This is a genomic window from Bacteroidota bacterium, assembly GCA_026391695.1.
In the GTDB taxonomy this organism is placed as follows: Bacteria; Bacteroidota; Bacteroidia; order Bacteroidales; family JAGONC01; genus JAPLDP01.
This window is the reverse complement of record JAPLDP010000040.1, coordinates 1-57,671: the sequence shown is the minus strand read 5'-3', so window position 1 is coordinate 57,671 and position 57,671 is coordinate 1. Positions and strand designations below refer to the sequence as shown.

Annotated in this window: 53 protein-coding genes and 1 CRISPR repeat array (1 of these 54 running past the window's edge); of the genes, 17 read left to right on the top strand and 36 right to left on the bottom strand. The window is 39.2% G+C overall.

The genetic code is table 11. The features are described from left to right. Nucleotides 1-702: the 5' portion of a methyltransferase gene (locus NT175_06360; GenBank protein ID MCX6234335.1), read on the bottom strand. 321 nt of this gene lie to the left of the window's left edge; 702 of the gene's 1,023 nt are visible here — the first part of the coding sequence; its start codon is at nt 700-702; the stop codon falls past the left edge of the window. A 182-nt stretch (nt 703-884) separates the two neighbouring features. Between NT175_06360 and NT175_06355 the strand changes: the two genes are divergently transcribed. Genes NT175_06355 through NT175_06330 form a run of 6 tightly spaced genes read left to right on the top strand, consistent with a single transcriptional unit; the run spans nt 885 to nt 7,889 of the window. Continuing rightward, nucleotides 885-1,412, top strand: a complete 528-nt coding sequence (locus tag NT175_06355; protein MCX6234334.1) for an RNA polymerase sigma factor — start codon at nt 885-887, stop codon at nt 1,410-1,412. 13 nt (nt 1,413-1,425) lie between these two features. Continuing rightward, on the top strand, nt 1,426-2,187 hold the full coding sequence (locus tag NT175_06350; GenBank protein ID MCX6234333.1) for a hypothetical protein: 762 nt from the start codon (nt 1,426-1,428) through the stop codon (nt 2,185-2,187). Nucleotides 2,188-2,222: 35 nt separating this feature from the next. After that, complete coding sequence (locus tag NT175_06345) at nt 2,223-3,254, top strand: hypothetical protein (protein ID MCX6234332.1); 1,032 nt, start codon at nt 2,223-2,225, stop codon at nt 3,252-3,254. Between the two features lie 28 nt (nt 3,255-3,282). Continuing rightward, complete coding sequence (locus tag NT175_06340) at nt 3,283-6,228, top strand: hypothetical protein (GenBank protein ID MCX6234331.1); 2,946 nt, start codon at nt 3,283-3,285, stop codon at nt 6,226-6,228. Next, on the top strand, nt 6,201-7,244 hold the full coding sequence (locus tag NT175_06335; protein MCX6234330.1) for a PrsW family glutamic-type intramembrane protease: 1,044 nt from the start codon (nt 6,201-6,203) through the stop codon (nt 7,242-7,244). The genes NT175_06340 and NT175_06335 overlap by 28 nt, the downstream gene beginning before the upstream one ends. Nucleotides 7,245-7,298: 54 nt before the next feature. Continuing rightward, nucleotides 7,299-7,889 carry a nuclear transport factor 2 family protein gene (locus NT175_06330; GenBank protein ID MCX6234329.1) on the top strand — a complete coding sequence of 197 codons (591 nt, stop codon included), beginning with the start codon at nt 7,299-7,301 and terminating at the stop codon, nt 7,887-7,889. Nucleotides 7,890-7,905: 16 nt separating this feature from the next. Here NT175_06330 and NT175_06325 read toward each other — a convergent pair whose 3' ends face one another. Continuing rightward, complete coding sequence (locus NT175_06325) at nt 7,906-8,262, bottom strand: DoxX family membrane protein (GenBank protein ID MCX6234328.1); 357 nt, start codon at nt 8,260-8,262, stop codon at nt 7,906-7,908. Nucleotides 8,263-8,433: 171 nt separating this feature from the next. Continuing rightward, nucleotides 8,434-9,882, bottom strand: coding sequence for an alpha/beta hydrolase-fold protein (locus NT175_06320; protein ID MCX6234327.1), 1,449 nt, complete (start codon nt 9,880-9,882; stop codon nt 8,434-8,436). Nucleotides 9,883-10,153: 271 nt separating this feature from the next. Here NT175_06320 and NT175_06315 point away from each other — a divergent pair, with 271 nt between their 5' ends. The 5 genes from NT175_06315 to cas2 all read left to right on the top strand — a co-directional run bounded on the left by NT175_06315 (nt 10,154) and on the right by cas2 (nt 16,538). Beyond that, nucleotides 10,154-14,398, top strand: coding sequence for a hypothetical protein (locus NT175_06315; protein ID MCX6234326.1), 4,245 nt, complete (start codon nt 10,154-10,156; stop codon nt 14,396-14,398). A 24-nt stretch (nt 14,399-14,422) separates the two neighbouring features. Next, entirely contained in the window at nt 14,423-14,704 is a 282-nt protein-coding gene (locus NT175_06310) for a hypothetical protein (GenBank protein MCX6234325.1), read from the top strand. Further along, nucleotides 14,688-15,167, top strand: a complete 480-nt coding sequence (locus tag NT175_06305) for a nucleotidyltransferase (GenBank protein MCX6234324.1) — start codon at nt 14,688-14,690, stop codon at nt 15,165-15,167. Before NT175_06310 ends, NT175_06305 begins: the two co-directional genes overlap by 17 nt. Beyond that, nucleotides 15,160-16,092: a type II CRISPR-associated endonuclease Cas1 gene (gene cas1 / locus NT175_06300; protein MCX6234323.1), complete on the top strand. Its 933-nt coding sequence runs from the start codon at nt 15,160-15,162 to the stop codon at nt 16,090-16,092. Before NT175_06305 ends, cas1 begins: the two co-directional genes overlap by 8 nt. A gap of 107 nt (nt 16,093-16,199) precedes the next feature. Next, the gene (cas2, locus tag NT175_06295) at nt 16,200-16,538 is read left to right on the top strand and encodes a CRISPR-associated endonuclease Cas2 (GenBank protein ID MCX6234322.1); all 339 of its coding nucleotides are present in this window, start codon (nt 16,200-16,202) and stop codon (nt 16,536-16,538) included. Nucleotides 16,539-17,279: 741 nt separating this feature from the next. Further along, nucleotides 17,280-19,149: a CRISPR direct-repeat array (repeat unit 46 nt; unit sequence GCTGTGTTTCCTATATCAAAGATACAATCTGAAAGCAATTCACAAC). A 49-nt stretch (nt 19,150-19,198) separates the two neighbouring features. On the opposite strand, the gene NT175_06290 is transcribed toward cas2, so the two are convergent. The 3 genes from NT175_06290 to NT175_06280 all read right to left on the bottom strand — a co-directional run bounded on the left by NT175_06290 (nt 19,199) and on the right by NT175_06280 (nt 20,064). Next, nucleotides 19,199-19,429: a hypothetical protein gene (locus tag NT175_06290; GenBank protein MCX6234321.1), complete on the bottom strand. Its 231-nt coding sequence runs from the start codon at nt 19,427-19,429 to the stop codon at nt 19,199-19,201. A 32-nt stretch (nt 19,430-19,461) separates the two neighbouring features. Further along, nucleotides 19,462-19,698 carry a hypothetical protein gene (locus NT175_06285; protein ID MCX6234320.1) on the bottom strand — a complete coding sequence of 79 codons (237 nt, stop codon included), beginning with the start codon at nt 19,696-19,698 and terminating at the stop codon, nt 19,462-19,464. A gap of 198 nt (nt 19,699-19,896) precedes the next feature. Beyond that, nucleotides 19,897-20,064 carry a hypothetical protein gene (locus NT175_06280; GenBank protein MCX6234319.1) on the bottom strand — a complete coding sequence of 56 codons (168 nt, stop codon included), beginning with the start codon at nt 20,062-20,064 and terminating at the stop codon, nt 19,897-19,899. Nucleotides 20,065-20,166: 102 nt separating this feature from the next. On the opposite strand from NT175_06280, the gene NT175_06275 reads away from it, so the two are divergent. Beyond that, complete coding sequence (locus tag NT175_06275) at nt 20,167-21,387, top strand: ATP-binding protein (protein ID MCX6234318.1); 1,221 nt, start codon at nt 20,167-20,169, stop codon at nt 21,385-21,387. Between the two features lie 22 nt (nt 21,388-21,409). Here the strand turns inward: NT175_06275 and NT175_06270 are convergent, their stop codons facing one another. Further along, a complete protein-coding gene (locus tag NT175_06270; GenBank protein MCX6234317.1) occupies nt 21,410-22,195 on the bottom strand; it encodes a Fic family protein in 786 nt (261 codons plus the stop codon). 262 nt (nt 22,196-22,457) lie between these two features. On the opposite strand from NT175_06270, the gene NT175_06265 reads away from it, so the two are divergent. Next, nucleotides 22,458-23,522 (top strand): YCF48-related protein, encoded by a 1,065-nt coding sequence (locus NT175_06265; GenBank protein MCX6234316.1) that lies wholly within the window; start codon nt 22,458-22,460, stop codon nt 23,520-23,522. Between the two features lie 136 nt (nt 23,523-23,658). Here the strand turns inward: NT175_06265 and NT175_06260 are convergent, their stop codons facing one another. From NT175_06260 to NT175_06230, 7 genes are all read right to left on the bottom strand, one after another. Then, the gene (locus tag NT175_06260) at nt 23,659-24,882 is read right to left on the bottom strand and encodes an MFS transporter (GenBank protein ID MCX6234315.1); all 1,224 of its coding nucleotides are present in this window, start codon (nt 24,880-24,882) and stop codon (nt 23,659-23,661) included. A gap of 272 nt (nt 24,883-25,154) precedes the next feature. Further along, nucleotides 25,155-26,009 carry a 4-hydroxy-3-methylbut-2-enyl diphosphate reductase gene (locus tag NT175_06255; protein ID MCX6234314.1) on the bottom strand — a complete coding sequence of 285 codons (855 nt, stop codon included), beginning with the start codon at nt 26,007-26,009 and terminating at the stop codon, nt 25,155-25,157. Between the two features lie 8 nt (nt 26,010-26,017). Further along, nucleotides 26,018-26,512, bottom strand: coding sequence for a VOC family protein (locus NT175_06250; GenBank protein MCX6234313.1), 495 nt, complete (start codon nt 26,510-26,512; stop codon nt 26,018-26,020). Nucleotides 26,513-26,577: 65 nt separating this feature from the next. Next, nucleotides 26,578-28,095, bottom strand: a complete 1,518-nt coding sequence (locus tag NT175_06245) for an NAD(P)/FAD-dependent oxidoreductase (GenBank protein ID MCX6234312.1) — start codon at nt 28,093-28,095, stop codon at nt 26,578-26,580. Nucleotides 28,096-28,137: 42 nt separating this feature from the next. Next, on the bottom strand, nt 28,138-28,470 hold the full coding sequence (locus NT175_06240; protein ID MCX6234311.1) for a cupin domain-containing protein: 333 nt from the start codon (nt 28,468-28,470) through the stop codon (nt 28,138-28,140). 607 nt (nt 28,471-29,077) lie between these two features. Beyond that, a complete protein-coding gene (locus tag NT175_06235) occupies nt 29,078-30,406 on the bottom strand; it encodes a hypothetical protein (GenBank protein MCX6234310.1) in 1,329 nt (442 codons plus the stop codon). Between the two features lie 4 nt (nt 30,407-30,410). Next, nucleotides 30,411-31,202, bottom strand: coding sequence for a tRNA/rRNA methyltransferase (locus tag NT175_06230; protein MCX6234309.1), 792 nt, complete (start codon nt 31,200-31,202; stop codon nt 30,411-30,413). A 401-nt stretch (nt 31,203-31,603) separates the two neighbouring features. Here NT175_06230 and NT175_06225 point away from each other — a divergent pair, with 401 nt between their 5' ends. Further along, on the top strand, nt 31,604-34,237 hold the full coding sequence (locus NT175_06225) for a DUF5916 domain-containing protein (protein ID MCX6234308.1): 2,634 nt from the start codon (nt 31,604-31,606) through the stop codon (nt 34,235-34,237). Nucleotides 34,238-34,269: 32 nt separating this feature from the next. On the opposite strand, the gene NT175_06220 is transcribed toward NT175_06225, so the two are convergent. From NT175_06220 to NT175_06180, 9 genes are all read right to left on the bottom strand, one after another. Next, nucleotides 34,270-34,836, bottom strand: a complete 567-nt coding sequence (locus NT175_06220; GenBank protein MCX6234307.1) for a periplasmic heavy metal sensor — start codon at nt 34,834-34,836, stop codon at nt 34,270-34,272. Between the two features lie 11 nt (nt 34,837-34,847). Further along, complete coding sequence (locus NT175_06215; protein MCX6234306.1) at nt 34,848-35,318, bottom strand: hypothetical protein; 471 nt, start codon at nt 35,316-35,318, stop codon at nt 34,848-34,850. A 141-nt stretch (nt 35,319-35,459) separates the two neighbouring features. Next, nucleotides 35,460-35,885 (bottom strand): RNA polymerase sigma factor, encoded by a 426-nt coding sequence (locus tag NT175_06210; protein MCX6234305.1) that lies wholly within the window; start codon nt 35,883-35,885, stop codon nt 35,460-35,462. An 83-nt stretch (nt 35,886-35,968) separates the two neighbouring features. After that, complete coding sequence (locus tag NT175_06205; GenBank protein MCX6234304.1) at nt 35,969-36,403, bottom strand: hypothetical protein; 435 nt, start codon at nt 36,401-36,403, stop codon at nt 35,969-35,971. A 304-nt stretch (nt 36,404-36,707) separates the two neighbouring features. Beyond that, nucleotides 36,708-37,538: a hypothetical protein gene (locus tag NT175_06200; protein MCX6234303.1), complete on the bottom strand. Its 831-nt coding sequence runs from the start codon at nt 37,536-37,538 to the stop codon at nt 36,708-36,710. Nucleotides 37,539-37,543: 5 nt separating this feature from the next. Next, entirely contained in the window at nt 37,544-39,604 is a 2,061-nt protein-coding gene (locus NT175_06195; GenBank protein MCX6234302.1) for a TonB-dependent receptor, read from the bottom strand. 119 nt (nt 39,605-39,723) lie between these two features. Further along, on the bottom strand, nt 39,724-40,437 hold the full coding sequence (locus NT175_06190) for a peroxiredoxin (protein MCX6234301.1): 714 nt from the start codon (nt 40,435-40,437) through the stop codon (nt 39,724-39,726). 57 nt (nt 40,438-40,494) lie between these two features. Further along, a complete protein-coding gene (locus tag NT175_06185; protein ID MCX6234300.1) occupies nt 40,495-41,676 on the bottom strand; it encodes an aminotransferase class I/II-fold pyridoxal phosphate-dependent enzyme in 1,182 nt (393 codons plus the stop codon). A gap of 82 nt (nt 41,677-41,758) precedes the next feature. Further along, the gene (locus NT175_06180) at nt 41,759-44,092 is read right to left on the bottom strand and encodes a TonB-dependent receptor (protein ID MCX6234299.1); all 2,334 of its coding nucleotides are present in this window, start codon (nt 44,090-44,092) and stop codon (nt 41,759-41,761) included. 107 nt (nt 44,093-44,199) lie between these two features. Here NT175_06180 and NT175_06175 point away from each other — a divergent pair, with 107 nt between their 5' ends. Both NT175_06175 and NT175_06170 read left to right on the top strand, forming a co-directional pair. Beyond that, the gene (locus tag NT175_06175) at nt 44,200-44,469 is read left to right on the top strand and encodes a DUF5320 domain-containing protein (protein ID MCX6234298.1); all 270 of its coding nucleotides are present in this window, start codon (nt 44,200-44,202) and stop codon (nt 44,467-44,469) included. 143 nt (nt 44,470-44,612) lie between these two features. Further along, nucleotides 44,613-44,927: an acyl-CoA thioesterase gene (locus NT175_06170; protein ID MCX6234297.1), complete on the top strand. Its 315-nt coding sequence runs from the start codon at nt 44,613-44,615 to the stop codon at nt 44,925-44,927. Here the strand turns inward: NT175_06170 and tsaA are convergent. The 8 genes from tsaA to NT175_06130 form a co-directional block, all read right to left on the bottom strand. Next, a complete protein-coding gene (gene tsaA, locus NT175_06165) occupies nt 44,896-45,402 on the bottom strand; it encodes a tRNA (N6-threonylcarbamoyladenosine(37)-N6)-methyltransferase TrmO (protein MCX6234296.1) in 507 nt (168 codons plus the stop codon). The two genes, NT175_06170 and tsaA, sit on opposite strands and share 32 nt — an antisense overlap. Nucleotides 45,403-45,679: 277 nt before the next feature. Beyond that, entirely contained in the window at nt 45,680-46,837 is a 1,158-nt protein-coding gene (locus NT175_06160) for a 4Fe-4S dicluster domain-containing protein (GenBank protein ID MCX6234295.1), read from the bottom strand. Beyond that, complete coding sequence (locus NT175_06155) at nt 46,830-47,114, bottom strand: ArsR family transcriptional regulator (GenBank protein MCX6234294.1); 285 nt, start codon at nt 47,112-47,114, stop codon at nt 46,830-46,832. Before NT175_06155 ends, NT175_06160 begins: the two co-directional genes overlap by 8 nt. A 63-nt stretch (nt 47,115-47,177) precedes the next feature. Continuing rightward, a complete protein-coding gene (locus NT175_06150) occupies nt 47,178-49,106 on the bottom strand; it encodes a CoB--CoM heterodisulfide reductase iron-sulfur subunit A family protein (GenBank protein ID MCX6234293.1) in 1,929 nt (642 codons plus the stop codon). Beyond that, nucleotides 49,103-50,404, bottom strand: a complete 1,302-nt coding sequence (locus tag NT175_06145; GenBank protein MCX6234292.1) for a CoB--CoM heterodisulfide reductase iron-sulfur subunit A family protein — start codon at nt 50,402-50,404, stop codon at nt 49,103-49,105. The genes NT175_06150 and NT175_06145 overlap by 4 nt, the downstream gene beginning before the upstream one ends. Before the next feature lie 2 nt (nt 50,405-50,406). After that, entirely contained in the window at nt 50,407-50,814 is a 408-nt protein-coding gene (locus NT175_06140; GenBank protein MCX6234291.1) for a hydrogenase iron-sulfur subunit, read from the bottom strand. 9 nt (nt 50,815-50,823) lie between these two features. Beyond that, nucleotides 50,824-51,075: a sulfurtransferase TusA family protein gene (locus NT175_06135; GenBank protein MCX6234290.1), complete on the bottom strand. Its 252-nt coding sequence runs from the start codon at nt 51,073-51,075 to the stop codon at nt 50,824-50,826. 28 nt (nt 51,076-51,103) lie between these two features. Further along, the gene (locus tag NT175_06130) at nt 51,104-51,529 is read right to left on the bottom strand and encodes a DsrE/DsrF/DrsH-like family protein (GenBank protein MCX6234289.1); all 426 of its coding nucleotides are present in this window, start codon (nt 51,527-51,529) and stop codon (nt 51,104-51,106) included. 139 nt (nt 51,530-51,668) lie between these two features. Here NT175_06130 and NT175_06125 point away from each other — a divergent pair, with 139 nt between their 5' ends. Then, nucleotides 51,669-52,346, top strand: a complete 678-nt coding sequence (locus NT175_06125; GenBank protein ID MCX6234288.1) for a Crp/Fnr family transcriptional regulator — start codon at nt 51,669-51,671, stop codon at nt 52,344-52,346. 113 nt (nt 52,347-52,459) lie between these two features. Here NT175_06125 and NT175_06120 read toward each other — a convergent pair whose 3' ends face one another. The 5 genes from NT175_06120 to NT175_06100 all read right to left on the bottom strand — a co-directional run bounded on the left by NT175_06120 (nt 52,460) and on the right by NT175_06100 (nt 57,495). Continuing rightward, the gene (locus NT175_06120; protein ID MCX6234287.1) at nt 52,460-54,163 is read right to left on the bottom strand and encodes a ferrous iron transporter B; all 1,704 of its coding nucleotides are present in this window, start codon (nt 54,161-54,163) and stop codon (nt 52,460-52,462) included. A gap of 17 nt (nt 54,164-54,180) precedes the next feature. Then, on the bottom strand, nt 54,181-54,420 hold the full coding sequence (locus NT175_06115; GenBank protein ID MCX6234286.1) for a FeoA family protein: 240 nt from the start codon (nt 54,418-54,420) through the stop codon (nt 54,181-54,183). Between the two features lie 210 nt (nt 54,421-54,630). Then, on the bottom strand, nt 54,631-55,575 hold the full coding sequence (locus NT175_06110; GenBank protein MCX6234285.1) for a radical SAM protein: 945 nt from the start codon (nt 55,573-55,575) through the stop codon (nt 54,631-54,633). A gap of 236 nt (nt 55,576-55,811) precedes the next feature. After that, entirely contained in the window at nt 55,812-56,360 is a 549-nt protein-coding gene (gene def / locus NT175_06105) for a peptide deformylase (protein ID MCX6234284.1), read from the bottom strand. Nucleotides 56,361-56,685: 325 nt separating this feature from the next. Further along, nucleotides 56,686-57,495, bottom strand: a complete 810-nt coding sequence (locus NT175_06100; protein ID MCX6234283.1) for an Mrp/NBP35 family ATP-binding protein — start codon at nt 57,493-57,495, stop codon at nt 56,686-56,688. Nucleotides 57,496-57,671: the final 176 nt, after the last annotated feature.

Sequence of the window (57,671 nt, the reverse complement as noted above, 5' to 3'; positions counted from 1 at the left end):
TGCCGAAAGGAAGATAAGGTCATAGCCTTTACCGAGGTCGTCAACAGTGTAGTCACCGATAACTGTGCCGATCTTTCGTACCAATCCTGCCCGTTCTATATACTTTTTAGTCAATGTAATAACATTTGGCAGGTCAAAAACATCGGCTGTAATGCCCTCTTTTGCTCTAACAAATTCCATAGCAAATGTTCCGGGACCACCACCGACATCAAGGACTCTTTTAACATTCGTCAGATCAATGTTGGCAACAAGTTTTGGTGCCTGCCGTTTGGCACGGTCATGCATGGCTTCAATAAAGGAGTCGAGCCAGATATCACTTCGGTCATTGACGTTCTTTTTCATACGTGATTTACCATCTCTCACAACACCGGTAAGCATGCTCCAGGTGTCCCACAAATTGACTGTGTGCATGAAACCTCCAATGAATTGCGGGGATTCCTTAGTTAAGTATAGTCTGGAAATTTCGTTATTTGTATAAAGATCATCCTTCTTGTGAAGCATTCCTATGGCACAGAGGGCATCGAGCAGCATTATGGTTGCACGTAAATTAGTCCTTGCCCCGGCTGAGATCTGCAAAGCCGTTTTCCCTCCGGTTCCGATAATAGTGAAAAAACCAAGTTCATAGGCTGTCAGTAAGATCCGGCTTATCCTGAATGCGTTAAACATCTCCCGCAATTCAGATGAAGTGGTTTTGGTATTCATTATGGTTAAAATTATATGTCTGTACTTCGTTTTTTCGTGAAACAAATTTCGTATTTAATTCTGTTCTCCGGAAATGTTTTGGTACTGACTTCTTTTTTTTAACAAATTCCATAGGATTTTTGTAATTTTATTACCTTGCTGAATAATTTTAAAACCAACTTTTAATCCGTCCGGTTGTAATTATGTCAGAAACCGAAATCAGAGTGATAATAGAAGAGGTCCTGGCCGGCAAACCATCATCATACGGGAAGCTGATCAGGATGTATCAGCAACCTGTATACAGGCTCGCTTTTAAAATGACCGGCAGCAGGGAAGATGCAAAAGATCTGACACAAATTATATTCATGAAAGCCTATATAAATTTGAAAACCTTTGCGACAACACGGAAATTTTTCAGCTGGATTTACCGGATTGCATTGAATGAGACACTCAATCATTTAAAGTCAGCAAGACAGTTCGTCGATCTGGATGATGAAGAAATCATAGATCACGGATCTCCGGAGGAAGTTTATGCAACCAAAGAAAGAAAGGTGATGGTGCAGCGGGCCCTTTTAACATTGGACCCGAAGCACCGTTCCCTTGTGATCATGAAGTATTATGATGGTTTATCCTATGAGGAAATAAGCGAAGTAACTGGCCTACCAATGAAAAAAGTGAAATCCAGGTTATTTGAAGCCCGGCAAAATCTGAAGGAGTATCTTACTTTTTAAAATGTCCTTGAAAATGCTCAGCAGAAAACAGAAAAAATATATTCAGAAATTTATTGATGGGGATCTTCTGCCCGAAAGGAAAAAATATATTAAAGAATTACTGGACCGTGATCCCGACGCAAAATTATATTATGAGGGATTGCTCGAAGTGGAAAACACGCTTAAAAATGATGCTTCTGTTGCTGAATCCCCCGACCTGGAAAACCTCATTCTTCGCGATATTCAACAGATCCCGCAAAATGACTTGCCTTCTCAGGTCAAAAAACACTGGACAGAATATATTTGGCCTTCACCTCAATGGGGAATAGGCTATGCTTTAATATTTGGCATCCTTATCGGCATTTTTATCTTTAGCCCTGTTCTGCGAAACAGGAATTGGAAAACAGTGTCCGATAGCGATATGGCTGGAAGTATGACCAATATTTCCACGGCTTTCAATTTACCGATTTACATTGCAGGAATCAATGCCACCATCACTGCAGGCTATGTTTCACAGGATTTTCTACGGATCGAAATCAATGTCCAGTCAAATGATCTCGCTCAGATTCGTTTGTCGTTTAATAAAGACCAGTTTAGCCTGTGGACACTTAAAGCTGTAGATCAGAATCCTGAATGCAGGATTCTGGCTGACTACAGTTCGGTGGAAGTCATCAATAGAGGTGAAAATGTATATCTTGTTCTGCTGAAGAAACTGAGCAGTCTCGAAGAAACCATCAGGATCGAGGTCTTTTCGAACGATATGCGTCAATATGAAAATAACATAACAATTAAGTGAAACAATAGTAATTAACCATAAAAAATCATAATACAATGAAAAGAAGAAATTTATTCACGTCATGTTTAGTCTTGCTGGTCGTCTCGGTACTCCTGTTTTGCTGTAAAGGACGTGTCAGCGAGGATGAAGCCAGAGGCACAATCGGAAAAGTCAAAAAATACCGTAAAAGCCAGATGACTGAGAATGATATCAAATTGCGCAGCAAGATTCTGGAAGATACTGCACAGTTAGCCACAACAATAAAGGGATTGGTAATCTTCGATGCATACACCAAGGCATTGACCCATGATCTTGATGGGAAACTGCCTGAATTGGATGTATGCGAATGTGATCAGAATGAAGCCCTTAAACTTGAAATATTAAGAAATTTCAATGACTATATTAAGAATAATGATTCACTATTGACAGGCACCATTACTATGCTCAGCGAATTTTATAAAGATACCGTCAGTGAAAAATCGTTTGATGTTGAGCAGAGCATGAAAAATATCCTCAATTATTTTAACCAGTTGAATAAAAGGGATACGGTCATGGATAACCTCATCACGAATATTGATGCCTGGCTGAAAGCCAATCCTAAGAAAAAGGGTACAGAAATAGACAATTTGAAGAATGTCCGTGACGGCATTGTCCTGCGTGACATGCAAATGGCTATACTCCTCGGTACTCCTGGTGAAATTCAAGCAGCGGCTGACCGGGTGATATTAAATACTGAAAACCTTCAGGCATATTATGGTATAGATTTTCTGAATAGTATTTTGAGCGCAGAGCAGCTAAATGAATTTTTGGCCACGGGTTCTTTAAATGATGTATTGAACGCCAGTAACAAGATAGACGCTTCAAATTTTATTTTGGATCAGGGTGTGATAAATGCAGTTGGGAATGTCGTCAGTCCGGGAGATCTAGGTATGGTAGTGCCCATGGCAGTGGTCAGTGACCTGCAAAACCTTAATAATGTCTATGGTAATCTGAATGAATTACAAGATGTCGTTCAATCTGTAGTAAGTGTGGGTGATTTTGTCAATTCTTTGAATGATCAGTTACAAGACATTCATGAACCCATATAACATCTGGAAACCTCAATATATGGTTATTTTGAAAAAAATCCGGCAGCATGCTCTTGTGGGCATGCTGATCTTTTTTAGTATTTTTTTGTCAGGGAAGGCCCTTGCACAAATCAGCCAGTTCAACACAACGGATCTTCGGTTGATTTATCTTGGCAAAGGGTATTATTACATGGTGCCCCACATGGCCAGATGTTATGAAAATGCCATGCATTTCCACGAAGATTTCTGGCATTATACGCCTTCGGAGGAAGTTACTATTTTACTGAATGATTTCGCCGATATCGGTAATGGAGGAACCCTTGTCATTCCCTGGAATATGATTACCCTTGGCATTGCACCCTTTAGTTTTGCTTATAATATCGTGCCTTCCAATGAGCGGTTCCAGTGGCTGATGAACCATGAACTTGCACACACGGTGATGTGCGATAAAGCAGCAGGAGGTGATGTTACGTGGAGAAAAATTTTCGGGGGAAAGGTTATGTCGGACAACTCCAATCCCATGTCAATGTTATATAGCTATCTGACCACACCACGGTGGTATTCGCCCCGCTGGTACCATGAGGGTATAGCCGTTTTCATGGAGACATGGATGTCAGGCGGATTGGGTCGTGTTCTGGGAGGATATGATGAGATGGTTTTCCGCACAATGGTGTATGACAGCAGTTACTTTTATAACGTCGTAGGACTTGAAACAGAAGGGTCGACCATTGATTTCCAGGTCGGCGCAAACGCCTATCTCTATGGAACACGTTTTGTCAGCTACCTTGCCTATACTTATGGTGTCGGCAAATTACGCGATTTCTATTCCCGGAGCGACAGTAGTAAACGATTCTATGCCGGCCAGTTCAAAAAAGTATATGGAATTGACGTCAGGGATGAATGGGATAAATGGATAAAATGGGAACATGAATTCCAGACACAAAACTTAAAAACAATCAGGGAATTTCCAGTTACTCCCGTTATGGAAGTGACAGATAAACCGCTGGGCTCTGTCTCCAATGCCTTTATTGATATGGGAAGAAGAAAGATTTATGCTGCTGTCAATTATCCGGGCAAGGCTGCTCATATCGCATCCATCGACCTTGACAATGGATCGATGGAAAAAATAGCAGATGTGCCCAGCCCGGTACTTTATTATGTCACTGCCCTCACTTATGATGACTCCAGCAAGACCCTTTTCATGTCAGTTCATAATAACGACTGGCGCGGGCTACAATCCATTGATATAAACACGGGTAAATCAATGAACCTCATCAAGATAACCAGGGCCGGTGATTTTGCCTTCAATAAAAAAGATAAATCAGTATGGGCTATTCAACATATGAATGCACGGGTTACCCTCATCCAGATCCCGCCGCCCTACGATAAAATGAACGATATTTATACAATTCAGTTTGGCCGGAGTTTTTTTGACATTGCTATTTCAAATAACGGTGAGTATTTATCAGGAATTATGTCAGATATTCAAGGGAGCCAACAACTGGTCCTTTTCAGGATAAATGACTTACTCCAGGGTAAAACTAACTATGAAAAAATATATGAGTTTGAAGAGAATGTGATGTCGAATTTTGTTTTTTCGGAAGATGATCAATATCTTATTGGATCATCATACTTTACTGGCGTTTCCAATATATATCGCATAAACATTCAGACCAGGGAAGCGGAACTCCTGACAAACAATGAGACAGGTTTTTTTCGTCCTGTTCCATTCGGGAAGGATTCCTTACTTGTTTTCCAGTTTCATCAGAATGGCTTGCAGCCGTGTAAGATAAAAATTGAACCTATAGAGGATGCAAATTCCATCACCTACCTGGGTCAAATGGTATATGAGAAGAATCCTGTCGTCGAGGAGTGGATGTTGAAACCGCCTTCATCGGTTAACGTGGACTCACTTAAGACATTTGAAGGTAAATATAATGCCTTTACCGGGCTGCGTTTTGCAACCGCATACCCTGTCATTGAGGGTTACAAAGACCTGTTTGCCTATGGGTACAGGTTGAATTTTATGGATCCCGTCGGATTGCATAATTTAAAACTTACGGCAACCTATACGCCTTATGGTTTCCTGCCCGAGAAAGAACGGTTCCACTTGTATCTCGATTACCATTATTGGGGGTGGCAATTTACTGCAGGTTGGAATAAAACCAACTTTTATGACCTCTTTGGACCCACTAAAGTCAGCCGGGCAGGTTATGTCTTCACATTGAAATACCAGAAAATATTAAAGAGGTTTAAACCCCAGATGCTTGATTTCTTCGTTCGTGTCGGAGCCTATGGCGGATTGGAAAGATTACCGGGATACCAGAACATAAAAGCGCCTTACACCGAGCTTTATACGGGAACAGCCAATCTCCATTACAGCAATCTGAGAAAGTCGCTTGGCGCAATTGAACCTGAGAAAGGATTTGAATGGAATTTTTATGTAAACAATTACCTGGCAAGCGGTAATCTTTATCCAAGCCTCATTTCCAACCAGGATTTTGGATTTCTAATGCCGGTTCGTAATACATCGCTCTGGCTCAGGACATCCCTTGGTCATTCCTTCGGTGAACGCAGGAATGAATTATCCAATTTTTATTTCGGTGGTTTCAGAAACAATTGGGTCGACTACCAGCAACCTCAGCGCTATAGGGAGTTTGAGAGCTTCCCGGGAGTTGAAATTGACCAGATCTCCGCAATGAACTATGGTAAGTTGCTGACGGAATTGAATTTTAATCCTATCCGGTTCCACAAGCTGGGTTTCCTGAGCTTTTACTCAACCTATGCACGTTTTTCGGTCTTCGGAATGGGCTTACTTGCCGATATTACTGATGATACTTTTAGAAGAGAGGTATATAATGCCGGCGCTCAGGTCGATTTTGAACTGGTTTTGTTCTCACTTATTAAATCGACATTGTCATTCGGTTATGCCAGGGCATTTCAGGATGGTTACTCACCGTCCGGTCAATGGATGGTATCGCTGAAGCTGCTTTAAAAAACCCATTCATCATGCAGGTTCTGGTCGCTCTTTTGCCGGTTATTATATTTCTTATCGTGCTTGTCCTGCTTGACAGTTTTAAACTGGTCAAAACCAAGTTGTTGATCGTATGTATTGCCTGGGGTATAAGCAGTTCGATACTTTCGTATTTTGCAAACACAGGCTTTCTGGAGTCAATTCCAATGGATCCTGATCGTTTACCTGCATTTCTTTCAAAATATATATCACCATTTGTTGAGGAAACTTTAAAAATGCTTCTTCTGATTATTTTAATTAAAAGGGGCAAGATTGGCTTCATGATCGACGGTGCGATTTATGGTTTTGCGATCGGTTGTGGTTTTGCCATACTCGAGAATATCTATTATCTCTATTCAATACATAATAATAATATCCTTTTATGGGTAGTGCGTGGTTTTGGCACAGCAATTATGCACGGGGGAGCAACATCTGTCATTGCTATCATTATCATGAATGCCTTCGACAAGCAGAAACACCTCTTGGTTCCCCTATTAGGGGGATGGATCGTTGCGGTAATCATTCATTCTTTTTATAATCATTTTTTATTTCCCCCGCTGGTGATGATGGTAGTTATATTGATGGTCGTTTCGTTCACAGAGATCACTATTTTCCGTCTCAGTGAAGGGTCACTCAGGAAGTGGCTTGAACTTGAATTTGATAGTGAGGTGAAACTTCTGGCTTTGATCCGTAAAGGAAAATTTTCAATGACCAAATCGGGAGAATACCTCATTTCAATAAAAAACCGGTTCTCACAGATGGTGGTCGTCGATATGCTGGCTTATATCTCTCTATACCTTGAATTATCAATTAAAGCCAAAGGAAATCTGATGCTTCATGAAGCCGGTCTTCCGGTTAAAGCTGATCCGGACATAAAAACGAAATTAAATGAGATTAATTCTCTCGAGAAAAATATTGGTAAAACGGGCCTTATAGCTATTTCTCCGGTTCTCAGAACATCAAGGAAGGATTTGTGGAAATGGTCCATGTTAAAATGATTTCGTAAAAACGAAATAATAGATACCTATTTTTGCAATAAAAATATCCTCATTATGACAACAGCTTATCGTATTATTTGTTGTGTGTTACTTTTCTGTATGCTGACAACATGCACAAAAAAAACCGATCCTAAAGAGCAAATGGTTAAATTCCTTGAAAGCCACAATGAACATAACATTGACCGTACCATGGATTATTATACTGATGATGCAATTTTCGTTGTTCAGGGGCAGCCACCACTTAAGGGGAAATCAGCAATCCATCGTGTTGAGGTATGGGATTCAGCCATTGACAGCCGTTTGCAGGTACAGGATATCCAGGTCAGAGGTGATACGGTCATAATCGGTAAGATCATTGAGCGGAACCGGTGGTTTATAGCTGCCGGCATACCTGAGGTGGAATATAAGCCCGGTACATTTGTGGTTTTTGGCGGTAAAAAGATAAAAGAATTTCGCCCTGCACAACTCACTGACAGGAGTGCTCAGGAAATATCCGCTATGTTCCAGTCGTTTATGACATGGGCTAAAAAAGAAAGACAAGATGAACTGGCTCAGATAATGGCGGATAAGTCATTCAATTATAATCCCTCCAAGGCGGAAGATTGGATAAACCTTATAAGCGATTGGCGGCAGAATGCAAAATAATTATATCACTCTGGCTTTATTTTTTTAGATTCCCTGCCAAATAAAGCGCAGCTCCCATCATTGCGGCATCTTTCAGCAGCATGGTCGTCGATAATTGATCACCATCCAGGACTTTGGGTAGATGCAAAACCAGAATAAATATGAATAGGAGTAAGGCCAGAAGAAGCGAGGCGAGCTGGGCTTTGAAATTGATTATGATGCTGACACCGGCCAGTATCATTCCTGCTCCGGCAACATACACCAATATTGTAGCCACCGGCCATTCAGGCAATATGTACTCTGCCATTGCCTGACCTTTCATGAAATGAAAGAGGCCAAAAATGATGAAAACTCCGGCGAAAATGAACCTTCCAAGATGTGAGATTAATTTCATAGCATTTTTTTTAAGTGATAAAGAAATTGATAAGCCTCACCCCCCGTCCCCCTCTCCTCCAGGAGAGGGGGTGAAGGAGGTGAGGTGGTATATATTCTAAAAATACACAATTTATGTGACATTAACACAGGATGATGTGATTTTGTTCAAACATCTTTATGCTATAAATCATCATTTGATTTTAATCAGTTTCCCACTGGCGACTCTGTCGCCTGACTGGAGGCGGTAAAAACAAACTGTATCGGGAAGGGTACCGGCCTGCACCTGAAGAGTGATCATGTGGCCGCTTTGGATAACCCGTGGCTCAACAGGTACCATTTTCCCCAAGCTGTCAAAAATATTGAGCTGCCAGGTATCATCAGGCAACCCTTCAAATTCCAGGGCACAACTGCCGGAAAATGGATTGGGCGTGACAGTCACAGAAAGTGGTCTGTTCAGGTTTTCGTGGGGTAGTCCCGACCACCCTTTTGGATAGAAAAAGATAATTATATCGTCGATTGTAGCTCTCCACAATCCCCAGCTATGACCTTCCGGAAGCTCTTTCCATGTGAGAAGATAGTTTTCACCAAGAAGAAAATCCCTGAAGTTCCGCATATTTTCAAAGAGGCTTTCATACGATCCCCAAATTGCAGCCCATCTGACATTGACTTTAAGACCCTGGGTGATCGCGTTATAGGCTTCATAGTTGTTTGGCCAGAATGCACCCGAGTGAAGGCCGCAGTTTCCGAAGATGTCGGGATGATAATAGCTGATGAGAGCAGAAATATTTCCTCCGTAGGAGTCACCGATGACTGCCCTGCCGCCGGGAGATGCCATCGTGTTGTAATGCTCATCGATGTAAGGAACAAGCTCTTCCGTGAAAAACATCCGGTATTGGTTCCTCTTATTACCGGCATATTCCTCATTCCGGTTATAGGGCCTGACGAATACGCCGATTATTTTGTCAATATAATTTCCTTCTATCAGGTTGTCGATGACAGTATTTGCGCTACCCAGACTGATGTACTCGAATCCATCCTGGAAATATACTGCCGGATAGCCACCAGTAGCCAAAGGATCGTAACCAAATGGCAGATAGATGATGATCTGGTAATTATATCCGGTGTGGGAGCTGAGAAAGGCAATTGTGTCGAGGGTGCCATGATTAATGCCGGGATTAAGATTAATTTCCCAAGGTTGAATATAGCCGGGCATGGCGAGTTCCGAGTTGGGCCCATAACCACCCCATATCTCATGCGGATTAAGAGGATCAAGAATCCATGTGTTGCCGTCGATGATAAACTTATAGTCGAGCCGTGCATTCATTTCAAAGTATTTCGACAGGTACCAGAAGTCGGTGCCTTCAAGAAGCGTCATTGGATCGTCCTGGGAAGTCCATCCGTTGAAATCTCCGGGAACCTGCACAAAGCCGGCAGAGCCGCGGTATATAAAATTGACTGTGTCGGCCTGGATATAAGGAATACCCATGGGTGTAATAATGGTCATAAAGCTGTCGACAGCAGCCATTTTCAGAGTGGTGTCGGTAATGGCATTAACCTGGTTGATGAATGACCGGAAGTCCTGTGCATGAGCAAGATGAAGGAAGGTTGTAACAGAAAGGAGTATCAGGAGTTTTTTCATTATTTTATGATTATACGCAAAATTAAGATAAACAATGATCATTGATGTTTGATCCCTGATCAATGATAATTGAAAAAAAATATTGACCTGAATTATATTTATTTAATTTGATTATTATGAGTAAATTAGCAGGAGAAAAAGAAAAAGCCCTACGGAAGTACGCAGGGCTAAGAAATCTCTTCGGCTTATAGCCTTATTGTGAAGAGTCTTTCAGATTGTGTTACAAAAATACACAATAATGTTATAAAAAGTATCAAGTAATCTTTTTTTTATGAAAAAATTAGGTTTGGATCTTGGCAGTAACTCAATTGGTTGGGCTATTCGAACGGATAGCTTGCCAGGAAATCAGTTTGAGCATTATGGAGTAGTAGTTTTTGAAAAAGGAGTTGGAGAAGGTAAGTCGGGTGAATTTTCATATGCTGCTGAACGAACAAAGAATCGTTCTTTACGTAGGTTATATCAAGTACGAAAGTATCGACTATGGAAAACTTTAGAAATTTTAATTAAATATGGGTATTGTCCGTTATCAATGAACAATCTAAACAGATGGCGAAATTATAATAAGGAATTAGCACTTCAGGGTGATGGAGGCAGAGCCTATCCAGTCACAGATAGTGCTTTTAACAAATGGATAGAACTTGATTTTAACGGTGATGGAATTTCTGATTATAAAAGTCCCTATCAATTAAGGAAAGAACTTGTTAATATAAAATTGGATTTAAATATTTCGATCGAGCGATATAAGATCGGTAGGGCATTACATCATATTGCTCAGCGGCGTGGATTTAAGAGTAGCCGTAAGACGGGGGATAAGGAAAATACTGCAGTTTATCGTGGAAGTCGAGAATCAGGAGCAAGAGGAGTGAATGAAATCGGAGAAGCTATAAAAAGTTATAAAACGCTCGGAGCAGCGCTTGCTTTTAGGGAATCCCAAGATGAACGAATTAGAAATCAATATACTCTTCGTAGACATTATGAAGAAGAAGTACTAAGGATTTTTGAAGTACAGGAAATTGATTCGAGCTTTAAACAAGAAATTATTAAGGCTATTTTCTTACAGCGACCGTTACGTTCGCAAAAAGGTCTTATCGGCAAATGTACTCTTGAATCGTCAAAACATCGTTGTCCTGTTAGCCATCCTTTATTTGAAGAATTCCGGGCTTTGACCTTTATAAATAATATTAAGTATGAAAATCCTAATGGAGATTGGGAAAGTTTATCTATTGAGCATAAACAACTTATTTATAATGAATCGTTTTTTAAACCATCTAAGCCGACTTTTTCATTTTCTGAGATATCCCAATTATTAGTAAAAAAGGGATTAAAAAGTTTTCAATTTAATTATAAACCCCAAACAACTGTTGCTGGATGCCCAGTTTCTGCCCGTTTAAAAAAAATTTTTGGGGATAATTGGAATAATGAAAACTTTAAAATTTTAAGAAAAGAAATACGTAAATCAGGTAAGACAGAAAAGACTTTTTATAACTCCCAGGATATTTGGCATATTCTGTTTTCATTTGATGATGAAGAAATACTTTTAAAATTTGCGAAAGAGAAGCTTAATCTTTCAGATGAAAAAGCAGAAGAATTTAAAAGAATATGGAAAAATCTGCCGAATGGATATGCTGCATTAAGTCTGAATGCAATAAATAAAATTTTACCATTTTTAAGAGATGGAATGATCTATTCCGAAGCGGTCTTATTGGCTAACATGCCTCAGGTTTTAGGGGAAAAACTATGGAATGACAATAAACAGTCGCTAAAGGACTCAATTAATTCTCTTATTGTAAAAAATCGTAAAGAAAAACAGGTATTGAATATCGTAAACAGTTTAATATCTCAGTATAAGGCATTTACTTATGAAGAAAGACAAGGTTGGAAGGACAGTCACTATATATTAACCGAAGATGATAAACATACCGTTGTTCAAACCATTAAAGAAACCTTCGGAATAAAATATTGGGAAAAAGTGGATATAAGCGAAAAATCTAAAACTATTGAATTGGTCACAGAACTTTATCAAAAGTTTTTTAGCTCCGGTTTTGATGTAAGTATTATCAATGATAAAAAATATTTAGTAGTTAATATCGAAACCTCAATTTATTTGATGGATGCGGATAACCGTTTTTACAGAATTCCTTCCTTACTTGATACAATCCGTCAATTCTTAAGTGATTATTTTGAAATCCCGGAGGGCAAGCTTAATCTCTTATATCATCCCTCACAAATAGAAATATATCCACCTGTAAAACGAAGTGATGAGGATTATAAATTGTATCTCGGAAGTCCAAAAACAGGAGCTTTTAAAAATCCAATGGCTATGCGCACACTTCATGAGTTACGCAAAATGATAAATTATCTGATAAAAACCGGGAAGATTGATGAAGATACCCAAGTTACGGTAGAACTGGCACGTGATTTAAATGATTCAAACCAAAGATGGGCCATTAAATCTTACCAGAAAAACAGAGAGGATGAGAATCAGGAATTTGCCAAAGCAATTCTTGAGCTACAAAAAGAGAAGTACCCTGGTATTAATCCGGGAAATCCTGATGATATTGATAAATTCCGCTTATGGTATGAGCAACTGCCTGACCATGAAGAAGTAATTAAACAGGTAAAAGCGTTAAAAGACGATATTCAGAAATATCGTCTCTGGAAAGAACAAGGTTGTCAATGTATTTATACTGGAAGAATCATTCATTTGTCAGATTTATTTGATGAAAATGTTGTTGATTTTGAGCATACAATTCCGCGTAGTATTTCGTTCGATAATTCATTAGCAAATCTGACAGTATGTTATGCAAGCTACAATAGAGATATTAAAAAGAAACGAATTCCAACTGAGTTGGAGAACTATGAGCATGATGCGTTTGGGTACACCCCAATTAAACCACGTCTTGATGCATGGCAGAAAAAAGTCAATGAACTTTTTACTCAAGTTGAATCTTGGAAAACGAAATCCAGATCTGCTCCGGATAAAAAGTCAAAAGATGACTATATCAGAAAAAAACATTTACGCCAATATGAATTGGATTATTGGATGAATAAATTGAGCAGATTTACTATGACGGAAATTACGAGTGGTTTTAAAAATAGTCAGTTGGTCGATACACGAATAATATCTAAATATGCTTTTCATTATCTGAAAACAGTATTCAATAATGTTGAAGTACAAAAGGGAAGTGTGACGGCTGATTTTCGAAAAATATTCGGCATTCAGGAGAAAGAAGAGAAAAAATCAAGAGCAAAGCATAGTCACCATGCTATTGATGCGGCGGTACTGACTCTTATACCTTCTTTTGCTAAAAGGGACAGTATTTTAAAAAAATCATTTGAATTAGAAGAAACGACACATAAGCAATTTCATGATGTGCCCTATCCATCCTTCAATATAAATCATATAAAACAGATTGAGGATAATATATTAGTCTCTCATGTCAAAAAAGATCAAGCTTTGACACCAGGAAAAAAAATTATCCGTAAACGTGGAAGAATTGAATATCTGCGTGATAAAAACGGCAAGTTATTATTAGATACAAATGGAAAAAAACAACCTAAAATTGCTCAGGGCGATTGTATTAGAGGTCAATTACATCTTGATACTTTCTATGGCAAGATCAAAGCTGTTCAGCGGGATTCTGTGGGCAAACCGTTAAAAGATGAAAATAATAACTGGATTTATGAAGAAAAGAACGATGGCTTTAAGTTTGTCATTCGGAAGCAAGTGTCGTTAATTAATAATTTAGACGAGATAGTTGATCCAGAACTTAGAAAAATTATTGAAATACAATTAAATGGTCGATCTTTAAAAGCTGCTTTTGCTGAAGGTGTCTATATGTTGAATAGAGAAGGGAATCCAGTTGGTAATAAAATAAGGCATATTAGATGTTGGGCAAAGGTTGCAGAACCCTTGCAAATTAAAAAGCAAACATATAATTCGAAGAAAGAATATAAAAACTCGTACTGGGCTGCTAATTCAACAAATTACTTATATGCATTGTACAAAGATGAAACTGGGGAAAAAGGATTCCGTCCACTTAATTTGTTTCAAGCAACAGAGATATTAAAGACTAACCAAATTACCAGAAAAGAAGACTTTTTTGAACCAGCTATTATTTTAAGTAAAAGTAAAACAATAGCAAGGCTTTATGCTGTATTAGCTGTTGGTCAAAAGGTTCTATTTTATCAAAATAATAGATCTGAACTATATGAACTTTCTAAAAGCGAGTTGTCTAAAAGGTTGTATTATTTGAAGAACCTCTTTGATGCCAATACCGGGACATTACAGTTTCAATATCACTTGGAGGCAAGGTCAGATCAGCAGTTATCCGAAGCTTTCCCGAAAGAAAGATATGGACAAAGAGGAAAATATGGATTTTCAAATATCAGTTTTGATTCTCCCTGGCCAAGATTATTATTAAGTCCAGTAAGTCTTAACTTTTTAATTGAAGATAAAGACTTTAAAATCTTGCCGGACAGTGAAATTGTTTTTACAAGAAATAATTTATTGTGATTATGATATATTTATTGAAAGAACATGCCAGGTAAAAAATCATATAGGAAATTACTTACAAGGGACAATGTTAATGAACCTGAATTACATTACCCGGAGTATCCCGATCCGTCAGATAATAAAGTAACAATTTCCTCTTTTAATGAGCAAGAAGAGGCAAATTACCGGTACTGGCTGAACCTGACACCCGAACAACGGTTTGAATTACATTATAAACTTATCACCCAATTTTATGCTGATGTCATTGGAAAAACTAAAATACCGCACGACTTCACTTTAACTATTGAAAATGATATTACTTCTTGATATCCATAGAAATATAATAACTGACATGCTAAGGAATGATGTCGGTTTTATTATTATCGGAGGTTATGCAGTGATTTACCACGGTTATATCCGTACCACAGGTGATATGGATATCTGGTTGAAACCTGATAATTCCAATAAGCAAAAATTCATCACAGTTCTGGAAAACATTGGTATATCGAAAGAATCTATAAAAATAGTAAATGATCTGGATTTCGCTAACACTGTCGCATTCCATTTTGGTGATCCACCCGGGAAAATGGATTTTATTTCAAACATAAGAGGATTGAATTTTGAGGAAGCCTATCAACAGGTTGAATATTTACACTTGGAGGAATACGAAATTCCTGTACTATGTTTGAACGACTTGATACTGAGTAAAATGATGACTGACCGTATGAAAGATAAGGCGGATATTGAAGAACTTCAGAAAATCCACAGGTTAAAAAAATCTAATGATTAAGCGAACGCTTTATTTTGGTAATCCCGCTTATCTCAGCAAAACTAACAAGCAGTTAGTGGTGAGGCTACCTGCTGTCGAAAAGAATGATACTTTACCAGAATCGTTCAAAAAAGAGGCAGCAGCCACTATTCCGATTGAAGATATCGGTGTAGTAATTCTGGATAATCAGCAAATTATTATTACTCACGCACTTGTCGCAGCGTTACTCGAAAATAATGTTGCGTTGATAACCTGCAATGATACTCATCATCCAACCGGCCTGATGCTGCCACTTGATGTGCATAATATTCAACATGAACGCTTCACAATCCAAATTAATGCGACAATTCCTCAAAAAAAACAATTCTGGCAGCAAACAGTGATTGCTAAAATTATTAATCAGGCGTTACTATTGGAATATTTCGGCAAGGAATACTTGAGATTGAAGAAACTATCTGAAAGTGTAAAATCTGGAGACACTGAAAATTGTGAGGCAAAAGCTGCTCTTTATTACTGGGCTCACATATTTCCTAACAGTCTTCATTTCAGTAGAAACAGGGAAGGCGACCCGCCAAATAACCTGTTGAATTATGGTTATGCCATTCTCCGGGCAATGATGGCAAGGTGCCTTATTGGTTCCGGCCTATTACCCACATTTGGGATTCATCATTCAAATAAATACAATGCCTACTGCTTGGCCGATGATATTATGGAACCATACCGGCCATATATGGATCGTATCGTGCTACAGATTGTTCAAAGCGGGGTAAATATCGAAGAAATGACAACCGACATCAAGAAAGAACTTTTATCGGTTACTTCAATCGATATTATTATTGATAGTGAACAAAGCCCCCTCATGGTTGGCATGCAACGAACAACAGCTTCACTGGCAAAGTGTTTTGAAGGGACAAGCCGGAAAATAGTGTATCCAATTTTGGAATAAAACCTATTGACAATGAACAGTGATCAATGAACAATGATCAATAAATGGTTACATTCATTTACCTGATCATTGTTCCTTGATCCTTGATCCTTGATAATTGACCACCGATGTCATTTGACCGTTTAAACGAATACCGTATTTTGTGGGTACTTGTGTTTTTCGATCTGCCCGTAGTAGCCAGAAAAGACAGGAAAATTGCGACAAAATTCCGGAAAGAAATCATGGCTGACGGATTTGTTATGTTCCAGTTTTCAATCTATGTCAGGCATTGTCCCAGTCGGGAAAATGCCGATGTGCATATTAAACGTGTAAAAAGTATTCTGCCACCCAAGGGGCATGTCGGAATACTTTCAATAACCGATAAACAATTCGGGATGATGGAGATTTTTTATGGCCGGACGCCGGCGCCAGCTCAACAGGTACCACAGCAACTCGAACTTTTTTAGTCAATCAGCAATGATTAATGAGCAATGATCAATAAATGGTTAGGTTCATTAGTATTGATCATTGATCCCTGATCATTGATCATTGAAAACGATAATCCATCAGAAATAAAAAAGTCTCCCAATTAATGTAACTGAGAGACTCTTTACCTCATTTTTTGAGTCGTCAAAACACAGCTTTTCTTACATTATCAATGATATCGGAGCAATGTGCTGTGTTTCCTATATCAAAGATACAATCTGAAAGCAATTCACAACTGCATTAAATTTGAGGCGTTTTCATACTGCGCTGTGTTTCCTATATCAAAGATACAATCTGAAAGCAATTCACAACAATCCCATCTCAATAGAATTTGTCTGAAAAGCTGTGTTTCCTATATCAAAGATACAATCTGAAAGCAATTCACAACTATTGTTGGATTCTGCCAAATTGTTATTTAGCTGTGTTTCCTATATCAAAGATACAATCTGAAAGCAATTCACAACACTCCCATGAGATGACTTGTTATCATTTCTGCTGTGTTTCCTATATCAAAGATACAATCTGAAAGCAATTCACAACTCATAGATTGTAATATTGCCTTTTTCATTAGCTGTGTTTCCTATATCAAAGATACAATCTGAAAGCAATTCACAACTTAAAGACCTTAGAAGAATTTGTGATAATAGCTGTGTTTCCTATATCAAAGATACAATCTGAAAGCAATTCACAACTGTTCAGCCGGCCGGGACCCGGGTGGCTACGCTGTGTTTCCTATATCAAAGATACAATCTGAAAGCAATTCACAACTCACTGCTCTTGATTATGGAACTGCCTTCAGCTGTGTTTCCTATATCAAAGATACAATCTGAAAGCAATTCACAACAAATATTGTGATCTTAGTTTTGAACATTATGCTGTGTTTCCTATATCAAAGATACAATCTGAAAGCAATTCACAACTAATATGCTATTTTATCCTCCTTCCAAGTAGCTGTGTTTCCTATATCAAAGATACAATCTGAAAGCAATTCACAACAATGGGTTTATACAATTCGTGACCGATAAAGCTGTGTTTCCTATATCAAAGATACAATCTGAAAGCAATTCACAACACAGTTCCAGAACCTGATACCAAAATAGACGCTGTGTTTCCTATATCAAAGATACAATCTGAAAGCAATTCACAACCCATTTCCACAACAAGGACAAATAGTCAGAGCTGTGTTTCCTATATCAAAGATACAATCTGAAAGCAATTCACAACACTGGCGACTTAATCAAATTCAAAAACGGAGCTGTGTTTCCTATATCAAAGATACAATCTGAAAGCAATTCACAACTTACTCGAGAATGGAGTAAACCGGGGACGAGCTGTGTTTCCTATATCAAAGATACAATCTGAAAGCAATTCACAACTTAAAGGGCAACCAATACATCCAAAATCATGCTGTGTTTTCTATGTCAAAGATACAATCTGAAAGCAATTCACAACGAAGACAATATCCCCTGTAAATTTTGGGAAGCTGTGTTTCCTATATCAAAGATACAATCTGAAAGCAATTCACAACTTTGACTTTGATCAGCAGTCGGCGTTATTCGCTGTGTTTTCTATGTCAAAGATACAATCTGAAAGCAATTCACAACCCTAATGGCAGACCTGTAAAATACATTTCCGCTGTGTTTTCTATGTCAAAGATACAATCTGAAAGCAATTCACAACTATACAGGCTATCCAGGCTGACAGGTTTTAGCTGTGTTTTCTATGTCAAAGATACAATCTGAAAGCAATTCACAACTCATATATCCTCCATAATTTCAATATCGAAGCTGTGTTTTCTATGTCAAAGATACAATCTGAAAGCAATTCACAACATAAGCATCTTGTTCAGCTTCGGCTTTTACGCTGTGTTTCCTATATCAAAGATACAATCTGAAAGCAATTCACAACGAAGACAATATCCCCTGTAAATTTTGGGAAGCTGTGTTTCCTATATCAAAGATACAATCTGAAAGCAATTCACAACAACAAGTCAGATATGGTTAAAGGCTGGCGTGCTGTGTTTCCTATATCAAAGATACAATCTGAAAGCAATTCACAACTGAAAGCTTATTATACTCAAATCAAAAAGGGCTGTGTTTCCTATATCAAAGATACAATCTGAAAGCAATTCACAACGCGTTTGTTGTCACCGTTGCGGCATTTCCTGCTGTGTTTCCTATATCAAAGATACAATCTGAAAGCAATTCACAACATAAAAACAGCATCACCAAAGACTAAATTTGCTGTGTTTCCTATATCAAAGATACAATCTGAAAGCAATTCACAACTACTGGCCTGAATATGCAATACAAAACCCAGCTGTGTTTCCTATATCAAAGATACAATCTGAAAGCAATTCACAACTATTATTATGATTTGGATGGTAAACACGAAGCTGTGTTTCCTATATCAAAGATACAATCTGAAAGCAATTCACAACGCATTTGTCGTTACTGTTGCAGCATTTCCTGCTGTGTTTCCTATATCAAAGATACAATCTGAAAGCAATTCACAACGCAACCACAGCACTCACAACCACAAAGGTAGCTGTGTTTTCTATGTCAAAGATACAATCTGAAAGCAATTCACAACGATATTGAACCATTTAGTGATAATAGGGCTAATTAAATATAAATCGGGCTTATGGGAAGAGTTTGTAAATAATCGACCGATGTAAAATTCGATAAAATATTATATTTTTTTTCGAATATCTTACACCAATCCGGTAGGCAGCTATTGTTATTCGGCCATAACCAGAATGGTGAGCTAATGGTTTAAATCCAGGAATTTCATTTACGCTTTTACAGGATTTGGCAAAATCTAAAGCGGCTTCAACTTCATCCAGAACTTCAATATTTTTAATTTTTAACATATCGTTCCAGAAGTGTTTTGATGTCTGTATGATCACTTTATTAGTTTTTTCCGGATTGCGGTAAGACGTTTTTTTGATTCCTCGTACCCAAATAATTCACTTTGTTCAGCCTTTTTAATTTCAAGTATAAGCCTTTCATCCGCCAGGCTTTCAAAATCGGCTTGTGTGATTTTATCTGTTACATCTTTGACACCTTTAAGCATTCTTACCGCTTCTTTGACTTTAGTTTTACTTGCCTTCGATTCAAGGTGTATGATCAATGTGTCCATAGCTTATTTTTTTGTAAAATTACTATAAAATAAAAAGCCGTTACTCTGTTGCATAAAGATAAGTGCAGCAGTGCAACAAAATATAGGTAATGCTTTGGCTTTTCGCCCTGTGTTTTCTATGTCAAGCATACAATCTTAAAGCAATTTATATACGGGCATTTTCCTAAATAAATCTTCCATTATCTATTTCGCTAACAATCATTTCTTTATCTTTTTACTCTGAAATTTTCTGTGAACTCGTTCATAGAGCCGGTTCATTTCTTCTTTACGTTCCTGGTTTCCAATACCAACAGGAACATCGCCACCGACAATCTTTTCGTCATTGGGAAGCTTGGCTTTTGATGGTGTGAATTTCTTTAATTGCATGATCTGAATATTGGTCAATGTTTTATTTCATAAAATTAATTATTATTTTAGCTATATCTATAACATTTATTATATTTGCAATAAGTTTTAGCTATATCTATAATGAATGTTCAAAAATATATTCCTGACGGCTTAAAAACAAGGCAGAAGTACCTCGACAAATCGTTTGCATACCTGGATAAGGAAATTATCAAGGTGTTCACCGGACAGCGTCGGGTGGGAAAGAGCTATATGCTGTTTCAGTTAGCGGATCATATCCTGCAGAAAGATCCGGACGCAAATATTCAGTATATCAACAAAGAGTTAAATGAATTCAGGGAAATCAGGAACGACCAGGACTTGCTTAACTACCTGAAGGATAAGAAAAGCTCAGGTCTCAACTACCTGATGGTAGATGAAGTGCAGGACATTGAAAATTTTGAAGATGCATTACGAAGCCTGCTTGCTGAAAAGAAATGGGATATTTGGATTACCGGCAGCAATGCATCCATGTTTTCACAGGATATTGCAGGAAAACTGAGCGGCCGGCATATTGACATCCGGATTCATAGCCTGTCCTTTGCTGAATTCCTGGATTTTCATCATCTTGAAAATTCAGATGATGCTCTTTTTAAGTATCTGAAATTTGGTGGCCTCCCTTATCTGATTAATCTTGAACTTACCGAAAACATTGTTTTTGAATATATCCGTAATATCTATTCCACGATTTTATATAAAGATATTATTCAACGGCATAATATTCGCAATTCGCGGTTCCTCGAAGACCTGGTTTTTTTTATTGCCGATAATACCGGCTCTTTATTTTCTGCCAAGAGCATCAGCGATTACCTTAAATCGCAGGGAATCCGCATTCCGCCCAACCTGGTGCTTGAATATATGAAGCATATCACTGATTCATTTCTTCTTCATTTATTGAAACGAAGTGACCTCCAGGGAAAAAAGATCTTCGAGAGCGGGGAGAAATACTATTTTAATGACTTGGGTCTCAGGCATGCTATAAGAGGTTTCTTACCGGGTGATATTAATAAAGTCATCGAAAATGCCGTTTTGCTTCATCTGAAAGCCAATGATTATGAAATATATACTGGCCTTGAAAAGAATAGGGAAGTAGATTTTATTTGTTTAAAGGATGGCGCCAGAATTTATGTGCAGGTAGCCTATCAGATCAGTGATGACACGGTATTCGAAAGAGAATTTGGCAATCTTCTGCTGATCAGGGATAATTTTCCTAAATATGTCGTGACGATGGATGCAGTAAAATGGGATAGCCATGAAGGAATTCAGCATGTGCAATTAAAAAAGTTTTTAACCCTTGAATTCTAATTTATAATGGCAATGGTCAGGATTATTTTTGAAGTAAGCTTTCCGGCATCATTTTTAAAAATGGAATACAAAGATCATAATTCAGAACATGATAGTGGCCTCCTAAGTGAACGTTTTTATAATATTTTGCCCTATGCCTCCAATAATATCTTTCGGATTGAATATACCAGGCTTTCTCCCCAAGTCTTTCAGCTAAAAACCATTTTTCCAGTAGCCTGGCTGTTCTGCCATTACCATCCATGAAAGGATGAATTTTGACAAAAATTAAATGTATCATTGAAGCAAAATATAATACCTGAAGAGTCCCAAGCTTGACATTTTCTAACTGCCCGATATCAGAGAAAAGTTTATTCATCTCAGCCTCCACAAGTTCCGGCTCAATAGCCAGATAGACCAGTTGTCCTTTCTCATTAAATACTCCGACTTTCTGACTGCGTAATTTACCTCTGTTACTTTTGATAAGAAAAGACTTTGATAATAATTCATGAGCTTTCAGTAAGCTACTGATCGTCAATAAATTTTTTCTGGCAAATTCATAAGCGACCACGAGATCTTCAATTTCCTTTAAGTCTTTTGTTTTTTTAAGATGCTTAAATTCCTGGTTCTTCCAATATGTATCCAGGTTAATCGGATTACCTTCAATGTTAGAGGAGAACACTGCAGAACTTGAAAAATAGAAATGAAAATTTTCAAGGGTGATTTTCTTTTTCTCTATCCTTTTGATGGCTTTTACCGGATCTGCTTCAAGTGTCTTTTCGTACTCTGAAAAATATAGGGTCGGTATTAATTTAAGTTTCAGTGTTTTCATACGCCTAGTGTTGATACACAAAATTACAATAAACAATGATCAATGAACAATGAACAATGATCAATGAACAATGATCAATGAACAATGATCAGTGATCAATAATTGGTTACGGTCATTTTAATACTGATCATTGATCCTTGTTCATTGGTCATTGATGTTTGATCCCTGATCATTGATCATTGTCTCCTGATCAATAAATTAAAAATGCGAAAAAAATAATATATTTGTTTAATGAATGGTATAAATTAAATAAACCAAGATCATGAAAAAGCTACTTTTTTACCTTAGTTTCATCATTGTTATCTTAATGGCTTTATCAACCGGCTGTAAAAAAGATAATGACACTCCCACAAGAAAAAATTATGCCTGGGCAGTTGGGGCACAGGACAGTACAACATATGGAATGATTCTATTCTCAAATGACGGGGGTGATACATGGACAAGACAGGGAGGAGGTTCTCAGGCTTTAAAGGGAATAGATGTAGAGGATGTCTGGGCTCTCGATGAAAATAATGTATGGGCAGTATGTTCAGAGAATGTAATTTTAAAAACAACAGATGGAGGTCAGACATGGACACGGGTCCAGGCTCAGGATATCCCGGGTAATCCGGAACTTATGTGTATATCTATTGTTGATAAAAACAATATATGGATTAGTGGAGCAAACGGAGTTGTGTATAATTCAACTGACGGTGGATATACATGGGTGCTGTATGATACCTCATTTTTTCACAAGGGATTAATGCAGGGCATTTGTGCTGTTAATTCACAGATGGTATATGTTGCAGGAGGTATAAATGCAAAGAAGGATATGATTGGTTTTATTGCCTTTACACTTGACGGGGGGACAACATGGGATTCTATTGTACTTGCTGATAATTACAATAAACATGAGTGGATAGATGTTACCAGTTCTGGCGCTGATCATATCGTGGTCTATGGATGTAAATCACATTATGCATTTACTACGGATGGAGGAGCAACCTGGAAAAATGATTCGTTAATCACAGGTGGTGTGGGAGGAGCAGACATTAACCATCTTAAGATGCTGGATGAACAAACCTGGTGGGGGGCTTTTGATTTGGATGGGATTTATATTACAAAAGATGGTGGAACTTCCTGGATTCAACAGCAAAGCGCTGGTCCCGGAAATATGTTTCTGGTTGGAATAGATAATTATGATGATCAACTTGCTTTGATAGTAGGTCAGTCGGCAGGCTGGCCACCGGAAGGGAAAATCATCAAAACTTCCAATGGTGGAAACCTTTGGGAATTAAAATACCATTGCAACTCTCCTCTTTATAAAATATCGTTTATAAAGGAATAATAAGGTAGTCTTAAAAAGTAAATCAAAAGTCGTTTCATTTCTTCCTTGCGCTTCGTATTTTCAATACTTGCCGAAACATCACCGTTTGCAATTTTTTCGTCATCAGCTAGCCTGGCTTTCATACTCAAATCAATGATCATTGAATTTTTTCTTTTACGAAAACTAGCAGCAGCACTGCAATGATGGTCAGTACCAGTGAAAAGCAGAAGGGAGCGATGGGATTGATTTTATCCCATAACAGGCCTGCAAAAAATGAAGAAGGCAGGGCGCATAAGCCGACGACCATTTGAAAGCCGCCCAGTGTGCTGGCCCTGAACTGCGATGGAGACAGCTCGGCGACAAAGGTCTTTTGAACCGGCTCTATGGCTCCTTTATGCAGTCCGTATATGACAAAGGCTCCGATAATGGCTGCATGACTGTGCAGAAGGATAAAGACCAGGCTGAGGATACCCCAGAGGATGAAAGAGAACATGAGTACCTTTTTCCGGCCAATTCTATCCGACAACCTGCCAAAGGGTAATGAAACTATGGATGCTACGGCTGTGGCAATGAGATAAAGAACAGGAACAAATCCTGTCTTAAAACCTGCATCTTTGGCAAAGATCAGCAGAAACGAATAGCTGAATGACCCAAGGGCAAAGAACGCACTCAGGACCAGGAATAACCTGAAATTCCGGTCCAGATCCTTAAACGATATCCCCTTGAAGATTTTGATCTTCGATTCTTTTTTTTCTTTGATAAGAAATATCACAAGCAATGCGCCGATAAACGATGGTATGGCTGCCAGGAGGAAAAGCTTCTTATAGCCGAGAATATTGAATAACACGATGCAAAGCGTTATCCCGACCACAGCACCGAGGTTGTCCATAGTTCTCAGGAGTCCGAAGTTCCTGCCTCTGTTTTGACCGGTGGAAATATCAGCGATGATGGCATCGCGTGGAGCACTTCTTATCTTTCCTGCCCTGTCGAGTATCCTGAAAGGGATCAGGTGTTGCCAGAGAGTTGAAAAGGCATAGCCTATGCGAGATGCTGAGCCAAACAGATATCCAGTCCATACAAATACCTTTCTTCGCCTTATCCGGTCGGAAATGTATCCTGATGCTGCCTGTGAGAGGGAAACCAAGGCCTCGCCGAGGCCATCGAGAAATCCCAAGACAGCCATATTGGCATTCAGAACGGAGGTGACAAACAATGGCCAGATCGGGAAAATGATGTCGGAACCCATGTCATTTAAAAAGGAAGCCGCTGCGAATGTTCGCAGCGTCTTTTTGGATTCACTTTCTCCGGCCTGAGAAACGGCTGCAAAAGACTGTGACTCATCTGACGCTCTGCTACCGCTATTTTTTTTGAGGTATGGCATTCTGAAATGTTGAATAACCTTATTATCCGGATGTCCTCAGATTAAATGCTACAAGTTTTAATTGGCCTCACCCCCCGTCCCCCTCTCCTCCAGGAGAGGGGGTGAAGGGGGTGAGGTGATTTCTTCATTATGCTTACTTAAGCGCAATGTACATTGTGGTGATGCCGTCAAAGAAATTCAGAACGGCCTGTTGTTCACCTCGGCTTCCTCATGATTCAGATTTTGTGTGGTCTTATTGTGCATATGATTAAATCTACCAGGGAATAAAATGATCAATAGGATAGCAAGATCTGACGGACGTCTTCCATCAACCACATAGGCGTAGATGTTGCTCCGCTGATGCCTACGGTGTCACCTGGCGAAAACCAGTCACGCTGAACCTCCTGAGGGGAGCTTACATAAAAGGTCATCGGATTCTGCTCCCTGCAGATCTTAAATAGCACCTTTCCGTTTGAGGAGTGTTTTCCGGCCACAAAAATGATTTTGTCATATTTCCTGCAGAAGTCTTTCAACTCAAACTGCCGGTTTGATACTGCGCGGCAAATCGAGTCTTTGACAATGACCGTAATTCCCGAGCGTTCCAAATAACTGATGATGTCGTGGAATTCATCCAGGCTCCTCGTCGTTTGGCTGTAAAGGGTGATTTTTGCCGGCATTTTGTTAATATCAAGATCTTCGATTTTTTCAAAGACAACAGCTTTATTTTCTATCTGGCCATTAAGCCCGATGACCTCTGGGTGGTCCTTTTTGCCGAAAATAAAAATATGCTCATCCTGGCCATGCGATTTTTTAATTTTATTATGCAGCTTCAGAATGATCGGACAGGAGGCGTCAATGATCTCGTTATTATTCATTTTGGCGATATAATAACTTGAGGGAGGCTCACCATGAGCCCTGAACAGGATTTTTTGTCCATGCAGTGTTTTTAGTTGTTCCCTGTCAATGGTAATCAGTCCTTTTTTTTCCAGCCGCCTGATCTCTTCCTCGTTGTGGACGATCTCGCCAAGGCAGTAGAGTTTGTCTTGCTTATCGAGGATCTCTTCAGCTTTTTTAATGGCACTGGTCACCCCGAAACAGAATCCTGAACTGCTGTCGATCTCGACTTTAAGATTCAATCTGTTTGTCATCTGATATATTAAGTGCCGTATATCTGTATTGTATTCCCTTCATTATCTTCAATAAGAATGAACCTGAACTCTGATAATGGATCTTTGGTGATATCGATGAGTATATAGACCTTGTTGTATTTGAGCTGTTTGGTGAGTCCATCCAGATCGTCGGTGAAAAAAGCTAATTTCAGGTACCCCTGAAGAAATTCAATCCCTTCGGGCAAGGTCATTTCCTGTTTTGGAAGAGACTTGTCATTTTCAATAACCTCGATCTGGAAGTCGCCACGCTTGATAAAATACACCTTGCCCCGGAATTCCGGAAGTTCGAAAACCTTGAAGGTTTTGAATCCGAGGTTTTGCTCATACCAGTTGATCGTTTTTTTTGCATCGCTGACCACAATGGCAACGAGATAGGGCTTTATCGACAGTTTGTCAATATCAACCTGTGCTTTCAGGCCTGGGGATATTAAAAGGAACAAGAAAACTATACACATTATGAAACAAACGATTTTCTTTTTCATCTTTCCCGGAATATTATGAATTAGGATTAATCATGCTACCTGACACGTGCATACCTGACGAATCATTATCCGAACGATTCAGTTTTAAATTTTTTCCCATCTGTTTTACAAATAATCTGTGTGACTCCTCTTCCGCTCATTAAAGCGGCGGGGAGGCCGCCACCGGGTATGACCCAGTGCCCGGCCATATAGAAATTATCGAGGCCGGGGAGTGTCTTTTTAAGACCTCTGAAGCCTAAATGAGGAGTAAGCACCCACCCTTCAAAGCTGCCACGCCAGTTGTTTGTATACCGTATCACAGTTGATGGCGTTGATACATCAATCATCTCCAGTTTGTCTTTGACAGATCCGAAACGCGCATCAAGAACCTCGATCACTTCCTTTGCAATACGGTTTTTTTCTTCTTTATATTTTATCAGATCCCTCGCTTTGAGTTCAACCCAATACTGGTAGTTGTAAGTTGGAAAGAGGGCAATGATGACTGTTTTCCCGGCAGGAGCCAGAGTCGGATCAAAATGGAAGATGCGCGCATCCACCGTATCCGCTGTGTGATTCTCATCAATGACAATGGGCTTTTGGGCTGGTATCACAATACAATCAGGCGTATCCTCAAATGTGCGTGCCACTCCCAATGCGACCTGGACATAGGATGAAAAGGGAAGATAATTATCATAATACCCCTTTATGGTTTTATCAATGTATTTTCCTTCCAGCATTTCAAAAATAGTATAGTGCCCGTCGGCAGCCGAAATAACAATGTCGGCACTGTGTGTTTCACCTGATTTCAATTGAATTCCTGAGGCTTTGTCTGTTTTACCGTTTCCTTCTGTCAGGATCTTGCTTACTTTCTGGTTGTAATGTATTTTGCCTCCTAATTCGAGAAATCTTTTTTCAATGTGCTTTGAAAAATTAAGTGATCCTCCGACGGGATATCCGGCGGTTTTCTTGTGTAACCAGGCAGAAGTGAAGATCAGGAAAATGACCGACATCTCATTCACGAACAGGTGCTTAAAAGTCTTTTGTAGCAAGGGATTCTTGATTTCAGGAAGTAAGTCATTGATACTTATACGCTCCCATTTCATGAGATCGCCTATATAGGGCATCACTTTGAAAGTCATCTTTAGCATATCGGAGAAATTATACAATTCCTCGGTTTTTTCACTGGGAACATTGAATTTCGTGAATCTTCGTATGCTCCTGCAATAGGTCTTAATAAACTTTTTATCTTCAGGAGCTTTATCCAGCAGTTCCTTCTCAAGTTTATCAATATCGGCAAAAAAATCGATATAATGCCCCTGATCATCTTCAACCCTCATAAAAAGATCCGGATCAATGAAATGTATTTTTTTCATGTCGACCAGTTCATTCCAGAGATTGTACAAGGGGTCATTCGGACTGGAGCCGACAAGCCAGTGAATACATCCATCAATGATATAGTTGTCGCGTTCCCAGGATGTACAAAATCCTCCGGGCAAGGAATGCATTTCGAAAATTTCGGTGCGATAACCATTCATTTGCAGATAACATCCGGCTGACAGCCCTGCTATACCAGCGCCAATGATGACCACTTTTTTTTCTTCCATAGCATGATCATTTTAGTGAATTGGAGAATCGTTTTAGTGCGATCATTTTGATAATTTCCTGTAATCTTCCCTTACCGGAGAAAAAACATCAATAATCCGGCAATCCGTGAGGGCTTTTCCTTTATGCTTTACATTTGAAGGTATGAGAAAAACTTTCTCTTTGTCAAGGATGTAGGGAGTGCCATCAACGGTGAGTTCAAACCGGCCACTGATGATATTCGATACCTGTTCATGCGGATGAGAATGCTCTGGCGTTTCTGCTCCGGCCATGATCCTGAAATGGGCAGTTGTCATCTGTTCACCGTGGATGAATTTCACAAAATATCCCGGGATGATCTCAATTTCTTTCTGGTCTTTTAAGTTAGCGATTGGCATAATTAGGAGGAGTTTATTGACCTCACCTCCCGTCCCCCTCTCCCACAGGAGAGGGGGTGAAGGGGGTGAGGTGATTTGGTTAAATACCCCGCAGTTTGTTGCGGAATTTGAGTCCAGAGCTTGCTCTGAGGTTCATACTGACTGATTTGTTTGTATGTTTACTTGGCGACGGTCTCATTTTTCTTATGTGATTTCGTTCCTGTCTTGATTTTGTATGATATGATTCGGTAAGCAAAAGTAAATAAAGTAGTCATAAAGATTTAAGATGCCGGCAGTATATTTTCTCACGAATTTAGCTAATTTCGGGGCTATAAAATTAACCTCACCCCCTTCACCCCCTCTCACCGGGCACTGACCAAAAACTATAAGATGATCCCCATGAAGGGTGTAGGACATTTCATTCAGCTTGAAGATCCTGCAACATTTAATCATTTGCTGAATACGGCTGTGCTGGATATTCTATTTTTGAATGGCAAGCGGGGGTGAGGCAGGCCTTCTTTCCGCTTACGCTTTATAAAATCGATTTTTGGCTTTTCCGAATGCTTCCCTGCCTTCACTAACGGTACGCAATAATCTTTCTCTGGAGTGATCGTGCATGCGATTATTTTTAATTTGTTTTAGAATCGGATTTCTCTTTTAAAATCCGGTCTATCCTTAAAAAACTATCCCAATATTTTTCTTTTGTCATCTCTTCCCAATGAATATGAAGATAGCGGTATTGAAGAGTTTGCACCTGGCATAACATAATCAGAAGAAAAATTAAGGTGATAAATATTACTCGGATTTTCCTGGTCATGAAAAGATTGAAGGAATATCCAAGAAGAATGGAAAAAAAAGGCAGGTAATCCACAAAAACCCGTGATGAGAAGCCTCCTCCATACCACCAGTTCCACCACGAGGAAAAAATATAGATCAGCAAGGCGAAAAAACCAAGAAGGCTCCATCCTTCAAAACGGTTTTTCCTGAATAACCAGATAAAGCCACACATCGAAATAAGGAATACCGGAGTGTAAAGAAACAGCCCCTTCTTATAACTGAAAAGTATCTCAAGGATATGTGGGTGTGCGAAGTTAAATTTCTCACCGGGATAGGTATAAACCAAAAATTCATCCGACTGGATCTTAAATAAAACCAGCTGAATAAAAATTACAGATAAAAAAACAAGTACTGAAGGGATCAAAGCTTTAAGGTTGCTGAGCCCATATCTTATGGCATTTTTCAAACGTTCACCATCTCCGGCAATGAATGGAATGGATGCGGCAATAATCGTATTCACCGGGCGGATTAACACGATAATACCCAATGTTATGGCTATGAAGAAAAGCCATTTTGATGATGGCGACCGGAAATAGCTTTTCAATGAATAGATAAATAACGTGATAGCCGCGAATGAATAGAGGTGTGACATGGAAGGCTCTCCAATCACATAATAGAACAGGTTGGTTCCAAAAACAATAGCCGTGAGTATTAGACTGATTATCCCGGCTTCAAATTTAAGGGATTCAAGAATCCTTTTCAGGTAATAGAGCCCGACAAAAAGGTAGAATAAAGCTCCAATATTTACAAAAATTGCATAAAATTGTGAATACCCGTCGGCTGGATATCCGAAAATGATGGTCAGCAGGTGTGCGGCCAGAAAAAATGGAAGGAGGCACAACGCTGTTCCACAGGTGAATTTATTCAGAGTGTGACCTTCATGAAATATGCGGTAATCGAATATCCTGTTTTTATCGTAGGAGTTTTGTAACTCGGTTTTTTCATAAAAGCCAAAATTCAAGTCGTGATAGATGAAAAAAGCCGGTAACCAGGCATAATAACCTTTGCCATCCGACTGGATCAGCCGTGGCCATTGTCCTTCACCCCAGTTGACTTTTACTGAATATAGTAAGCACAACACCGGAATTATGATCGTGATATAGCGGTTTATCAGTTTCATGTCCTTAATTGGCCTCACCCCCCGTCCCCCTCTCCTGGAGGAGAGGGGGTGTAGGGGGTGAGGTGGTGTGATTAAATTCCTTGCAGCTCGCTGTAGAATGTGAAGCCCGGCCGGCAATTTTTTTATTGATACTGTTCACAATGGAGTGCAGGAGGTGAATATCCTCTTCTCCAAGCAGGTCAAGCCGCTCCATGATGCGGCTATGCAACGCCGGATTCTTTTTTATGTTGATGAATTCCAGTATGTCATCCACCTTATGTTTTAGAATATTGAAGGAAAGCTTATTGACAGCCTGCTTATGATTTTCATCAATTTTAAGAGATAGGGGAGATAGCGCATAGGCGTAAATCATGACTGCCTGTGCCAGATTCAGTGAAGGATAAGATACTTTCATCGGAATACTGGTCAGGATATGGCAGCATTGTAATTCGGTATTTGTCAAACCCGATTCTTCGCACCCGAAAACAATAGCCACCGCATTAACAGATTGCCCTTTATTTTGAATGATATCCAACAGGTTTTCAGGTGTATAATTATTGTGCTTGATCTTTCTTTTTTTTGAGGTGGTGCCAATAATAAAATCAATATCACGGATAGATTCTTCAAAGGAGGTAAATATGAGGGCATTGCGAAGTATCTCATCCGATCCGTGAGCCAGCCATAATGCTTTTTCATCCGGATAATTAATAGGATTGACCAGCCGTAATGAGCTGAATCCCATCGTCTTCAGCGCTCTCGCCGCCGCGCCGATATTTTCTGGTACAGCCGGACTGACCAGGATGAAATGGATGTGCATGAGGGATTAATGGTTACAGGTTACAGGTCACAGGTCACAGGTCACAGGTTTCAGGTTGAACGTTAAAATTAAATAAAATCTTAAATTCTACTGGCAATAATTTCCAACAAAATGTTTTTATCTCATTAACAATCTTCTAACACTCAACATACAACATGTAACTTGCAACTTGCGACTTGTAACCTGTAACTTGCAACTTTCAGTTTGCTACTTAAAGCCCCAACTCAGCTGAACTCACTGTCCGCTATTGTTCACCGGCTATTCATTTTCGAACAGTCTGGAGATATTGTCATTCAGAATGATCCAAATAAAAACTAGGAATTCAACGAGTTAAATAATATGGCATAATACCTGATGTGACTTTCCATCTTTTTCTGTTTCATCCATCCTAAAACATCACTATGATTCGACACGTATTAAAAGCTATCATACTGATCATTTTATCATTACTTTCCAATTCAGTATTTTCACAGAAGAATATATATACTACGGCTAAGATCACGGGAGAACCTCCGGTGATAAATGGAACCTGTGATGATAAAGCCTGGAACATTGTAGCGTGGGGTGGTAACTTTACACAGATACAGCCTTATGAAAACAGGCCACCCTCGCAGCCGACATTTTTTAAGATCATTTATGATGACAATAACCTGTATGCAGTGATATTTTCCTATGACAGCGTTCCGGGAGAGATCGTGAAGCGCATGTCGCGGAGAGATGGGATGGAAGGTGACCTGGCCGAGATTCAGATCGACAGTTACAATGATCAGCGGACAGCATTTTCTTTTACGATCAGTGCCGGCGGCGTGAAAAACGACCGCATAATTACTGAAGATGGTAACTATGAAGATGATACTTGGGATCCCATCTGGTACGTCAAAACATCGGTCACAGATTCCGGATGGATCGCCGAGATGAGCATTCCACTCACACAATTGCGATTTAATAAGAATGAAAACCAGGTATGGGGTCTTCAGGTTGGAAGGAAAATTTTCAGAAATGATGAATATTCGGCCTGGCAGTTTATTCCACAGGATGCTTCGGGATGGGTGCACATGTTTGGTGAATTGCATGGCCTGACCGGCTTAAAGCCAAAACGTCAGATTGACATGACCCCTTATCTCGTGGCTAAAGAAGAATTCTATGAGAGAGATGAAGAAGATCCGTTCTCAAAGGGTTCTGAAATGAAATTCTCTGCCGGCCTCGATGGTAAAGTGGGAGTGACCAATGATCTAACCCTTGATTATACCATCAATCCCGATTTCGGCCAGGTGGAGGCCGACCCGTCGGAAGTCAATCTGACCGCCTTTGAAACTTTTTTCCAGGAGAAACGTCCTTTCTTTATTGAAGGGAAAAATATCTTTGATTTTCCGTTTATCATCGGTGACAGCCAGTTGAGCCGCGACCGCCTCTTCTATTCACGCCGTATCGGACGCGCACCCCAGTATTATCCCGACCTGGATGACGATAAATACATCGACACACCTGATAATACAACTATCCTCGGTGCATTTAAATTGACAGGCAAAACCAAAGACGGATTATCGGTAGGAGTGATGGAGAGTGTCACCGCCCAGGAGATAGCTGAGATTGATACGGAGGGCTCAAGAAAAAAAGTGGAAGTCGAGCCTCTAACCAATTATTTTACCGGACGGGTGCAGCAAGATTTCAATAAAGGCAACACCATTTTGGGTGGAATGATTACTGCGACAAACCGTAAGATCACAAATCACGACATAGATTTTCTTCCTGATGCTGCATACACCGGTGGCATTGATTTTCAGCAGTTCTGGAAGGATAAATCCTATTATGTCAGGCTGAAGGGCGTGGTCAGCACAGTGGTTGGTGACACGGCAGCCATCACCAATATCCAGCGCTCCTCGGTGCATTACTTCCAGCGGCCTGATGCGACATATCTGAAGGTTGACTCCTCCAGAACCTCACTGGCAGGTGAGGGTGGAACTATTGAGTTTGGGAAAACCGGCGGCGGTCACCTCAGCGCCATTGCATGGGTCACATGGCGGTCACCCGGCCTTGAGCTCAATGATATGGGCTACCTCCGAAGTGGCGATGAGGTTTTCCAGGTGGTTTGGATGGGTTACAGGATATGGGAACCATTCAGCATTTTCCGGAGTATTAACATCAACATGAACCAATGGACCGGCTGGGATTTCGGCGGCAGAAGCACCTATTATGGTGGGAATATCAATTTTAATACACAGTTTAAGAATTACTGGTCGTTCGGCATGGGTGTCAACCAGGATGGCCCCAGCCTGCTCAAAGCGGAGTTACGCGGCGGACCGTCACTGGCATACCCCCCGGCAAGCAGTACATGGTTCTCGATATATTCGGATGACAGAAAAAAGTTTTCCTACGGAGCATGGTTAAACTATGCCGTGGCACCGCTCAACCACGATATATATTCACAGGGAGGGCTTGACTTTATTATACATCCTGTCAATGCACTCAGGATTTCTTTGTCACCTTTTGCCATTTTCAATCAGACCCATCTTCAATATGTGGACATATGCGAGTTCAACAATGAAGACCGTTATGTGATGGCATATATTGACCAGACGACATTCGGGTTAACGGCAAGGGTGGATATTAATATAACACCCGATATCACTTTGCAATACTATGGTCAGCCGTTCGTGTCGGCCGGTGATTATACCGAATTCAAAAGGATAACCGATGCGCATGCAGATAAGTGGACCGACCATTATCTCGCATATTCAGATGATGAGATATCCTATGATGCGGAGAATGAGATATACTCTGTAGACGAGGATCATGATGGCACAGCCGACTATAGTTTCGACAATCCCAATTTCAATTTCAAGCAGTTCCGGTCAAACCTGGTCTTCAGGTGGGAGTATATACCCGGATCAACGCTGTTTCTGGTCTGGTCGCAAGACAGGACCGGAGCGGATGTAAATGGACATTTCAATTTTAACAACGACTTCAGCGATTTATTTCATATTTATCCGGGTAATGTCTTCCTCATCAAGGTGTCGTACAGGATTGCTATTTAGCGTAAATTATTCAGGTTTTAATCTATAATCTATTATTTAGCACAACTGTCATTCTCCATCATATTCCCACGACCCTGTTGCCCTTGTCCCCTCCGGTACCGGTGCATCATGCCTTTTCCTTTCCCAATTCCTTTACCTTGGCCCTGGCAACCATACAATTCAAAGTACAATGCAGAAAGCCTTTCGCATTGGGCAGGATTACAAATTTCTTTCAAAGCTATATATTGTTTTACAGAAGCTTTTTGCAGTTGCTTCTGTAACAAACAAATTTCATCTGCGCAGATGTTAAGTAGGCTTGTATCAGGTTTATCTTTGGCAAGTTCTTCAAGGAGTTGACTCCGGTAGTTACGAATATTGGTGGTAACTGGTTCGGTTGACTTCCTATAGTCAGCGAGGATGACCTCAACTTTTTCGGATTGAGACGGAGATAATGACAATTCTTTCCGGAATAATATTCCCGGATTTTCTCGGGATTGCTGGGTTGATGCATTGGAATGGCGTGAATAAAACACAAGAAAAGTGGTCAATGCGGTAAGGTTGATGACCACCAGGAAGATCAGCAACCAGAAAACTAGCCTGTTTTTTGAAAAGAAGTTCATGGTATGGGTTTTTAATAATTGTCAAAAAATGTATTATCCTCATCAATAAAATCCGGAATATTAAGTCCCGATTTCATTACCTGAATATCATTCTGATGATTTATATTTTCAAAAATCTGTGGTTCCCTTTGCTTAATGATTGAAAAACCAATAATAACAGCGATGAGCAGTAAGAATGACGCTGAGATAGGACGAAGGATCCTCTGAAATATAGGATATGGCTTTTCTCTTGTGCCTTCCATTTGGGATTCTATTCTTTGTAATATTCGAGTCCGGATGAATGGATTGGGCTCATCGGACTTTTTTTCTTCAATGAAGGATGTGACGGATTGGAAATTTGAAACAATCCGGGTACACTCCTCGCATGAATAAAGATGATCTTCAAATTCTTTGTATTTCCTACCTGAAAGTTGTTTTTCCTGGTAAGAAAAAAGATTACTCCGAACAAAAAAGCAATCCATCTTATTTGTTGTTTTTTGCATATTCCGAAAAATAATTCACTAATTTCTTTTGAAGTTTCAATTTTGCCCTGTGAATAAGGGATTCAACAGATGAAAGAGACAGATTCATAATCTCAGCTATTTCTTTATAGGTTATCTCTTCATATTTATTCAAAATGAATGCTATTTTCTGGTTCTCGGGCAATGAATTGACAGCACTATCAAGGATTTTTTTTTCTCTTTGTCATCGTTCCTGGTATCTATTATTGCAGGTTCAGAATCATTTCTATTCGTTTCATCATGTGAAACCTTTATGAATGTTCCCATCTGGTGTAAAAAATTTCTTCTTTTTTGCCTTCTCAGATGATCTAACGATTTATTTACTGTTATTCTGTATACCCAAGTATATAGTGAAGAGTTTTTCTTATATCGGCCGATGGACTTGAGGATCTCAAGAAAAACCTCCTGTGACAAGTCCTCAGCATCTTCCATATTTGCCACAAAATAATATGCAGTTTTAATGACATTTTTCTGATAGTTATTAACGAGATATTGAATTGCTTCCTTGTTTTGAGTGATAAGCCCATCTACCAGTTCCAGTTCAGTCATTCTTCAATGCATTTGGGGAAAAGAAAGGAAGCCAAAATATTCCGAAAATTAGGAATATTTTGGCTTCTCAGTTAATCGTAGGCTTACTTATTCTTGTCGTCGCTTTTCTGGAGTTCAGTGGCAGGTGTATTTTGATTCCCGCGGCCATGCCTGTGTTGGTAACCATATCCACCTCCGCAACAATTTCCTTTACCTTGTCCATGACGATGCTGATACACCATGCCATAGCCATTGGGATTTCCTTTTCCTTGTCCTGTATTCTGACGATTATCACATATACCATCCCCGTTTTTGTCAATGAAATTTGCACCGTGGCCATTTTTCATCCTTGCCTGGTAATTGTCACAAACCCCATCTTTATCGTTATCAACAAATTTTCCAGGTACAACTTTCGTTGTAGTTTGCTGGTCCTGTAAATTTTTTTGTGTATTGGTGGTCAATGCGTTTTGTGAAAATCCCTGGAAAGCAATAAATGACACCAATGCCATTAATACTGTAATTCCTTTTAAAGTTTTCATAGTCTTGCTTTTAATTTGATTAAACATCTGTTTCATATATAGACGCACTGGAAGAAGAAAACTTGCACTTAAAAGGATTTCTTTCTGCAGGTTTCGCCTAAAGCCTTAAATATCACCATAGTATCCGACCTTGAAAAGTCACTTTAGCAGCATCTTATTCTTGCCTAATCATGAAATTATTGCAGAAAGAGCGAATACAAAGGTGATAACGATACTTGGACAAAAGGGATATACCATTCCCCGGGATTATTATTGCCTAAAGAAATTTTCTCAAATTCACAAGGGCCCGGATCGTAACGCTGGATTATTGATTTTGCATCATGCGCGTAATGGAGAATACATTCCATCCATTTTCTTTTACCATTTGCATGGCCGGCTGATTCTGCATGATGGCGCCACCCCATTGATTAAAATCGAATACATGAGGGTTTTCGAACCAGTTTTCGATGTTCATGGTTAATCGGAAAGTCACCGTATCCTTATCTGCCATGGTGAATGAAGAACCTGGCAAACTCGCTTCAAAGTAATTCTGAACAAATGCATAAATCGAATCAACATTGTAATCATTTCCTCTATACAACTGGCCGATCCCCAGGTGGAAATTGAATGGCATGATAAATCCCGTTGTATCCTTCCATTTTCCGTTAATCATCATATAATGATAACCTCCGCCGAGAACTTCCGGCCAGAACATGTTCACCTCCGGAGGATTCACAAACATAAAGGATTTGTTTTTCGCCTCAGTTATCCCAAAGATAAAATTAATAGAATCATACGTTCCTGCAAGGATCTCATCAAAGACCTGGATTGTCATTGTCTCCGGAATATCTTCGTCGACATAAAAAATATCCTTCCAATCCCCGATTACTTTTTTTGATCCATCGTTACGGTAAAATGTAATATCAGAAATAAAGTACTTTACCTCTGTGATCAAGTATTCATTCCCTGCTGCATTGGTGTATAACAGTTCATTTTCCCTAAGGAGCTGACCATTTACCTGATGGTCAATTGAAAAAATGACTATTCCGGAAGGAATTACTGGATTATTATTGTCATCTTTTTTGCAGGCTGATACATAACTCACCAGGATAATCAGAAAACTGAGTCGGAACCAAAACCGCAAATTTCCCTTCATGGTCGTTAAATTTTCAAAATTACAGTAAAATAGAAAACCCGGCCTGGCTCATACAGACGTTTAGTACTGCCGACTATTCTTCGGTTTAAATGCTCGTAGTAAGGTGTATCGAACATGTTTTCCACCCCGATTACGAATGAGGCAAATTTGCATGGTGCATAACTGACCGATGCTGCAGCCGTAATAAACCCCGATGTTCTAAGTTCCCCATATGATTGGGAAACACGGTTTTGTTCACTCATCAACCTGACCGTAAAGCGGGGTAAGAGTTTATCCCGTAAGAATTTATAGGAAAATTGAACAGAACCTTCCAATGGTGGGATTTCCGGCAATGGATCATTCTTCACTTTTTCTTCACCAACAACCTGTCCATCAGAAATAGTATATTTCACTGCTTCAGGTTCGGTTCCATAGGTTGCTGCAACATTCACCAGCAATCCCCATTTTTTTACCGATGGAGTCTGGTAGGCCAGTTCAAACCCGGTAAGAAAGACTATATCGGTATTGGAAAACTGTTTAACCCCAGGCGCTCCCTGGGTCGAGGGTTTGATCACTGAAGGAGGTACTACTTTCCCAAGGATATAATCGGTAACCAATGAAAAGAAACCGCCAATTGAAAGACTGCCAAATGTTGGATGCAAAAAATCAAATGAAACATCTGCCTGGTAATTTTTTTCCGGTTTTAACTGTGGGTTGCCCAGGTAGTCATATGAATCGTACTGTACCGGCATAAGTTTGATAAACCTCTCCAGCAACGATGGACTGCGGGTTCCCCTTCCAAAGGCCGCACTGAGGTCAAAATGGGAAGAGAGTTGTTTTTTAATACCTAAACTAAAGCTCACATTGAAATAATTTGAGTTCAGATCATCAAAGTAGGAGACACCGTTTTTAACAAGCAGAAAGGTATCACTTGCGGTAGCCTGGTTATAATCGATTCGTAATGCAGTCGTAAAATCAAGTCTCTTCGTTGGAATCCGGTATTCGGCAAATGCCCCGGCATTGTTATAGAGCGCATTTAACCATACATTGGCATATTTGACAGAGATGAAGGTATCACCTTCCATCACCATTTTCATGGTCATCTTCTTTTCTCCATCCTTATAAATATGTTCGAAGTCGAATCCAACCTGCAGCTTATGAGTACCTGCTTGTATGTTTCCGGTCAGTTTACCACCAGCATTCCATGCATCTACAGTGGTGACTGCCTGCATGGTTTTACTTGCCTGCCTGTTCATATTGTCCATCACATGATGAACGGAAGAGAAATACCCTTGAAATTGTAACGATTGCCATGTTTTACCAAGGTCCTGAGCAATATAGTTAAGTGAAGAAATATTGGTTTGATCGAGCCGTTCATCCATGGGTAAAGCAGGATACATGACATTTTTCCCCTGATCATAAGCATAGGTAAGGATGATTTGGTGGTTCTTCTTAATTACAAAACCAGCCCCAGCCGTACCATAGATCTTTTGGAAAGAGGTGTTATAAATCTCATGATTACCGGCTGTATAACTTCCATAACCCTTATAACCACAACTGGTATTTAAGAATATCTTATCGTTACCACCGGACAGTGCAATGTGCTCACGCTGCCCGTTCCAATTTGACTCGAAACCATACAATACTTCCCCATGAATTTCAGGTTTCGCGTATGGGTGGGGCAGTTCTGTTTCCAGATTGATCAGTGCACCCAGTACCGGTCCGTATTTCAGTACATAGGGTCCCTTGATGATCTCCATTTGCCGGATATTCTCACTTTCGACATGAGCTGCCACCGGGTCCATCCTGTTCGGACAACCTCCTTCAATCTTAACTCCGCTATTCAATAATACTGTGACCTGGTTGTATTTGAATCCCCTGACGACAGGATCAATGCCAACGCCCCCTTTCCGGATTCCCGAAACATTGGGCGTCTGGCGAAGAAAATCACCAATATCCCTCACCGCTTTAAATTCAAAGGTTTTTGAAGGAATGACCTTAATGGGGAAGAAGTTTACGGATTTACCATAAACTTCGACCTCTTTGAGTTGCAGTGTGTCCTTCAAAAGTGTTTCCTGGGCTTTCATCGCACCTGGTAATCCAGGGATTAAACAGGCAGGCACAATGATTCTAAAAAACCATAAATGATTCTTAATGGAGAAGTTTCTCATGGTTCATAATTTCGATACCATGTTTACCTATATTTTTATTTTTTAAGGATTGTATCCAGAACCTTTTCCTTTGCCAATTTCTTAGTACAGAAAAACCAATCATAGCATTTCATATCCTCATCTTTCGACTCCATCCTGTCTTTGGCTACACCACATGAACCTGCAGTGGGAACGATTACATCATCACCTGGACGCCAATCGGCCGGAGTTGCAATTGAGAAAATATCAGCGGTTTGCAGGGCAATTATTACCCTGTAAAGTTCATCGAAATTCCGGCCAAGACTCAACGGGTAATAGATTATCGCCCTGATAATACCCTTTGGATCAATAAAGAATACAGCCCTGACTGCCTTTGTGGTACTTTCACCAGGCTGTATCATGCCATATTTCTTAGCTACATCCATTGTGATATCCTCAATCAAGGGAAATTTCACTTCGACGTCCTTCATTCCTTTGTACTCAATCTTTTCTTTGATCGTTCGCAACCACGCAATATGGCTGAATAAACCATCAACAGAAAGTCCGACGAGTTTACAATTGGCCTGTTCAAATTCCTTCTCCAATTTGGCAAAGGTCATGAACTCGGAAGTGCAGACCGGGGTAAAATCAGCCGGATGGCTGAATAGGATTACCCATTTGCCGGTATAATCGTCCGGGAAATTTATTTCACCCTGTGTCGTCACTGCTTTAAAAGCAGGAGCTGAATCTCCGATGCGTGGCATAGAGATTACATTTTGATTTGTTTCCATAAATTTTAATTTTTAACATTGGCTTTTATTACAAATTTATTGTAAAAATGTTCTTTTTTATATTTTCTCTAACGCTTGGCTCAAATCGTCGATGATATCCTTGGCATTTTCAATTCCTACTGAGAACCTTACCAGATCGTCCGAAATACCGGCTTTTTCTTTATCTTCTTTTGAAACTCCGGCATGGGTCATTGAGGCAGGATGCTGGATCAGTGTTTCAACTCCTCCCAGTGAAACAGCTAAAACGGCAAGATGGACATTATCCATCAGTTTTCTTCCTGCTTCAAGGCCACCCTTTAAACCAAAACTGATCATGGAGCCAAAACCCGACATTTGTCGTTTCGCCAATTCATATTGCGGATGAGAGGCCAATCCGGGGTATTTAATCCAAGCGACTTTAGGGTGTCCCTCCAGAAAACGAGCCACCTTCATGGCATTCTCCTGATTACGATCCATGCGCACTGACAATGTCTTTACTCCCCTCAGCACCATATAAGCCTGATGGGGATCCATATTGCATCCCATATACACCATGCAATGACGGATTTTTTTATACAAAACAGCTTCCTTGGTAACGATAATACCACCGACAATATCGGCGTGACCATTGATAAACTTTGTAACGGAATGAAGCACAACATCTGCTCCAAGATCCAATGGTTTTTGCAGGTAGGGAGAGCAAAAAGTATTATCCACAACCAACACTAAGCCATGCTCCCTTGCGATTTCGGCGCAGGCAGCAATGTCGGTAATATCCATCGTTGGATTTGCCGGTGTTTCGATATAAAGCACTTTGCTGTTCGGCCGGATTGCTTTTTTGATTTCTTCAATATCCGCAGTATTGACAAACGATGCTTCAACCTGAAAACGGGAGAAATCCTGCTCCAAAACACCCCGTGCTGGCCCATATACAGCCGCGGTACTGATAATATGATCACCGGCATTTAACAACGCCATATAAACACTTGTTATGGCTCCCATTCCTGAACTGGTGGCTACTCCACCGAATCCATTTTCCAGAGCGGCAATATTTTGTTCTAAGGCACGGATGGTTGGATTTGCTATCCTGGTATAAATATAGCCATCGCTTGCACCTGAGAAACAATCGGCACCGTGTTGCGCACTTTTAAAGCGGAAGGTTGAGGTTTGGTAAATGGGGACTGTAGCCGAAAGGAACTGATCCTCAATTTCTCCTGCATGGATTAGCTTTGTAGTAAAGCCTGCATCTTCAAGGTTCATGTTAGTTACTGTTAAGTTTTACAATAGGAATTATAATTTTAAAAGATAATGTACAAATGTTCATGTCATAATTCATTTCGCCTTAATCCCTTTCATTGTGATATATTCCAAAAGGAATTACCAGCCCGAAAGTTATCCTGCTGCCCATATTATAAATACCCACTTCCTTCAGCCTGCTAAGATGATCGTAATATTTTGTATCCAGCAGGTTTGTACCGCTAATATATAATGTCCATATCTGGTTTTGAACCTTAAGTTTGGTCCCCACATTGAAGTTCAGAAGAACATATCCTTGTGTAACGGTTTCAAAAATATCTATCCTGTCTTGGATAAAATGGGTTTCCAACTCAAGCTGAATGAATGGTTTTTTTAATGCACTGGCCTTTCGTGTCTTAAATGTCCATTTCACCTGGTCGGTCAGATGAAGTGCCGGGATAAAGGGTAAAGGAATGCCGGTCGATAGATTACCGCCCCATACATAATCGAGGTTATTATCGAAATGTAAGGCTTCCACCGGATGAATATCCAGCTCAAATTCAAAACCTTTCAGAAGTGAATTTCCCTGGGCATAACGGTAGACGGGGTACCATATACCATTCACCTCCTTTTTCTCCCCGTTAATATTCCTGTAATAAATAAAATTGTCGATGATGTTGTAAAACCCGTTAAATGCCATGTTCAGGTATTTATTATCCCACGAGATTTCACCGTCGATCTGCAGACTTGTTTCCGGGTTCAGGTCCGGGTTCCCGATCTCGTATCTGAAAGTGCCCTCATGAAGGCCATTCGCGCTAAGTTCTGATATATTTGGGGCGCGAAATCCTCTCCCGATATTGAATTTGAAATTGATTGCTTCGTTTAGCCTGAAGGTCATCCCGGTAGATCCGGTAAATGCTGAGAAATTTGTGCTAAAGGCACGGAATAAAGTATCGTATGAAGGAGCAGGATGCCCAAGGGTATCCAGGTACAGGGGATATACTTTCACATGCCTGTAGTCATAGCGCAATCCGAGATTAAGTGTGAACCTCTCCCGGGTTTTTTTTGCATACACAAACTCTCCCCAGTCCTGCAGGTCATAATCCGGGATCAGGTAATCTGTGCCATGATTACGGTTGATCTGGGTCATGCCTGAGATACCTCCGACAAGTTCAAGGGATTTGCCGAGAAGGTGGGTATACCGCAGATCGTATGTCCATGAATCTATGTGGAAAAACAATCCGGGAGCATCCGGTGTTTCCCCGAATTCTTTCCTTTTGTTACTTTGGTAACCGACACTAAACCTGATTTGGTTATCATTGAACAGCAGGTTTGTAATGGATGAGATTTTATTATGGCTCACAAGCTGGAAAGGAATGTCAATGGAATAGCTCTTAGCCCTTTCTTCTGAGACAATATTTCCCTGGTAATCAATGAACTGATTTGTAGCTGAATCACGTGTTCCGTCAATCATCCCGATTTTCGTATTGAACGAACTGAAATGCAGATGGGAGTAACCCCATTTCTTTACCACTCCAGCCATCAGTGAAAAGTTCTTTTCATCAAAACCTGAATTATAGACCCATTCCGTGGGAGTATGGTATGAAGCTGCTGTTTTATACGTTCCCCTTGCCCTCCATATCCAGCCGTTCTGGTTCCCTTCCACCATGGCCGAATTACCAAAAAGCCTGTTGTTAGTTGAAAACTGGGAAACCCATTCACCATCTATTGACCCAAGCTTCGCAGGAGTCTGCTCAAGAATATTAATGACTCCTCCCATTGCATCCGATCCGTAAAACAAGCTTGCTGGGCCTTTCATGACCTCAATGCGATCGGTCGAGAACTGATCGATCTCGATACCGTGTTCATCCCCCCACTGGTTCCCTTCCTGCCTAACCCCTTCGTTAATAGTAACGATACGGTTGTAACTCAGTCCCCGTATAACCGGTTTGGATATCTCTCCTCCAGTTGTAATCTCGGAAACCCCAGGTACTGTTGAAATTGAATTGATCAGGTTGGTGGATGGGACATGCAATAACTGGTCTTTATTGATAGGCGTTATTGAGATGCTGCTGCGGTCATTGTCGGACGACAGGGCATTTCCTGTCACCACGACTTCCTTTGCTTCGATTACAGAAGGGTTGAGTTGAAAATCCAGGGAGTGTACCTTTGATAGATCAATGGTAACAACCTCGGCCTTATACCCCATGTAACTAACCTGGATTACCAAGGATGTTTTAGGGAGATTGCCCAGCTTATAAAAGCCATCCATATCGGTCGATGTTCCGGCTTTCAGGTCAGGCAAATACAATGTTGCACCTGGAAGGATTTGTCCTGTTTCCTTGTCGATAACATGACCCGATAATACATTCTGGCTATAACTCAGATAGCTGCATAAAAGGAGGAATATATAAATAATAGGAAGTATCCTGTTTATCATAAATTGGAAACCTGTTTATGGATTGTCTATATAATTTTTTACAAAAATAATGAACATTTGTTCATAATGATAAAATATTTTGTACTTATGTCAAAAAATTAAAGAACATGCCAGGAATGAATCATAACGGTCCTGAGGGAAAGGTACCCTGTACCGGAAGAGGATTAGGCCCTTGCAGAAAACCATCAGTTTCATCCCCTGGTTCTGACGAATATAAATTGGTTAAAGGAATGGGATTAAAACGGAAGGCGGGAGGAGGACATGTGAAAGACCGAAGGTTGCAAACGGAAACCATTAAAAACAAAATTATGAAAATAGCGATTTCTGGTCAGGATGAAGACCTGACCATTTGTTTCTGTTCCCTTATATTATTGTAGTATGTTTCTGTTTCAGTGAACATAAGTATTTTGTTAATTATTGTTTTAAAGCAAAACTTTATGGATAATCAAATTCCAAATAGCTTCTCTCAAACACAGCAATTCAAGGTTGTTTTCCCAAAACACTTAAATTCCAGTGAAACATTTTTGGCGGAGAAGCAATGCAGTGGCTGGATGAGGTCGCTTCTATTACTGCTAACCGCTATACCCGTCAACGAATGATCACCGTAAAAATTGAGAATGTTCACTTCCTGAAACCAATATTACCCAATACCATACTTAATATAGCCGGAAGAATTGTTAAAATCGGGAATGTAAAAATATTTATTGAAGTCGAAGTTTTTTCCGAGGATATGTTTTCTCAACACCTGGAAAAAACAATGGAAGCAGATTTTGTTTTTGCAGCCTGCAATGATGATTTATCTCCTACTCCTTTAAAAATGCAGAAGGACCTTTAAACCTGTCATCTGACTTTTTTTGGGAAAATTGCTCAACTTTTCCAGTCAGCCAGCCCAGCCGTAACCCTTGAATATCATCTATCATGGGAAGACAGGGTTTTATATCAAGCAACGGCGATTGGTCGATCATGTCAATATCCTCAACAATTAACCGGTTCTCATTAATCTCTATCAATCTTACGGTTGTCATGCCTATTGGGTTAGGACGTAATGGGGAACGGGTTGCGAAGATGCCACGTAATTCATCATCAAGGAATGGCTTGACAATCAATGCATGTTTTTCAACCAAATGAAGATGGTAAATCAAAATGATATGTGAAAAGCCCTCCAGATCTTTTAATCCGGCAATAAATTTCGGAAAAATTTCAATGGTTGCCTTTATGCCCTTTCCTCCGGCACCTTGAATGGGAATATTGTCCATGGTGTTGAAGGGCGTATGGATAATTCCGATAGGGGTGTAAATGATTTTTTGCATTTTTAAGTATATGACATCGATCTCTTTGGGGCGTCAGGAGAAATTTTCAAATGATTATTATTTTACCACTTCTGATATTTTTTACAAAATACATTGCAAAGGAACGATATAAAAAATGAGTCCATTTGCCAAAAGGAACGATGATCAATGCTCATTGTGCAAGAATGGTTAGTTGAAATAAGTACATCCAAACATTTTGATCAAGGATACTGAAATCAGAATCCCGATAATCTTGTCAGCTAAACCGATGTTTTATTCCAATTTATAATTATTGAATTTATTTTATTTTTCCTGCTGCATTTATAAGATTTGAAAAATATATAGCAAAAGGTCTGTATGCCAGATGCGACCATTTTGAAAAAGGCACTTCAATAATTAACATTGGAAATAAAATCATAAGGTGGATCACATAGGTATAATAGGTTAAATAAGGCATACCATTGATCCTGAAAAAATGTAATAAAATGCCTGTAACGGCAGTAAGCATAAGCAGGACTAAAAAAATAAAGTCGGTAAAATGTGTTTTTTTGCTTTTTTCCGAACTTTTTTTAATTCTTAATACAGCAAAGTAAATGATCCCGGCAATTAGCCCAAATGTTGCATAATAGCCTAAAAGTCTTTGCGGATTGTACCACGCGTGAATCTCATCAGTCTGGAACCAGCCTAAAAAGCCAACGATCATTGTAAAGAGCAGGACGTAGCTTGACATTAGAAGGAAGTGAACCAACCAGTAAGTGTATTTCCCTTTTTTAAGTTTTTTGTACCATGAGACTTTTTCTATTTCACAGTCGGCAAACCTGTGCTGTGTGGCAAAATGACCGATAAATGAAGGTAGCATAGTAAAATAAAGTTTGAACGGAATCTTAACATCTTTTCGGCTTAGCACGATCTTCAGATACATATTAAAAATATTCGACAGGAGAAAGAATGAAAGTATTCCAGCTACGATCCAATCTGCCAGTTCAATGATACGCCAAGGGGCGAAAGAATTGAGTTTAACGCCTCCGTCAGGGGTGAGGTCGGTTGTCATCTTACCATGGAAAAACACGAATGCCAGAAGCACTAGAATGGCAATGAACAGAATTGCACCAATCTCCCAGTATTTCGAAGTATAAAGCTTTCTTGAAAAACCTGTCCAATCATATTGAGCAGTGAGCCATCTTCTGAGTGACATCATAAGCTCACCCGGATTTGCCGTTTGAGGGCAATAGGTGGTACATTCACCGCAATAATAACAAAGCCATGGCTTTAACGATAATTTTATATCATTTTCCATTCCTAAGATACTGAATCGCACCATTTCTCTTGGAAATGAATCTTGTTCGGTTGATAAAGAACATACAGCGGTGCAACTGCCACAATTGTAGCATGAATTAAAATTAAACGCACCATATTTCTTTAATTCTTCCCCGAATCTCGGATTAATCTTAACCATTATTTTTTATTTTGTAATAAAAATATTCATCCATATCATCAACTTCAGCGGTTTGCACATAACCATATTTTACAAGTGTCATGAGGTAGTACACTATTTCAGATTCAGGCATATTAATTTTTTTGGTCAGTTGTGGAATGGTCATCTTGCTTTCAGTAAGTGCACCGATGATCATTTTTTTCATTTTATTAAAATATTTCAGGTTTTCGATCACTCCCGAAGAGACTTCCCGCTTATCTTTCAGGTATTTAAAGGTTTTCCCCTTTTCAACTTCCATAGTACTACATTTTAATCAACAGCTTTATTATTCATTAGCATATTAGCACATCAGCACATTCATTTACCCAGCCAACGTCTCAATCATACTTTCTATTTCCCGGTCTGAATAAGAGACCAAATCAATCGCATCTGACGGGCATACCGGCAAACACATTCCGCATCCTTTGCACACTGAATTATTGATCACTGCGATGGATTTTGTACCATCTTCTGCCTTTTTAATGGCATCGAACGGGCAAGCTTCTGCACAAGCGCCGCACCATGTGCAAAGGTTTTTATCAATTCTCGCAACGATGGGTTCAGTTTCCAATTCTCCTATACTCACATAAGAAAAAGATTTTGTTGCCGCCGAAAGTGCTGAATTCACTGATTCCATAATATTTTTGGGACCCTGGCATGCACCGGAGATGGTTATTCCATTACTGACGGTTTCAACAGGGCGAAGCTTCATGTGTATCTCATTAAAAAATTTATCCCTGCCCCTGGGCAATTTAAACAGCGATCCTACTGAATTATTTGCCCGTGGCACCATCCCTGTTACCAGCACCACCAAATCGGCCTCAATTTCCATCTCTTTCCCCCCGGTTAAAATATCGTTAATTTTAACTATAGTTTGATTGCCTTGCCAATACACAACCGGGAGCGCATCTTCATACGATTGCAGATATATATCACCCATCTGCAAGGATTCGTTGTATAGAACCTCTTGCTTTCCGTACGTTCTGATACCCCGGTTAAAATGGTAGTTATATATATTGGCAAATTTCTTCTTCACCATGATGGCCGTGTGAATGGCTGATGTACAACAATAACGGGAACAATACTTATTTTCTCCCTCAACCTGCCGGCTTCCGACACAATAGATGTAAGCAATATTTTTAATTTCCTTGCCTTTAAACGTAAATTTCTTATCACTTAAGTCTAGTAATCGTTTGAATTGAGGTAGCGTTACTACATTGTCGATCTGTCTATAGCCAAACTCCCCGTCATAGGGCGTATATGGATCAAAGCCAATAGCCATTAGCACAGAACCTACATGGATGTCAACGATCTCTTCTTTTTGAGAGAAATCAATGTTTTCGCATATTTGTTCACATTTACCACAACGCGTACAATTTTTAATATCAATAACCGGTGCCTGTGGATATTCACTGGGGAAATTATTGTAAATGGCTTTGCGGCCGGTAATGTTAAAATTAAAATCATCGGGAATTTCAACCGGACAAGCGTCAATGGCGGCCTGCAATTTTCCCTGGTTACATTTTTCTTTTATATAGCGAGGTGTTATTTTTATTTTTAATCCGAAATCACCGATGCTTCCGGCATTTGTAATTACTTCAGCCCCGGTAAAAAGCTTAACGTTTGGTCGTTTTATAAGGTCATTATAAAGCCTGGTTACCAACTCCTTTCCGGTTTCATTGGTAGTAAACAACACATCCCATTGAGCGACTCTGCCACCAATAAAATGCTCCCGTTCAATCAGATAAACCGGACAGTCCATGTTTGACAGTTCGATAGCGGCCTTCATCCCCGCTACGCCACCGCCTATTACAGCAACGGCCTTCTCTGATTTGATTTTAATCGGTTCAAGTGATTCGGCAAAACGGACTTTTGCAATGGCGGCCTTTACAAGATGGATTGCTTTTTCAGTAGCCCCCACCTTATCATCGGAATGAGCCCATGATGCTTGTTCGCGGATATTGGCATGAACATAGTTGTATTTATTTAAGCCCGCTCTTTCGGTAACTGCCTTAAAGGTTATTAGGTGGAGTTTTGGGGAGCATGAAGCTACAACGACCCCATCCAATTTATTATTTTTTATATCCTCCACCATCTCTTTCTGGTTTGAATCGGCACAGGCAAACATGGTTGTTTTGGCTAAGAAAACGCCCTCGTCATTTTCCACTGCGTGTTTTACCTTTTCCACATCCACATAATCGGAGATGTTTCCGCCACAATGGCAGATATAAACACCTACTTTCTTGTTCATTGTTTCTGGATTAAATAACCAATTGCCTCGGAAGATGCAGCACCTGCTGAAAGAATGGAATCAGGAATATCCATCGGGCCGGAAGCTGTTCCTGCGACAAAAACCCCATCGATGCTTGTCCTGGCTGGACTTGCAAAAGAATCAACCTGATAAACAAACTTGAACGGATCAAGTTTTAATTCATCATTCGAAAAAAATGTTGCAGTATCCTGATTGGCAAGGACCCCGACCGATAACACGACCATATCATGTTCAGATTCCTTCACGATTCCCTTATTGATATCTTCGTAACGAAGCATCATGTTTCCGTTTTCTTTTTCAGAAATACGACCGATTTTGCCTTTTATAAAATTCACCCCCATTCCCTTGGCTTGTTCATAAAACTCCTCAAACCCTTTCCCAAACGATCTGATGTTGATGTAATAAATAGTCACATCCGCCATTGGCAATGCGCCCATGAGCAATTGTGCCTGTTTGATAGAATACATGCAGCATATCTGCGAGCAAATCGGGTTTTCCACCGTGGCGTCCCTTGATCCGGTGCAAAGCACATAGGCAATTTTATCGGGTACTTTTCCGTCGCCGGGTCTCAAAATAGTGTTAAACGGGCGTGTTGGCGCCAACTGCCTTTCCATCTGCATAGAGGTAATCACATTTTTATACAGCCCATAACCATAACGAGGCATCATTAGTGGATCGAATAGTTTAAAACCTGTGGCAAGAACAACTGTTTTAACTGTAACCTGATATTCTTCGGGTTCTTGTGTGAAATCAATACAATTGGTCGGACATACCTTTTCGCAAGCGCCGCAGAGTGTACAATTCTCAATATCAATGGCTGCGATTCTGGGGCTGGCAATGATAAACGGTATGTATGCTGCTTTCCGGCCGACAAGGTCCATCTGATATTGGTCACGAACAATTACCGGACACGCCTCTTCGCATAACTGACAACCCGTACAATCTTCCGCAATCACATAACGGGGGTTTTTAACAACGGTTGCATCGAAATTATTATAAGCTATTCTTACAATTTTTTTTACTTCACTCCCCGTGAAAAGCATTATACCCGGATGCCTGGAAACTTCGGACACTTTAGGGGTCGTAATACATGCGGAACAATCCAGCGTAGGAAATACCTTGCTTAGCAAAATCATTTTTCCGCCAATGGACAAATCTTTTTCGACTAACAATACTTTAAATTCATTGTTGGCTAAATTTAACGCTGCTTCACATCCAGCAATACCACCTCCAATAATAAGCGTATCAAACGAGGCATGATTAATTCGTCCCTGCATAATTACGTAAATGAATTTTTTAACAAATATTCATTAAAACTTTTCATCTGCTTAACAAACGATTCGCTGCACACCGAACAAATTGCAGCCATCCGCAACCGGGCAGGTTCGATCTGCCTTTCTTTCATTAGTTGCTGGGTGTAACTCACCATTTTCCCGGTTTTTTCTGTACATGATTCCCCATAAGGACAATCACTGCCATCGGCAGCAATAAAAACTCCATCGAACCCCTTTTCATAAGCATATAAAATCCATCTCGGTTTTATGCCACTTGAACAAGGAATGGACAAAGTATAAACTGTTGGAGGGTAATGCAACTTAAGTAATCCCGCCATGTCAATGGCAGGATCAGATATTTTCTCAGTAGAAAACACCAGGATTTTAGCATTTTTTTTATAAACCCCATCCATATTGAAATTCTATTTTTTCTTCATGTAAATTTTAAAATAACCACTTTCTTCAATGGTACCAAGATACTCATGGCCTTGCTTGGTACACCATTTTGGAACATCTACTTTCGTTCCTTCATCGGCAGATAAAATTTCCAGGATATCGCCTGGTTTAATTGTGACAATGGCTTTTTTTGCTTCCAATAATGGTCCCGGGCAGGCTGTTCCTCTGGCATCAACAGTTTTTGTTAGTTGCAATTTTTTTAATTCTTCGGTTGTCATAATTTTAGATTTTAAAGGTTTTTGAATGTTAAATAAATAAGTTAACATCTGCCTCCTGTGCAGCGGTAATATAGGCTCCAATTCCACAAATATCATCGGCCAAGTCAATAAAGTCGTCCAGTTTGTCAGCACCCCAGACCTTTCCGGCAAGACCGCAGATATGAATCTTTACATCTGTAATGGCTTTGGCTTCTTTAAAAAATTCAACCCATGTTTTCACTTTGAGGTTTTTTAAAGATTGTAAAAATTCCTCTTTCATATCAGGATTTTCGGCCATTTGAAGTTTGTCAGGGTTATCCCCGACATCTTTTCTAAAAGCACGGGCACCTTGTAATAATACATAGATGTCGACTTTCATATCATCTGCCGCAGCACCGCTCAGGATAACTCCTGCAGCAGTTAATTTATCGACGCTACCTGTATATAGCGCAATACATAATTTTTTTGTTTCCATAAGATTTGATTTTTAGTTATTTGACATTAATTATAACACTTTTACAAATAGACTCAATACTTCTTTATGTTCAACAACCTATCGCGTGAGGCTAATTAATTTTTTTTGTGAGATACCTCACATTTTGTAACTTTGCAATATGAAAAACGAATGCCTGAAATGTGCTGTTAAATCGAATGCTGTTTCAACATTAAATGAAGAGGATCTTGAAAAGCTTTCTCATAATTGTGCACTGGTCAAATTCATTAAAGGTGATTCCTTGATTAAGCAAGGCATATTATCCTCGAATGTTGTTTACTTACGAAAAGGGATCGCTAAAATTCATATAACAGGACCTTATTATGAACAAATAACCCGGTTGGTTAAAGCGCCTTGTTATTTAGGCCTGCCAACAACATTTGGGGATAAAATCAATCAATATTCAGTTACTGTAATTGATAATGCTGAGGTATGTTTTATCGATATCAATGCCTTCCGGTTGTTATTGGGAAAAAACGCGCATTTTGCATATGAGATTATGCTTGAGCTTTGCAGAAATGAACTTGCCATTTTTCACAAGTGTGCCAACCGTACTCAAAAGCAAATCCGGGGAAACATTGCAGATGTGTTATTAGAATTTGCAGACTATATTTATGAATCAGATACATTTACCCTGCCTCTTACCCAGGCAGAGATAGGAAACCTCGTCGACGCAAGCCGGGAGAGTGTGAGCCGTGTATTAACCGAATTTAATAAAGACGGAATAATCTGCATCACAGGAAAAAGAATAGAAATTACAAACAAGAAATCTTTGGTAATGATCAGCGAAAACGGGTGATAATATTCCGGATGGTAAAGACCAAAAACTGATCAGACTTCTATTTCGACTCTTGACACCAGCTACCATACAAACTGCACTGCCACCAATGATTAAAACGCCTGTTCAATTTATTAAAAAGTAAATATAATGTTAAGTAATGCACCAATAACAATTGCAGTAAACAACATGATTAACACAATTTTTAACGCATTTTTAATTCCCAACTCTTTTGTCAAAGTAAAAAATGTTGCTATGCAGGGAAGATACAATACCATAAATACAGAAGCAATTATGAGTTGTTTAATATTTAAATTAAACAGTGCAAGTAAGGCAATAGAAACATCTTTTCTTAAAAATCCTAAAATCATTACAGAAATTGTTTCTTTTGGGAGCCCTAAAATACTTGTTATTGGCTGACCAAAAAGGTTGGCAAGAAAATTTGTTACACCTAAAATATTTAGAATCCCGATAATGAATACACCGACAATTATTAAAGGCACAGCTTCCATAATAAAAGCCTTTACCCTTATCCACATTTTTTTTAGTACCATAGGTATATATGGAATACGATATGGTGGTATTTCAACAAACAACTCAGGAGCCTCACCTTTAATGAGCTTATTAAGAATAAAACTATTTAATACGGCAATTAAAAAAAATATTGAAAATATCAGTATAATATATTTAATACCATGTGGTGCAATTAAACTTAATATCAAAGCGGTTTGTGGCATGCATGGCGCAATCATAAGAACTAAAACGGTAGCAATTATTTTTTCTTTGGTAGTTTCTAAAATACGGGTAGAAAGCATTGCGGGCACTTTACAACCAAGTCCGAGAATTACCGGTATAGAGGCATATCCGTGAAGACCTATTTTATGAAGTAAAAAATCTAATAAAACTGCTAACCGTGGCAAATATCCAATATCTTCCAATAAACTTAAAATAAAATAAAATGCAATCATGTACGGTAAAACTACAACCAAGGGAATATATATGCCGGTTGTCAATAAACCGAATGATTCCATTACTTTAGGTGTTGTCCCAAGAAGCAGATGTTGTAAAAAATCGAATGGTAAAATTGTATTTACTACATTAACAATTGCCGGATAGTAAAAATTGTTAAATAATGGGGTAAGTACATAATTTATCAGTCCCTCGCCAATAAATCTGACTGCTATTAAAGTTACAAAGAGAATCATTAAAGCAAATGGGATACCTGTCAATGGCCTGATGGATATTTCTTCTAATCTGTCAAGAAAAGTATGATGTCTATGAGATAATTTTTGTACCTGAGTAACAATATTGCCTATTTCATGCCATTTTTCCTCTTCTTCATACTCATAGGTCTTTGATTTTGTTTCAGGTAATCTATTTATTATTTCTTTTATACCTTCCCCTGTTAAAGCACAAGTAGGAATAACAGGAATATTTAATTTTTTTTCAAATTCAGTTACATCAATATAAATCCCAAGATGTTTTGTTTCGTCCCAAAAATTTAGTGCAATAATGACTGGAATGTTTTGTTTTAATAATTGCAGAGTAAGATTTAAGTTCCTTTCTAAATTTGTTGCATCAACAACATTTATTATAAAATCACCACCTTCATTAAGCATCTTAACTGCAACTTCTTCTGCTTTTGAAGTTGGCTCAAGGGTATAAGTTCCTGGAATATCAATAATTTCAAATTTTTCTTTACCTATTGACAAATATCCTTTAGTAAAATCAACTGTTGAACCAGGGTAATTTGAGGTAATAACATTTATACCTGTCAGACGGGAGAAAATTACACTTTTCCCAACATTTGGATTTCCAATCAGCAGTATTTTCTTCATAAAATTCTTATTCCTATTTACTTCTTCTGTTGTGAAATTGTTTCTACAATAATTCTTTCTGCAATCCCATAACCAACAGCAACATGAGTATTACCAACTTGGACAATTACAGGACCCCGTAAAAATTGCGAGTTGATTTTAGTAATTTCTTTACCTATTCTTATTCCCAATGCATCTAATCTTTTTAACATACCACAACCACCTTGAATATCAACAACCTTACATTTTTCTCCTTCTTTCAATTTCGTTAATTTCATATAAATTTTATTGATGTTGTTATTTCAAATTTAGGTGGATTTGCAATTGTCTTTTTTACTTTGCAAAGTTCGGCTGCATTTGTGAAACTTCAAGCACAGCCAACCAAAATACCGGGTATATAAATAATACAAATACTATTATTAATGACCTTCTTTGTGTATAAAACCTCTCATTATTATTTGATGTTAAAATAAAATTGTAGATATTTTTTAAGCAAACCTAAAATTCCGTAAATAATAAACCTGATTGTTAAAATTGATTTTTTTAATTAAGCCATTATCAATCAGTATGTTTAATCTTTCTTCCGTTGCGTTGGATTTGGCCATTAACTCCAAAACAGCATCCCTTCGCATGGGATGAACGGCTGTTATGCTTAAAATGTCATTGGTGAAATTACCCGATGAAGCAAAGGCATTCCCTTCATATCCATTGAGAAGTTCAGTAGAAATAGAGTGCGAGGTAAAAATTTTATATGCAAAGGCAATGGTTGCCTCATCGGCAGGAAGAATATTTTTAAATGCTGTCGGGCGTGTAGGGGTTGCGATATAGGCTAAATCGGGTTTTGTGTATTGCAGGTATTGTGTAAGCTTTACCAATTCTTCTTCAGTATCGTTTACGTCTTTTATCAGCATGGTTTCAGTAACCAACTTTCCTGTATAGACCTTTGAAAAGACCTGAATAGCCTTTAGAATTGACTCGAGATTTAACATTCTGTGGGGCTTATTGATTCTTTTCCATGAGGAATGGTTAACCGTATCCACTTTAATCGAAATATAATCGGCATTCATCAACTCAGCCTGAACGTCCTTACAGTCTATGAGTGAACTGTTTGTAATGACGGCTACCGGGAACCCGAAAGTTTTAAGTTTTACGATAAGTTCACCCAAATGTACATCCAGGGTTGGTTCACCATCAGGAACAATAGTGATATAGTCTGGTAAATCTTTCGTGTCAAGATTGTTGAATTTATGTTCTATCTGTTTAACAATTATGTCAGGATGGTAGAAATCCTCTCGTTTAACCTGCATTTTTTTTGCTTTACCAATCTGGCAGTAAGCACACGAGTAAGAACATACCTTGTGGGGGATGTTGTTTACTCCAATGCTTCTGCCAAGTCGGCGCGATGGTACAGAACCAAAGATAAGGTTTTCCATGATGTTGTTTGTTCCAGTATGAATGCATTAGATAGACAAACCCTCATACAAACCCTGCAATTGCTGCAATTAGCAGTTTCGACAAAGGCTTTGGCGTCCCTTAATATTATAGTCTCCATGGGGCAGATGTCTATGCATTTGCCACGTAACGAACATCTTTTTCTAGTGCTTCATATAATGTTTTCACCGTTATTTGTTGTAATAAGTTTTTATAGTGTTATAAACAAATTCATTGGTCATAAAATTGTTTTATTAAATTTATTTTTTTGATACATTTTTTTGATTTCATTCAGTTTGCCAGATAAAAGCATTCTTTTAAATGAAGAAATCTTATCAATAAACAGAATCCCTTGAAGATGGTCGTATTCATGCTGGAATATACGGGCTATTAACCCATCGAATTCTTCTTTAATAGAATTGAATTTGGTATCCTGATATCTGACCTTGATTTTTAAAGGGCGTACCACTTCTTCAAAAATTTCGGGAATGCTAAGGCATCCTTCTTTATTAATTCCGGTTTCGTTGCTTCGCCAAATAATTTCCGGATTAATAAAAGCTTTCTCATATTTGCAAATAGATATGTCATTTTCACTAAGCGGAGATGTGTCGATCACAAATACCCTTTTTAAAATTCCTACCTGTGGTCCTGCCAAACCAATACCTCCTGCTTTTTTAAGTGTTTCAAATAAGTTTTCAATTATTTGCACAGGAATGTCTTTCGGAGTGAATTCTTTAGAATATTTTCTGAGAACAGGGGAACCATATTTTAAAATAGGTAGAATCATATATTATATGACTTTTTTTTCAGAAATAGTAACCCAATAAATTGCCTGCTCAGGACAGTAAGAAAAACATAGTCCGCATGCATTACACTGTTCGTGACAAATTATATAACTCTCAGGACTACATGGCACTTTCATTGAAATACAATATTTAATGCACTTTGCACAAGCAGAACTTGATTCTTTAACAATTGCTCCATGCGGGCAAATAATATAGCACTTGTCGCACTTTGTGCATTTTGAAATATCTATGACGGGCAATTGAGCTTTTTCAATTTTTTTCACTTGAAATAAATTAAGGTTAGCCATAGAATAATTCTAATTTTTATTACGGTTTTACCTTTATTTCTGAAAGCAGCAGGTTAGCAACTTTTTCATAAGCAGTTATAACTGTTTTATTGCTTTGACTAAAAATACTCTTACCCTTTTCAGCCGCTTCGCCAACTTCTATGACTAAAGGAATTTGTCCAAGTAGCATTGTATTAAACTCTACTGCCATTTTTTGACCACCCTTTTTACCAAAAATAAAATATTGTTCATCGGGATGTTTATTTGGCGTGAACCATGACATGTTTTCAATAATACCAAGGATAGGCACTTTTAAATCTGGATTGGTAAACATTGATGCAGCTTTACGGGCATCGTTCAGGGCTATTTCCTGAGGTGTGGTAACAATGATTGCGCCACTGAGTTTTAACTTTTGCACAGTAGTAAGTTGAATGTCACCTATTCCCGGAGGAAAATCAATGATCATATAGTCAATGTCGCCCCACTGCGTGTCTTCAAAAAGCTGTGTTATAGCCTTAGCTGCCATGGGACCACGCCAGATCAATCCCTGATTTGTCGCAACAAAAAAACCGATAGACATAATTTTAACCCCAAATTTCTCAACGGGTAACATCATTTCCTTTTCGCCTGAAAACTTTACTCCCGGTTGCGCATTCTCAATCCCAAACATTTTAGGAATTGAAGGTCCGTAAATATCGGCATCGACTAACGCTGTTTTTAATCCTTTACGGGCAAACGTTATGGACAGGTTAGTTGCAACGGTCGATTTTCCTACACCACCTTTACCGGAAGCCACAACAATTATATTTTTCACTCCCTCCATCGGGATCTTTTCAAAAGAATTGCTCATATTAATCAGATTAATAATTAATTTGCTTATTTTACTTTTAACCTGAATTATTCATAAAAAAATGGAAAAGTTTGTTATCTCATTGATAATCATTATCTTTGAGGTGTATAAACTTTTAAACAAACTTTTCCATGAGTAAAGATACAAAAAGCCCAAATACCCATCTTGTTTCTGAT

Bases quoted from the DNA above. Each gene is read 5' to 3' on its own strand.
- NT175_06355 (MCX6234334.1), top strand. From the start codon at position 885: ATGTCAGAAACCGAAATCAGAGTGATAATAGAAGAGGTCCTGGCCGGC.
- NT175_06350 (MCX6234333.1), top strand. From the start codon at position 1,426: ATGCTCAGCAGAAAACAGAAAAAATATATTCAGAAATTTATTGATGGG.
- NT175_06345 (MCX6234332.1), top strand. From the start codon at position 2,223: ATGAAAAGAAGAAATTTATTCACGTCATGTTTAGTCTTGCTGGTCGTC.
- NT175_06335 (MCX6234330.1), top strand. From the start codon at position 6,201: ATGGATGGTATCGCTGAAGCTGCTTTAAAAAACCCATTCATCATGCAG.
- NT175_06330 (MCX6234329.1), top strand. From the start codon at position 7,299: ATGACAACAGCTTATCGTATTATTTGTTGTGTGTTACTTTTCTGTATG.
- NT175_06325 (MCX6234328.1), bottom strand. From the start codon at position 8,262: ATGAAATTAATCTCACATCTTGGAAGGTTCATTTTCGCCGGAGTTTTC.
- NT175_06320 (MCX6234327.1), bottom strand. From the start codon at position 9,882: ATGAAAAAACTCCTGATACTCCTTTCTGTTACAACCTTCCTTCATCTT.
- NT175_06315 (MCX6234326.1), top strand. From the start codon at position 10,154: ATGAAAAAATTAGGTTTGGATCTTGGCAGTAACTCAATTGGTTGGGCT.
- NT175_06310 (MCX6234325.1), top strand. From the start codon at position 14,423: ATGCCAGGTAAAAAATCATATAGGAAATTACTTACAAGGGACAATGTT.
- NT175_06305 (MCX6234324.1), top strand. From the start codon at position 14,688: ATGATATTACTTCTTGATATCCATAGAAATATAATAACTGACATGCTA.
- cas1 (MCX6234323.1), top strand. From the start codon at position 15,160: ATGATTAAGCGAACGCTTTATTTTGGTAATCCCGCTTATCTCAGCAAA.
- cas2 (MCX6234322.1), top strand. From the start codon at position 16,200: ATGTCATTTGACCGTTTAAACGAATACCGTATTTTGTGGGTACTTGTG.
- NT175_06290 (MCX6234321.1), bottom strand. From the start codon at position 19,429: ATGTTAAAAATTAAAAATATTGAAGTTCTGGATGAAGTTGAAGCCGCT.
- NT175_06285 (MCX6234320.1), bottom strand. From the start codon at position 19,698: ATGGACACATTGATCATACACCTTGAATCGAAGGCAAGTAAAACTAAA.
- NT175_06280 (MCX6234319.1), bottom strand. From the start codon at position 20,064: ATGCAATTAAAGAAATTCACACCATCAAAAGCCAAGCTTCCCAATGAC.
- NT175_06275 (MCX6234318.1), top strand. From the start codon at position 20,167: ATGAATGTTCAAAAATATATTCCTGACGGCTTAAAAACAAGGCAGAAG.
- NT175_06270 (MCX6234317.1), bottom strand. From the start codon at position 22,195: ATGAAAACACTGAAACTTAAATTAATACCGACCCTATATTTTTCAGAG.
- NT175_06265 (MCX6234316.1), top strand. From the start codon at position 22,458: ATGAAAAAGCTACTTTTTTACCTTAGTTTCATCATTGTTATCTTAATG.
- NT175_06260 (MCX6234315.1), bottom strand. From the start codon at position 24,882: ATGCCATACCTCAAAAAAAATAGCGGTAGCAGAGCGTCAGATGAGTCA.
- NT175_06255 (MCX6234314.1), bottom strand. From the start codon at position 26,009: ATGACAAACAGATTGAATCTTAAAGTCGAGATCGACAGCAGTTCAGGA.
- NT175_06250 (MCX6234313.1), bottom strand. From the start codon at position 26,512: ATGAAAAAGAAAATCGTTTGTTTCATAATGTGTATAGTTTTCTTGTTC.
- NT175_06245 (MCX6234312.1), bottom strand. From the start codon at position 28,095: ATGGAAGAAAAAAAAGTGGTCATCATTGGCGCTGGTATAGCAGGGCTG.
- NT175_06240 (MCX6234311.1), bottom strand. From the start codon at position 28,470: ATGCCAATCGCTAACTTAAAAGACCAGAAAGAAATTGAGATCATCCCG.
- NT175_06235 (MCX6234310.1), bottom strand. From the start codon at position 30,406: ATGAAACTGATAAACCGCTATATCACGATCATAATTCCGGTGTTGTGC.
- NT175_06230 (MCX6234309.1), bottom strand. From the start codon at position 31,202: ATGCACATCCATTTCATCCTGGTCAGTCCGGCTGTACCAGAAAATATC.
- NT175_06225 (MCX6234308.1), top strand. From the start codon at position 31,604: ATGATTCGACACGTATTAAAAGCTATCATACTGATCATTTTATCATTA.
- NT175_06220 (MCX6234307.1), bottom strand. From the start codon at position 34,836: ATGAACTTCTTTTCAAAAAACAGGCTAGTTTTCTGGTTGCTGATCTTC.
- NT175_06215 (MCX6234306.1), bottom strand. From the start codon at position 35,318: ATGCAAAAAACAACAAATAAGATGGATTGCTTTTTTGTTCGGAGTAAT.
- NT175_06210 (MCX6234305.1), bottom strand. From the start codon at position 35,885: ATGACTGAACTGGAACTGGTAGATGGGCTTATCACTCAAAACAAGGAA.
- NT175_06205 (MCX6234304.1), bottom strand. From the start codon at position 36,403: ATGAAAACTTTAAAAGGAATTACAGTATTAATGGCATTGGTGTCATTT.
- NT175_06200 (MCX6234303.1), bottom strand. From the start codon at position 37,538: ATGAAGGGAAATTTGCGGTTTTGGTTCCGACTCAGTTTTCTGATTATC.
- NT175_06195 (MCX6234302.1), bottom strand. From the start codon at position 39,604: ATGAAAGCCCAGGAAACACTTTTGAAGGACACACTGCAACTCAAAGAG.
- NT175_06190 (MCX6234301.1), bottom strand. From the start codon at position 40,437: ATGGAAACAAATCAAAATGTAATCTCTATGCCACGCATCGGAGATTCA.
- NT175_06185 (MCX6234300.1), bottom strand. From the start codon at position 41,676: ATGAACCTTGAAGATGCAGGCTTTACTACAAAGCTAATCCATGCAGGA.
- NT175_06180 (MCX6234299.1), bottom strand. From the start codon at position 44,092: ATGATAAACAGGATACTTCCTATTATTTATATATTCCTCCTTTTATGC.
- NT175_06175 (MCX6234298.1), top strand. From the start codon at position 44,200: ATGCCAGGAATGAATCATAACGGTCCTGAGGGAAAGGTACCCTGTACC.
- tsaA (MCX6234296.1), bottom strand. From the start codon at position 45,402: ATGCAAAAAATCATTTACACCCCTATCGGAATTATCCATACGCCCTTC.
- NT175_06160 (MCX6234295.1), bottom strand. From the start codon at position 46,837: ATGGTTAAGATTAATCCGAGATTCGGGGAAGAATTAAAGAAATATGGT.
- NT175_06155 (MCX6234294.1), bottom strand. From the start codon at position 47,114: ATGGAAGTTGAAAAGGGGAAAACCTTTAAATACCTGAAAGATAAGCGG.
- NT175_06150 (MCX6234293.1), bottom strand. From the start codon at position 49,106: ATGAACAAGAAAGTAGGTGTTTATATCTGCCATTGTGGCGGAAACATC.
- NT175_06145 (MCX6234292.1), bottom strand. From the start codon at position 50,404: ATGCAGGGACGAATTAATCATGCCTCGTTTGATACGCTTATTATTGGA.
- NT175_06140 (MCX6234291.1), bottom strand. From the start codon at position 50,814: ATGGATGGGGTTTATAAAAAAAATGCTAAAATCCTGGTGTTTTCTACT.
- NT175_06135 (MCX6234290.1), bottom strand. From the start codon at position 51,075: ATGACAACCGAAGAATTAAAAAAATTGCAACTAACAAAAACTGTTGAT.
- NT175_06130 (MCX6234289.1), bottom strand. From the start codon at position 51,529: ATGGAAACAAAAAAATTATGTATTGCGCTATATACAGGTAGCGTCGAT.
- NT175_06125 (MCX6234288.1), top strand. From the start codon at position 51,669: ATGAAAAACGAATGCCTGAAATGTGCTGTTAAATCGAATGCTGTTTCA.
- NT175_06120 (MCX6234287.1), bottom strand. From the start codon at position 54,163: ATGAAGAAAATACTGCTGATTGGAAATCCAAATGTTGGGAAAAGTGTA.
- NT175_06115 (MCX6234286.1), bottom strand. From the start codon at position 54,420: ATGAAATTAACGAAATTGAAAGAAGGAGAAAAATGTAAGGTTGTTGAT.
- NT175_06110 (MCX6234285.1), bottom strand. From the start codon at position 55,575: ATGGAAAACCTTATCTTTGGTTCTGTACCATCGCGCCGACTTGGCAGA.
- def (MCX6234284.1), bottom strand. From the start codon at position 56,360: ATGATTCTACCTATTTTAAAATATGGTTCCCCTGTTCTCAGAAAATAT.
- NT175_06100 (MCX6234283.1), bottom strand. From the start codon at position 57,495: ATGAGCAATTCTTTTGAAAAGATCCCGATGGAGGGAGTGAAAAATATA.